Genomic DNA, 54,772 nt, shown 5'->3' on the forward strand with positions numbered 1-54,772 from the left:
CGCCGCGCCGCTGGTCGCCCGAGGCGCCCGCGGCAGCGGGCAACGAGGGCGAAACACCTCTCCCTTGGTCAGCAGAACCCGGGCGCCAGTTTTACCGCACCGGCGAGGATCCCGCGGCGGCTGCGCATCGGCTCGCCCAGCCGTTTCATCGCCATCGGATGCGCGGGGTCCAGCGCGCCCAGCCGGGACAGGAGCGCGGTGATCGCCGCCTCAGACGCCCGCGTGCCGCCGTCCAGCACCTTCAGCGCCACGCCGAGCCCCTGTTTCGGCAGGATCGCCACGAAGACCGCCTCGGCACCGGTCTTCACCGCCACGCCGTCCATCACCCGCATCAGTTCCGTGCAGGCGCGGCCCTCGCCGGCCACCATCTCGGGATGGGCCACCATCGCCTCACGCAGCGCCACCATGGCGCGGCTGCGGGCGTCCGAGCCGTTGGCGGTGGCAAAGCGGGCCATGGCGCGGGCCAGACCGCCCACCGTCGTGGCGAAATTCGGGGCCGAGCAGCCGTCGATCCCGTAGCCGGGGCTGTCCTCGCCGGTCACCTCCTCGAAGGCCGCTTTCACCGCCTTCTGCACCGGGTGGTCGGGTTCGGTATATTCCGACCCGCCGCCGAGGTGCTTGTTCAGCATCAGGAAGCCCGAATGCTTGCCCGAGCAATTGTTATGGACCTGGCAGGCGGCATCGCCGGTGCAGAGGATACGCTTGTGTTCCTCGGGATCGTCGGGGATCTGCGTGCCGCAGCGCAGGTCCTCCTCGCCCAGCCCCATATCGGCCAGCCAGTCGCGCACCGCATCGACATGGATCGCCGCCCCGTTGTGCGAGGCGCAGGCCAGGGCCAGGCGTCTGGCGGGCAGCGCGGCGCCCGCGCCCGATTCCAGCAGCGGCAGCGCCTGGATCATCTTGCAGGACGAGCGCGGGTAGATCACCGCGCCCGGATTGCCCCAGGCCTCGACCACGCCCCTGGCGTCGCAGATCACCGCGTGACCCAGGTGGCGGCTCTCCAGCAGATCCCCCCGCCAGACATCGACAAGCGGCACAGCGCCCGCAGCAACGTCGGTCATGCCCTGAACTCCTTCACGGTTGCGCAATATTCCGCCAACGGGGGTTTCTCAGACCCGCGTTTTCGCGGTATGAGGCAGTCTACCGGGCAAACCCCTGTTGCGCCAGTTCAAAGCCTTGTGCGAAAAGGCCGGCGGCGGGGGACACGACTTACGCTGGAGGCACGGAAGACATATGGCATCTTCGTTCAAATTCGGCGCGATGGGCGCGATGTTGGCCCTGATGGCCGCTCTCCCCGCTCAGGCGCAGGATTCGACCAACCGGGTGGCGGTGGAAACCGCCTGGAGCGTTTTCGTCGACGGCACGCCGCGCGAATGCTGGGCGGTTTCGGCTCCGTCCGAGACGGTGAACACCCGCGACGGCCGCGCGGTCTCGGTGCGCCGCGGCGACATCCTCCTGTTCGCGACCTTCCGTCAGGGGCAGGGCGCGGCAGCCGAGGTGTCCTTCACCGGCGGCTATCCCTTCGCCCCCGATTCGACCGTCGAGGTGACGATCGGCTCGGATACGTTCCAGCTGATCACCGATGGCGAATGGGCCTGGGCGGCCTCGCCCGAGGAAGACGGGCGCATCCTCGCCTCGATGCGGCGCGGCCAGAACGCGGTGCTGACCGCCCGCTCGGCGCGGGGCACGCAGACGCAGGACACCTTCTCGCTCTTCGGCATCACCGCCGCGACCGAGGAAGCCCAGCGCCGCTGCGCCTCGTAATCGCCGCAAAAAGCGGCGTCCGACAGAATTGAAGGCCGCCGGGCTGTTCTGCCCGGCGGCTTTTTCCTATATGCTGCGCTTGCACTTCGTGCAGCCCAGACGGAGACGCGCATGACGATTCCTGGTCCCCAGGCCCCCATCACGCAGGACGTGCTGACGATCCCGCGCAAGGCCCCCGAGGGCGAGACGCCCAACCTGATCGGCATGACCCGCGAGCAGTTGCGCGCGGCGCTGATCGAGCATGGCACGCCCGAGAAGCAGGCGAAGATGCGCGAGGGGCAGATCTGGCAGTGGCTCTATCATTGGGGGGTGCGCGAATTCACCCTGATGACCAACCTGTCCAAAGAGTATCGCGCCTTTCTGGACCGGACCTTCCAGATCAAGCTGCCCGAGATCGTGACCAAGCAGGTCTCGGCCGATGGCACGCGCAAGTATCTCCTGCGGATCGACGGCGGGCACGAGGTCGAGACGGTCTATATCCCCGAGGAGGGGCGCGGGACGCTTTGCATCAGCTCGCAGGTCGGTTGCACGCTGACCTGTTCCTTCTGCCACACCGGCACGCAGAAGCTGGTGCGCAACCTGACCGCGGCCGAGATCGTCGGTCAGGTGATGATCGCCCGCGACGATCTGGGGGACTGGGACACGCCCGGCGAGGCCAAGCGCGAGGAGCGTCTGGTTTCGAACGTCGTGCTGATGGGGATGGGCGAGCCGCTCTACAATTTCGACAATGTGCGCGACGCGATGAAGATCGTCATGGATGGCGAGGGGATTTCCCTGTCGCGGCGCCGGATCACGCTGTCGACCTCGGGCATCGTGCCCGAGATCGCGCGGACCGCCGAGGAAATCGGCTGCCTGCTGGCGATCAGCTTTCATGCCACCACCGATGAGGTCCGCGACCGTCTGGTCCCGGTCAACAAGAAGTGGAACATCGAGACGCTGCTGAAGGCGCTGCGCGATTATCCGCGGCTGTCGAACTCCGAGCGGATCACTTTCGAATACGTCATGCTCAAGGGCGTGAACGATTCGGATGAGGATGCGAAGCGGCTGGTGCGCCTGATCCGCGGCATCCCGGCCAAGATCAACCTGATCCCCTTCAACGAATGGCCCGGCGCGCCTTACCAGCGCTCGGATTGGGAGCGGATCGAGGCTTTCGCCGATGTCATCTTCAAGGCGGGCTACGCCAGCCCGATCCGCACGCCTCGCGGCGAGGATATCATGGCAGCCTGCGGGCAGCTGAAATCCGCGACCGAGCGGGGCCGCAAGTCCAAGGCCCAGATCGCGGCCGAGGCGGCGGGGGGCTGAGCCCGTGCCGCAGATCCTGTTCCTGGCGGTGATCGGTGCGGCGGCGGGGCTGCTCGCCACGCGGCTGATGCGGGTCACCATGGACGTGCCCTCGGCCATGGGGCTGGGGGTGATCGGCGCGCTGGTCGGCGGTTTCGTGCTGCGGCTGATCGTGACGGTGGGCGGCTGGGCCATTACCTTCGTGCTGGCGGTGCTGGGTTCGATGGCGCTGATCTGGGTCTGGCAGCGGCTGAAGCGCTGACAACGCCCTGATGGAATGAAAAAAGGCGCCGGTTTCCCGGCGCCTTTTTCGTGTCACGGTGGGGTGTTCAGTCCATCCCGCGGCTCGCGTTCCTCGGGTTGATCAGCCCGCGCTGCAGCGCGATCACCAGAAGCGCGATGCCGAAGCCCGCAAGGTCGGTGATCCAGCCGCTCTTGATCATCATCAGCGCTGCCACCAGCGTGATGATCCGCAGCACCGGGTTCAGCTTGCCGAAGAGCCATCCCTGCACCGCCGAGGCCATCATGAAGATGCCGAAGAGGGCGGTGACCATCACATGGGCGATGTCGATCCATTCGCCCTGCATCAGCATCTCGGGCGCATAGAAGAACATGAAGGGCACGATGAAGGCGGCGAGGCCGAACTTGAAGCTCTCGACCGAGGTCTTCATCGGGTCCGACTGGGCGATGGCGGCACCCGCATAGGCGGCCAGCGCCACCGGCGGGGTGATGGCCGAGATGACGGCGTAGTAGAAGATGAAGAAATGCGCCGTCAGCGGCTCGATCCCCATCCGCACCAGACCGGGCGCGATGACCGCCGCGGCCACCGCATAGGCGGCGGTGGTCGGCATCCCCATGCCGAGGATGATCGCCACGAACATGGCGAAGATCATGCCGACGAACTGGTTCTGCCCGGCGATCTCCAAGAGCAGCGAGGAAAAGCGCGTGCCGATCCCGGTCAGGGCGATGACGCCGACGATGACGCCGGCGGCGGCGCAGACGGCGACCATCTGCAGCGCCATGCGGGCGGCGATCTCCAGACCCCAGAAGATCTCCTTGATGCCCATCTTGGTGGGGGTGAGCCAGCTGACCACGGCGGCCGCGCCCATCGACAGCGTGCCCGCGCGGATCACCGAATAGCCCATGAACAGGGCGCCGATCAGGATGATGATCGGGATGAACAGGAAGACCCGGCGCATCATCAGCGGCAGCGAAGGCAGCTCGTGCCGGGGCAGGCCCTTCATGTGGTTCTTCAGCGCTTCCTTGTCGACCATGAAATAGACCGACACGAAATAGAGCACCGCCGGGATGATCGCCGCGATGGCGATGTCGCGGTAGGGGATGGCGGTGATTTCCGACATGATGAAGGCACCGGCGCCCATGATCGGCGGCATCAGCTGCCCGCCGGTCGAGGCTGCGGCCTCGACCGAGGCCGCGGTCTGCGGCTTGTAGCCCACGCGCTTCATCAGCGGGATGGTGAGCGAGCCCGTGGCCACCACATTGCCCGCCGAGGTGCCGTTGATCATCCCCATCAGGCCCGAGGCGAAGACCGCGACCTTGGCCGGGCCACCCCGGGCGGAGCCCGCCACGGCGAAGGCGAAGTTGACGAAGTATTCGCCGACGCGCGACGCTTGCAGGAAGGCGGCGAAGGCGATGAAGAGGATGATGTAGGTCGAGGAAATCGCCGTGGTCGGGCCGAGGATGCCGTTATCGGTGTAGATGAAGGCAAAGAACCGCGCCGCGGCATAGCCGTTGTGGTGCAGGACGCCCGGCAGCCAGGGACCGGCGAAACCATAGGCGATGAAGACGGCGACGATGATGACCAGCGCCAGACCCGCCAGTCGCCGCGTGAGTTCGAGGATCAGCACGATGCCCGAGATCGAGGCCCACATGTCATTGGGATGCGGGAAGACCTGGGCGCGGATACGCAGGAAATCGGCGTGGACGATGATATAGAGCGCCACGATCACCGCGGCGACCGCCAGCAGCGTATCGGCCCAGGACAGCGAGGCGCGGTCGCGTTTCGGCGCCAGCCACGAGGCGGCGAGCGCCGCCAGCGTCCCGGCAAAGAGCGGATAGCCGAACGTATAGACGTATTTCGTGGCCGGGGCACCGGTGGCGATCAGGTCGCCCGTCACCCACATGGTCAGCAATTGCCCGCCAGCCACCGCCAGCAGCACCGCCGCGACCGGGACCAGTACCCGCTCGTACGGGGTGAGGGCCGTGGCCAGGCTCGCGTCGGGCAGCGGGCGCGCGGAATAAAGCACGAAGCCCAGCGCCAGACCGCCGCCCACGTGGATCAGCCGGTAGACCCAGGGCTCCAGCGGATAGACGTTCATGACGAAGATGTGGAAGCTCGTGTAGAGCACGCAGAGCACCGCCACGAACAGGCCCAGATTGCCGCCGAACACCCGCTGGTTCGAGGCGATCACCTCGTCGTCGACGCCCTCTGCGATGGTCTCGGATTCGGCCTGCGTCGCCGCGAGATCGGTTGAAGACATGATTTCCTCCGCCCCTTTTTATGAAAAGACCGGGGTGCGCGGTTTCGTGCACCCCGGCCAGTCGTCACCCGTCGGCGGTTCAGCCGCGCAGTTCTTCGGGAATGGTGATCCCGTGCTCTTCGTAGTAGCGGACTGCGCCCGGGTGGAACGGCAGGAAGGTGTTGTTGAGGACGTTGTCCATGATGGTCTCCGACGCCGAGGCGTGGATCTGCATCATGCGGTCAGGGTTCTCCATCACCAGCTTGACGATCTCGTAGGCCAGGCTTTCCGGCATCGAGGCGTTCGAGACGGCGAAGTTCCACATGGCGACCGTGGTCTGGTCGTAGTCATGCCCGGCATAGGTGCCCGCCGGGATGGTCAGCGGCGAGACTTCGGGATGGGCGGCCAGGATCTGCGCCAGTTCGGCCTCGTTGAAGCCGAACATGCGGACATCGGCCTCGGCCGAGAGCTGCGAGAAGGCCGAGATCGGCACGCCCGCGGCGAAGGCGAAGGCGTCGATCAGCCCGTCGGTCAGCTGGCCCGCGGCATCCGAGGCCCCGGCGTTCGAGACGGTGGCGTTGACGCCCAGCGTGTTGAGGAAGCGCGGCCAGTAGGTGCCGGGCGTGCCGCCCGCCGGACCGACCGAGACACGGCGCCCGCCAAGCTCGGTGACCGAGGTCAGGCCCGAGGAGCTGAGCGTGATGACCTGGAACGGCGTCTGGTACATCGGGAAGAGCGCGCGCAGATCGCGATGCTCAAGCCCGGGGGCGAGTTCGCTCTGGCCGGTCCAGGCCTCATAGGCCGGGCCCATGGTCACGAGGCCGATGGCATGGTCGCCCAGCTGCACCAGCGTGGCGTTCTGCACCGGGCCGCCGGTCACTTCGCCCGAGGCGTTGACGCCCAGCTCTTCGCCGATGAACCCGGCCAGGCCGTTGCCATAGACGAAATAGGTGCCGCCCTGGCTTGCGGTGCCGATGGTGATGGAATCCGGCCAGCCGGCGCGGTCCTGGGCGAAAGCGGGCGTGGTGGAGATCAGCGCGGCAGCAGCCAGCGCAGCGATATTCAGACGCATGTGGGTCCTCCCTTGGACGTTTGCGCGTATTGTTGGCAAACCCCGGCCGCTCCTCGGGCGGCGCGGGACGCTGAGGCATAGGGCGACCGGGGCCCCGGCGAATCAAGGATGCTGAGGGCGAGGGAGGCAGATTCTGCGGGGGGCGGCGCCGGTTTTGGGTGGAAATCCACCCATCACGGCAGCGTGTGGGTGGATTTCCCCCCGTTAGCGCCTGAACCGCGCCGGGGCGGCGGGGCTGTCAGAACCGGGGTGCGGCGGCGACCATCGACCAATGCAGGCGCCCGTTTGCGGCCCGGGCGACGCCGAAGCCCGCCTCGCGCGCGTCGCGGGCCAGCATGTTCAGGCGGTGGTCGGGCGAGTCCATCCAGCCGCGGATGATCTCGGGCGCGCTGGTCTGGCCCTCGCCGATGTTCTCGACCGCCATGGCATAGGGATAATCGACCCGCCGCAGGCGACGGCCGAGGCCCGCGAACCAGCTGCCGCGATGGCTGAGCCGCTCGCGTTCGGCCATACGGCAGGCCTGGGTCTGTGCCGCCTCGTCCAGCCGGGCATCGGCGCTGAGCGTGCCCACCCCCTGCGAAGCGCGTTCGGCATTGGTCAGGGCCAGCAATTCGGTCCTGAGGCCTGCCAGCCCCTCGGGCGGGGTGCAGGCCAGCGCCGGGCCGGACAGGAGGGCGAGCAGCAGGGCAAGACGCAGCATCATGCGGCCACGGTTCCACCTTTCGTGCTGCGACGCAACTGGTGCTCGCGCAGCGCGATGAAGATCACGGCCGAGACGACCATGACCCCGCCCGCCACGACCCAGAGGTCCACGGGCTCGGCAAAGAACACCGCGCCAAGCGTCACCGACCAGACCAGTTGCAGCGCGGTGACCGGCTGCGTCACGGTGATCGGCGCGGCGACGAAGGCATAGGTCATCATGTAATGCGCGGCGGTGGCGGCGGTGGCGATCAGGAACAGGACCCACAATTGCCACAGCGTGACCGGCTCCCAGACGGCGATGGCGAAGGGGGCGAGGCCCAGGGTCACGGTCAGGGACATCATGCCGACGATGACGCTGGCCGGGGCGCGGCCGCTGAGCTGCTTGGCCATCAGATAGGAAATCGCGAACAGGACCGAGGTGCCCAGCATGGCGACATGGCCGGTGTTCAACTCGCGCAGGCCGGGCCGCAGGATCGCCAGCGCGCCCAGAATCGCCACGGCGATGGCGACGATCCGGCGCAGGCGCAGCCGCTCGCCCAGAAAGAGCGCGGCGCCGATCGAGATCCAGATCGGGTTCATGTAGCTCATCGCCGAGACCTCGGCCAAGGGGATGCGGGTCATGGCGTAGAACCACAGCATCACCGCCAGCGTATGCGCCACGCCCCGCCAGCCGAAGGCCCGCCAGGTCGAGGGTTCCAGCTTGGTGCGCCGGATCAGGCCCAGCACCGGCAGCACATAGACCAGCCCCAGCGCATAGCGCAGGAAGGCCGATTGCGCGGCGGGGATCGAGGGGCCGAGGTATTTGACCCCGGCCGTCATGGCGACGAAGCACAGGCCCGATCCCAGCATCCACAGGATGCCCGCCAGCGGCCGCTGGTCCTGGGCCTGGGGCACGGCGGGGGGCGGGGTCGGGACAGACGGCTCGGTATTTAACGCGTTCATGATCTCTGGCATGCCGTGCCCCGGGCGCGAGCGCAAGGACAATTCCCCGCCGGTCCGATCACAAGGGCCAGATCAGCGGGATCAGCAGGGTCGAGGTCAGCGCCGCCAGCGCGTTCAGTGGCAGGCCCACGCGCAGGAAGTCGGTGAAGCGATACCCGCCCGGCCCGTAGACCAGCGTGTTGGTCTGGTAGCCGATCGGCGTCGCGAACGAGGCCGAGGCCGCGAACATCACCGCCACGACCAGCGGGCGCGGATCCACGCCCAGCGTCTGGCCAAGGCCGATGGCGACGGGCGTGACGATCACCGCCACCGCGTTGTTCGAGACGACCTCGGTCAGGGTCATCGACACCAGATAGACCGCCGCGATCAGCGCCCAGCCGGGCAGGTCGCGCAGATAGGGCTCGACCAGATCGACCAGCAATTGCGCCGCGCCCGAGGCTTCGAGCCCGGCGCCGACGATCAGCATGCCGAAGATCATGGCCAGCAACTGGCCCTCGATGAAGCCGAACGCCTCTTCGCTGTCGATGCAGCGGGTCAGCAGGATGATGACCACGCCGATCAGCGCCAGCACCTGGATCGAGGCGACGTTCAGCGCCGAGAGGCCGACCACCGCCGCCAGCACGGCGATGACGATGGGCGCGTGGCCCCGGCGGAAGGCGCGTTCCGAGGGCTGGCTGATCTGGATCAGGTCCATGTCGCTGGCCAGCCGCCGGATGTCCTCCGGCGCGCCCTCGATCAGCAGCGTGTCGCCGACCTGCACGACCAGATCGTCCAGCTGGCGGCCGATGTTCTGGTTCCGGCGATGGACCGCCAGCGGATAGACCCCATAGCGGCGGCGCAGGCGCATCTGGCCCAGCGAGCGGCCGACCATGCGGCAGCCCGGGGTGATCAGCACCTCGACGGTCGAGGTCCGCACCGAGCTCAGCTGGTCGACCAGGCGCACCTCGGGATTGGCCTGCAGGCCCAGAACTTCGGACATCTGGGTGCGCAGCACCACGCGGTCGCCCTGCTCCAGCACCACATCCCCCATCGCCCGGCGCAGCGAGGCATCGCCGCGGAGGACGTCGATGACCCGCGCGCCGCCGCGGCGGAAGAGATCGACCTCATCGAGCCGCTTGCCGATCAGCGAGGACCCCTCGGGCAGCGCCACTTCGGTGAAGAATTTCATCGGCGTCCGGTCGCCCATCAGCGCGGTCATCGATTCGCGCACCGGCAACAGCCAGCGCCCGGCGAAGGCCAGATAGGTGACGCCGACCAGCGCCAGCGGCACGCCCAGCAGCGTGATCTCGAACACCCCGAAAGGCGCCAGACCCGCGGCCTGCGCCACACCGTCGACCAGCAGGTTGGTCGAGGTGCCGACCAGGGTGATCGTGCCGCCGAGGATCGAGAAATAGCTGAGCGGGATCAGCAGTTTCGACGGCGCCAGCTGCATCGCCCGGGCCAGCTGCACGAAGATCGGCATCATCACCACGACGATGGGCGTGTTGTTGACGAAGGCCGACATGGCCAGCACCGTCATGGTGACGACGATCAGCGTGGTCCGCGGCCGTTCCGTCACCTGCGAGATGGCGCGCTGCGACAGGAAATCGAGCGCCCCTGTGCGCACCAGCCCGCCGACGATCAGGAACAGCGCGGCGATGGTCCAGGGGGCGGGGTTGGCGAAGACGGCGAGGGCCTGGCCCTCGGGCACGATGCCGAGGACCAGCATCAGCGCCGCCCCGGTCAGTGCCACCACCTCGACCGGGTATTTCTCGGAGATGAAGGTCGCCAGCATGCCGGCGACGATCACCAGCGCGGCAACGGGCAGGTACTCGGGCGGCAGCTCAAGTCCGAACATCGGTGGTCTCTCCTGTCCGGGGGGGCGGGGCCCGCCGCGGATCTCCGGCATAGGCGGCCATCGCGGGGCGCCCGGCAAGCCCGAAAACGCCGATCCGGTCGCCGGGGCGCGGCGCTGTCTGCAACGCGGCAACACCGGAGGGGCGCCGCGCCGCCCGCGCGCAGAGGGCGGGCGCACCTGCCGCGGGCAGGGGCTGTGTCACGGTGCGGCTTTCTCGGGCGCGGCGACGGATGGCGTGACGGGGGCGGGGCCGCTCGGCTGCAGCCGCCCGCCCTGGCGGACCATGGCCACCGACAGCGCCTTGCCGGTGCGGTCGTCGGTCTCGACAAAGATGCCCGAGACGGTGGCCTGCCCCAGCGCCGGTTCGAAGCGGGCGCGCGGCATGCCGGTGATGAAGCGCCGCAGCGGCTCTTCCTTCTGCATGCCGATCACGCTGTCATAATCGCCGCACATGCCCGCATCGGTCAGATAGGCGGTGCCGCCGTTCAGGATCTGGGCGTCGCTGGTCGGCACATGGGTATGCGTGCCCACCACCAGCGAGGCCCGGCCGTCGCACCAATGGCCCATGGCCATCTTCTCGGAGGTGGCCTCGGCATGGACATCGACGATGGTCGCCTGCACCCTCCCGCCGAGGGGATGGGCGCGGAGCACCGGCTCGATGGCACTGAACGGGTCGTCGAAGGGGCGTTTCATGAAGACCTGCCCCATGACCTGCGCCACCAGCACCTGCCGACCGTCCGGCGCGCTGAAGACCCGGGCGCCGACGCCGGGCGCGACCTTGGAGAAGTTGATCGCCCGGATCAGCCGGGGCTCGCCGTCGATATGGCCGGTCATCGCCTTCTGATCGAAGGCATGGTCGCCCAGCGTCACCACATCGGCGCCCGCGGCGAAGAGCCCCGCGGCATGATCGGGCGACAGCCCCATGCCCGAGGTCGCGTTCTCGCCGTTGACCACCACGAAATCCAACGCCCAGTCCCGACGCATCCCCGGCAGCCGCTCGGCTACCGCGGTGCGACCGGCCCGGCCCATCACATCGCCAAGAAACAGAATCCGCATTCCCGTTTCCTACGCCCCAAGTCGGCGTGAGGAAAGCGAAATCCTGTGAGACCCTTGCAGGGGGGCGCTTGTGTCATGCTGACAGGGGGTGGGCGCAGGGGGACCGGGGTCAGAAGCCGTCTTCGTCCCGCACCAGCCCGCTGCGCACCGCCAGTGCCACGGCCTCGGCCCGGTTCGAGACATCGAGCTTCTTCAGGATCGCGCTGACATGGTAGCGCGCGGTGGGCCGGGTGATGCTGAGCAGCGCGGCGATCTCGGGGTTAGTCAGGCCCTTGACCATCAGGGCCAGCACCTTGAGCTGCTGCGCCCCCAGCACCTGCGCCAGATCGCCGGTATCCGCCCCGCGCGGCGCGGCCTCGCTGCCTGCGGGGCGGGTCAGGCTTTCGCCGCGGGCGACGCGGCGCAGCGCCTCTTTCAGCGCGAGTTCCGAGACTTCCTTGGGCAGATAGCCCCGGACCCCGGCCGCCATCATGGCGTCGATCAGATCATCGGTGGTGAAGGAGCTCAGCGCGACGATCCGTGCGTCGGGGTCCTCGGCCAGCAGGGCGCGGGCGGTGTCGATCCCGCTCATGCCCGGCATCCGCACATCCAGCAGCACCACATCCGGCCGGCTGGCGCGATAGGCGGCGACGGCGGCCTGACCTTCGCCCAGTTCGGCCACGATCGTGAAATCCGGGTCATCGGCCAGCACGTGTTCGATGCCACGGCGCACGACCAGATGGTCGTCAACCAGCATCACCCGAATCGCCGTCGCCGTTGTCATCCGAAAACCAGATCGCCGTGATCCTGCACCCTCTGCCGGGTGCCGTCTCGACCTCCAGCATTCCGCCCAGTTTGTCCAGCCTTTCCCGCATGATCGCGAGGCCGAAATGACCCGGCGGCACCGCATCCGGGTCGAAACCGGCGCCGGCGTCGGTGACGGTCAGCATCGCCTGTCCGTCGACGGCGTCGAAACTGGCCTCGGCGCGGTCGGTGCCGGCGTGGCGGGCGACATTGGTCAGGGCGGCATGGGCCACGCGGAAGAAGGCGTATTGCACCTCGCCCGGCAATTGCGCGTCGCTGTCGACGCTGACCGTGACCTGCAGCCCGTAGCTGCGCGCCATCTCCTCGGCCACGCCGCGCAGGAGGGTGCCGAAGGGCTGGCTCAGCATCTCCTGCGAGCGCAGATGCATCAGCAGGTTGCGCGTCTCGGCCAGGGCTGCGCGGTTCAGCGCGGCGACCTGTCGACCGGCCTCGGCGGCCTTGGCGGGATCGTTCTGCTGCAGGCGCGGCAGGCTGTCGGCGATCAGCGAGGCGGCGAAGAGGCTCTGGCTGACCGCGTCGTGCAATTCGCGCCCGAGGTCCGCGCGTTCCTCGAGCCGGGCGTTGCGTGCCGACAATTCGACCGCCTCGGCCGAGCGCCGCTCGACCTCGGCTTCCAGCGATTGCAGCAGGCGCTCGCGCTCGGCCGCGACCTCGTTGAAGGCCCGCGCCAGCGCGCCGATCTCGTCCTGGGCATAGACCGGGATCGGCGTGCCCAGATGCCCCTTGCGGAACCGCTCGACCCCCATCGCCAGCGCTGCCAGCGGGCGCTGGACGCTCAGCTGCACCAGCAGCGAGAACAGCACCAAAAGCCCCGGCACGGCCAGCAGCAGGAAGGCGGCCATCGGCCCGAAAGCCGCGTTCATCGCCTTGTAGAAGGCGGGCCGCCGGTCATCGACCGCGCCGGTGCCCGGTGGCAGGTGGCGGCCGGCCAGCGCGCCCTCCAGGACCGTGCCATGGCGCGAGCCGGGGGTCAGCCCGACCAGCATCGCCACATCGTCGGGACGATAGAGATTGGCCCTTGGATGCAGCGGGATCTCGAAGAAGGCGATGTCGAGCGTGCCGTCGGGATAGAGCGTCAGCTGCGCGTCATAGCGCTGGTCGGGGGCGCCCTCGATGGTCATGCGCGCCCAGCTGATCACCACGCGGCCGGGCAGGGCGTCGACGAAGACGCCGCTGTCGGCGGAGGGGGCCTGCGGCGGGGCAAGGCGCGCGGCCAGCACGAAGATCGCCGCTTCGGGTCCATAGCGGAACTGGATATCCTCGAGCCGGGGGAAGGCGCCCAGGCCGACCAGCCCGGTATCGCGGACATAGAGGCTGCGGTGGTTCTGCCCCAGGAAGGGCAGATCGAAGGGCAGGGCGACGGGTTCCGTCTCGGGACCCGGGCGGTGCAGCAGGGGGACCACGCGCTGCGCCTCGATCGTGGTGATGTCATAGCCGCCGTCCGGGGCCGGGGCGAAGCGATAGGCCTGCCCGGCGTAGGGGGCGCCGCGGTCGCGGAACCCGTCGAGGATGGCGGGCGCCACCAGCCAGGACAGGGCCGAGACGATCATCAGGAAGGCGACAAGGACCATGGCCGCGATCTTGGTCGTGGTGCCGGAGCGTTCGGGCAGGTAGCTCAGGAAGGTCCAGACGAAGCCCGAGAAGACCAGCAGCACCAGCCAGCTGAGGATGGTTTCGGCGACGCTCCAGCCGAGGATGCCGGTGCTGCGGGCCAAGAGCACCAGCGCCAGGGCCACCGGCATCAGCGAGAAATAGAAGATGCCCCGCGCGGCCGAGGCCCCGGGGTAATCGGTCAGCGGGCGGAACGGGTTCAGCAGCAGCGGTCCGATCCGCCGCCAGCCCTCGGGTCCGAGCGCGCGCCGCAGGTTGATCAGGCAGAAGGCGGGGGCGACGACGAAGCCGGTGACGAAGGCGGTCCGCAGCCAGGCGTCACGGAAATAGACCGCGCCCTGCGACAGATGGATGGTGCGCGCCGCCGCGATGGCGACCTCGCCCGCGACGAAGAGGGTCAGCGCCAGGACCAGTGCCTTGCGGCCGCGGCGCGACAGGATGCCCTCGCCAAACAGCCGTTCGGCAAAGAGGATCGAGGCGGCCATGGCGGCGCTGCCCGAGGGGGCGGCCCAGGGCAGGATCCAGGCCGCCACATCGCGGTCCAGCACATGGCTGAGCGTCACCAGCACCGCGCAGAGGGCGGCCATGGCGAAGATCCAGAGCGGCGGCATCAGCCCGTCGGTCGGGGTTCTCTGCCGCCGGGCGACGATCACCCGGACCCCGAAATAGGCAGCGATCACCGTCCCCAGCAACGAAAAGAGCAGGGCGTTGATCGCCAGGGGACCCCAATACAGGCTCGGCATCGCTCTCACCCCACGAGAGAACCGCCGGGGGCGGTATCGGCGGCACGGGAAAGGGGCGAGGCCCCGCCCGCGGGCGGGTCAGCGGACCCCTCGACCCCCGTCCTAGCGCATTCGGCGGGCCGGGAACACTGGACAGCTGACCAGCCGGGCCCGACAGGGCGGGACTGTACACCTGTCCAGTTCCTCAAGCCGGTCGAATCTGCCATCTTGAATACAGGTTCACGTCCGATGGTGTGTTTCGATGCAGACCGTTCTTTCCGGTGTGGTTGCCGCGGCCGTTCTGGTCCTGGCGCAGCCGGTGCAGGCGCAGACCGACATTGCCTGGCGCCATGCCTCGGGCGGGTCGGTCCCGCGGGGGGCGATGGTGGCGGGCGCCGAAAGCAACGGGGCCGCGCTTTATGTATGCGTTGCGGCTTATGCGGGCGGGTATCATCCGGGCAAGGTGCGCCCCGGGTTTAACGGGTGCAACATTGGTTACGGCGGCCGCGAGATTGCCGTGGCCGAGTATGATGTCGCCATGGGGCAGGCCAACTGGGTTCGGGCGCGGGGCGGGATGGTTCCCGGCAACGCCCTGAGCGCTGCGGCCGAAGCCTCGGGCGAGGCACTGTATTTCTGTCGGGCCTGGTATGCGGGCGGAACTCATCCGGGCAAGGTGCGCCCGGGGTTCAGCGGCTGCAACATCGGCTACGGCGGCAACGAAGTGACCGTTAACGAGTATGAAGTCATGGTATGGTGACTTCCCGGCCGGACCGGGCGCCGCTCTGTCCCGAGCGGCCCTGTCTGGCCGGGAAAGTTCTTATCGATCGCTGCGCGGGCAGGGGGCGTAGATACCCCCTCCCGCGCGTTTTACGGCTCTGACCGGAGGGCGTCAGGGCACGGCCCCGCAGGTCCCCGCCGCGTCATTCCTGACGGAAGGCGGCGCAGGGATCGGGGCGTTCGGCCGGCGCCGTGACCAGCCAGAGGTCCCAGGGCGCCTCGGGGCCCGGGTCCGCCTCGGTTTGGCCCAGCGCCAGCACCGTGACCTCGGGCGCGGCCTCGGTCATCAGATCCGGCATCCCCTGATCGCGCCGCGCATGTCCCGCCCCGGCGATCACCGCCACCGGGCCGCCGGTGTCCGCCAGCGCCTGCAGGGCCGCCCTCGCCAGCGCCGCATCGCGCAGGCGCTGGGCCTCGACCATGCCGCCCATCATCGCCAGCGGCATCGCTTCGCAATGGGCCTCGAACTGCTCGGCCTCGCGCGCCGCCTGCTCGTCGGGCGGCAAGGCCCGGTCCAGCCCGTAGCGCCCGGCCTCGGCACCGAAGACCGCAGCCGCGCCCTCGGCAAAGGCGCGCTGGGCCTCGGGGCGGGGGACGGCGGCGCCATAATGGCGCGCCGCGCCGGCGGCCTGAACGATGGGATAATACAGGGTGAAATCGGGCCAGCCGGTGCCGGCCCAGCCCAGCGCCTCGCCCACGGCCGCTTCATCCGCCCGGTCCTCGGGCATCCGCGCCGCCTGATCGGGCGTCAGCATCTCCCAGACCACCGCGGCGGGACGCATCGCCCCGACCGCCCGGGCCTGGTTCAAGTGGTGCTGCGCATTGTCATGGACCTCGCCCAGCACCACCACTTGCGCGGCGGGCAGTCGGTCGAGGTCGGTTTCGGAAATCGGCTCTGCCCCGGCGGGCATGGCGGCGAGGAACGTCAACAGGATCGCGCTTCTCATGCGAGAAGGGCATAGACCCCCGGCGCGCGGCTGGCAAGATCGCGCTTCATCTTGCCCAGCGCGCTGGCCTCGATCTGGCGCACCCGCTCCTTGGACAGGCCCAGTTCCACGCCCAGAGCTTCCAGCGTCCGCGGCTCGTCATCGAGCTTGCGCGCGGCGATGATCGCCCGTTCGCGGGGCGTCAGCGCCGCCATCGCCTCCAGAAGCCAACCGCGCAGGACCAACCCGTCCTGACGGGCCGCCACCCCATCGGCCGGGGCGGGGCCATCGTCCTCGATCAGGTCGATCCACTCCATCCCGTCGTCTTCGCCCGAGGGCTTGGCGTTCAGCGACAGGTCACCGCCCGAAAGCCGCCCCTCCATCATCAGCACATCGCCCAGCGGCACGCCGATCCGCTCGGCCGCGCGTTCGAGCAGCACGTTCGGCTCCAGCACCTCGCCCGCCTGCTGCGCCTCGCGCATCAGTTCGGCCTGCACGCGGCGCAGGTTGAAGAACAGGGCCTTCTGGCTGGTGGTCGACCCGGTGCGCACCATCGACCAGTTGCGCATCACGAAATCCTGGACTGAGGCCTTGATCCACCAGACGGCATAGGTGGAAAAGCGCACGCCCCGGTCGGGATCGAAGCGGTCGGCGGCTTTCATCAGGCCCAGCCCCGCCTCCTGGATGAGGTCGCTCATCGGCGCGCCATAGCGCCGATAGCGCGACGCCATCGAGATGGCGAGCCGCATATAGGCGGTGACCAGCCGGTGCAGCGCCCGCTCGTCGCGGCGGTCACGCCAGGCGCGGGCCAGCGCCAGTTCGGTTTCGGCATCGAGGAATTCGGCGCGCATCGCCTTGCGCGCCATGCGGTCGGTTCCGGTGGTGGTGTCCAGCGCCATCGTCGTCTCCCGTGTCTGACAGGGAATACGCGCGAGGGGCGTTTTGGTTCACCGATCCCAGGCAAAAAGTCGCGATTCATCGAAGAGGGTCATCATTTGGCGCACAATTGCTGATTTGCAAGGAAATGGGGCGCCGGGCAGGATGCCGCGAACGCGAAGGAGCCCGCCCGATGACCGAAGCCGCCTATGACCTCTGCCTCGCCGACCGCGCCTATTCCAGCTGGTCCTTGCGCGGCTGGCTCCTGTTCCGCGCCTTCGAGATCGACGCTGACGTTACAATCGCCCGGCTGTACGAGCCCGGCTTCGCCCAGACACTGGCGCGCTATGCCCCGGCCCGCACGGTCCCCGCCCTGCGCCTGCCCGAGGGCGTGGTCATCGCCGAATCGCTGGCGATTGCCGAGGAGCTGGCCAGCCGCCACCCGGAGGCCGGGCATTGGCCCCGCGATCCGAAAGCCCGCGCCGTGGCCCGGCATCTCACGGCCGAGATGCACGCGGGCTTCACCGCGCTGCGCAGCCATTGCCCGATGAACCTGCGGGTCAGCTATCAGGATTGCACCCCGCCGCCCGAGGTCCTGGCCGATCTGGCGCGGCTCGAAACCCTCTGGGCCTGGGCGCGGGCAGAGACCGGCGCGACCGGTCCCTGGCTTTGCGGCGCCTATTCGGTGGCCGATGTCTTCTTCGCCCCCGTCGCCGCCCGGATCGCCGGTTACAACCTGCCTGTGGGCCCTGCGGCGCAAGCCTATGTCGCCGCCCATCTGGCACATCCCGCTTTCGTCGAATGGCGGAAAGCCGGGCTCTCGGATGGTCCCGACCAGCCCTTCTACGACCGCCCCTGGCCGCAGCGCCCCTGGCCTAGGGTCTGAGCCGCCCCAATGCCCAGCGCGCGGCCTCGGCCACCGTCTCGTCGGGGTCCGCGAGCAGCGCCTCGGCCGCGGGGGCCAGATCCGGCGCTCCGGAATTGCCGATGGCGTAGAGCACGTTGCGCACGAAGCGGTCCCGCCCGATCCGCTTGATCGGCGAGCCCGAGAACCGCGCCCGGAACCCGGCATCGTCCAGCGCCGCCAGTTCCGCCAGCGGCGGGGCGCGCAGGTCGTCCCTTGCTGCGTATTTCACTTCCGTGGCGGCGACGGCGAATTTGTTCCAGGGACAGGCCGCCAGACAATCGTCGCAGCCATAGATCCGGTTGCCCATCAGCGCCCGCAGGTCGGGGTCCACCGGCCCGTGATGCTCGATCGTCAGGTAGGAGATGCAACGCCGCGCATCGAGCTGGAAGGGCGCCGGAAAGGCCGCGGTCGGGCAGGCCTCCAGACAGGCGGTGCAGCTGCCGCAGTTTTCCTTCGCGGGGGCGTCCGGTTCCAGCTCCAGCGTGGTGAAGATCGCGCCGAGAAAGAACCAATTGCCCAGCTCGCGGCCCAGCAGGTTGGTGTGCTTGCCCTGCCAGCCCAGCCCCGCGGCCGCGGCCAGCGGCTTCTCCATCACCGGCGCGGTATCGACGAAGACCTTGATCTCGGCCGTCTCGCCCTGCCGCCTGGCTTCCTCGATCAGCCAGCGGCCCAGCCGCTTCAACCGCGCCTTCACCACATCATGGTAATCGCGCCCCCGCGCATAGACGCTGATGGCGCCCGCCTCGCGCCGGGCGACCGCCGCCATCGGGCTCTCGTCCGGCGTATAGACCTCGGCCAGCATGACGACCGACCGCGCCTCGGGCCAGAGCGCGGAGGGATCCCCCCGCCATTGCATCCGCTCGGCCATCCAGCCCATCTGCCCGTGCCGCCCGGCCTCGACAAAGGCCGCCAGCCGTTCCGGCAAGTCGGGCACTGCATCGGGCCGCGCCACCCCCATCGCCGCGAAACCCTCGGCCCGGGCACGCGCCGCCAGTGCCGCCTTCAGCCCCATCTTTGCGCCTCAAATATCCTCGGGGGGCGGCCCGCACGGGCCGGCGGGGGGCAGACGGCCCCCCGGCGCGGCGAGGGGGCTCGATGCCCCCGAGCCGCGCCCTTGCGGGGTTCAGAAATCGAGGTCGGCATAGCGCCGGGGCGGCGGGAAGCCCGGGACCTGATCGGTCAGGAGCGGCCGGAAGGCCGGGCGCGACTTGATCGTCTGATACCAGGCCTTGACCGCTGGCGCGCGCTCCCAATCCACATCCGAGATGTAATCAAGGCAGCTCAGATGCGCCGCCGCGGTGAAATCGGCGAGCGACAGCGCATTGCCCGCGATCCAACGGCGGTGCTCCAGCAGCCAGCCCATGTAATCGAGGTGATACTTGATCCGCGCCGAGCCGGTCTTGATCTTCTCGGAATCGGGGTAGCCCTGGCCCATGATCTTCTTGTTCACCCGCTCATAGAGCAGGTTCGCCGTCACCTCGCGATGGAACTTGTCATCGAACCACGAACACATCCGCCGCACTTCATAGCGGCCTGCCGGGTCGTCGGGCATCAGCGGCGGGGTCGGGTGAACCTCGTCGATGAATTCGCAGATCGCCTGGCTTTCCGACAGAAGCCGCCCCTCATAGCGCAGGATCGGCACCTTGCCCGCGGGATTGAGCCGCAGGAATTCGGTCCCCCCCTCCCAATAGCGTTCGTCCTTCAGCGAGAAGGGGATGCGCTTTTCGGCCAGCGTCAGGCGAACCTTGCGGCAGAAGGGCGAGAGCGGGACGTGATGGAGGACGTGGACGGCAGGTTGCATTGCGCATGGTCTGGTAGGGTTTCCCACCCTTTGCACGGGTGGGGGCAGGTTTCAACCGCCGAAACAGGCCGAGCGGTCGTCGCGGGCGATGGTGGCGGCGCCATCCTGGATGGCGGCGGCCCGGCGGCGCATGAAATCGCTGGGCCTGGCGGCGTTGCGATCCTGCGGCGCGGGCAGGACCGAGGCCAGCAGCGCCGATTGCCGCGCGTTGAGCCCCGCGGCATTGGTGTCGAAATAGCGCCCGGCCGCGGCCTCGACGCCAAAGACGCCCGTGTCGAACTCGGCCATGTTCAGATAGACCTCGAGGATCCGTTCCTTGGGCCAGAGGATCTCGACCACCGGGGTGATCAGCGCCTCCAGCACCTTCCGCACCCAGGTGCGCCCGTGCCACAGGAAGGTGTTCTTCACCACCTGCTGGGTGATGGTCGAGGCGCCGCGCGCCCCGCCGTCTTCCAGCGCGGCGCGGATCGCGCCCATGTCGAAGCCCCAGTGGCGGCAGAAGTTCACGTCTTCGGCCGCGACCACCGACAGCGGCATATGCGGGGAGATATCGACGAAATCGACCCATTCCTGCTGCACACCGCCCAGGCGGCGCGATTCGCTCCACATGTACCAGCCGGTCGGCGGGTTCACGAAGCGATAGAGCGCGACCCAGGCCACCAGGAACACCGCCAGCGCCAGCGTGCCCAGCACCGCCCAGCGGATCAGGCGCCGGACCATGCCCGCCAGCCGGTCCATGAGTTTCGGCTTCTTTGCCTTGGTCTTTTTCTTGCTGCTCGCGCGTGCCATGGCCGCAGTTAACGTGCCCGCGGCGGTCCTATCAAGCGTCCGATTCCGCGGCGGTGGGGAATGGACCTTTTCCTTGCGCGTGTTAAGTTCCCGCCCGAGATCGCCGCCCGCATCACCGAGCCTGAGGAGCCGCCCCATGATGACCCTGCACCAAAGCCCGACCTCGCCCTATGTGCGCAAGGTCATGGTCCTTCTGCACGAGGCAGGCGCATTGGACAGCGTGCGGCTGTCCTTTGCCAGCGGCTCGCCGGTCGATCCCGGTTCGATCCCGCTCGGCGCCAATCCGCTGGGCAAGATCCCGGCGCTGGAGCGTGACGACGGCTGCACGCTCTACGACAGCCGGGTGATCTGCCGTTATCTGGCCACGACGACGCCGAAGGCAGCCGCGCTCTATCCCGAGGGGCCGGCACTGTGGGAGACGCTGACGCTGGAGGCGACCGGCGACGGCATCCTCGATGCGGCACTGCTCATGCGCTACGAGACGGTGATCCGCCCGGCCGAGGGCCAGTCCGAGGCCTGGGTCGAGGGGCAGTGGCAGAAGATCGCCCGCAGCCTGACGGCGCTGGAATCGCGCTGGATGGCGCATCTGCAGGGGCCCCTGACCATGGGCGGCATCGCCGTGGCCTGCGCGCTGGGCTACCTCGATTTCCGCCACGACGCGCGCGGTTGGCGCAACGGTCATCCGCAGCTGGCGGCCTGGTACGAGGGCTTCGCCATGCGCCCCTCGATGCAGGCGACGATTCCCGCCTGATCTGGTCCCGCCTGACCTTGCCCGCCTGATCCCCTCGCAGGAAGCCCCATGTCCCCGATCACCCTGCCCGCGGCGGATTTCCTGACCGCCTGGGGCTTTCTGGCGATGAACGTGCTCACGCCCGGGCCGAATGTGCTGAACACGATCGCGCTGGCCATCGGCTCGGGCCGAAGGGCGGCGCTGGGGGCGGCGCTGGGTACCGGCCTCGCGATCACCGGCTGGTGCCTCGGCATGGTGCTGGGCGCGTCGGCGCTGATCGCGGCCTTCCCGCTGGCGCGGGTGGGGATGACGTTGATCGCGGTGGGGCTGCTGGTCTGGTTCGCCTCGCGCTATCTGCGCCGCGCGATGACCGGCTTCGCCGCCCGCCGTCGGGGCGAGCCCGAGGCGCCCGAGGCAAAGCGCGGCGCGCGGGCTCGCGACGGCATGGTCCGGGCTCTGTCCATCATGATGATGAACCCCAAGGCGCTGACCACCTGGCTGACCATGACCGCGGTCTTTCCGGTCGCCCGCGCCGGCGCCTGGGATGTGGCGCTTTTCTGCGTCGGCGCCTGCGTCGTGGCCGGGGTGATTCACGCGGTCTATGCCATCGCCTTCTCCACCCCGGCCGCCGCGCGCGGCTTCCTGAAGGCCGCGCCCTGGATCAATGCGGGCGTCGGCCTCTTCTTCGCTGGCTTCGCCGCGACCCTTGCAGCAACGCTTTTCCGCCTTATCTGAGGCATCGGCGACAGTGGCGCGGGCAGGTCCCGTGCTGCGGCGCACCCCTCTCCCGAAAGGGTCGGGGTGCGGCGTTTTTCCCCACTTTCGCGGCTGGACGGACGTTCAAATCGCCGTTAAACAGCCGCCTTGGAGGCTGCAGGACACTGCGGCTCGTTTCGGCTATCCGCCGGACCCATGACCTGAAAATGGAGAATGCTCGTGTCCCACGCAGACGACAACGCAGGCACTCGCCGGGATTTTCTCTACTACGCGACGGCCGGTGCCGGTGTCGTCGCCACGGGCGCCGCGGTCTGGCCGCTGGTGAACCAGATGAATCCCTCGGCTGACGTGCAGGCCCTGTCCTCGATCTTCGTCGATATCAGCGGTGTCGCCGTCGGTACCCAGCTGACTGTCAACTTCCTCGGCAAGCCGGTGTTCATCCGTCACCGCACCCAGGAAGAGATCGATGCGGCGAAAGCCGTGGACCTGAGCACCCTGATCGACCAGAGCGCCGAAAACGCCAACCTGCCCGCCGGTTCGCCCGCCACGGACGAGAACCGCGCCGTGGCTGGCAAGGAAGAATGGCTGATCATGACCGGCGTCTGCACCCACCTCGGCTGTGTGCCGCTGGGCAATGGTGCGGGCGATTTCGGCGGCTGGTTCTGCCCCTGCCACGGGTCGCACTACGACACGGCGGGCCGCATCCGCCGGGGGCCTGCGCCGCAGAACCTGCATATTCCGGTCGTCAGCTTCGTCGACGACACCACCATCCAGCTCGGCTAAGGGAGAGACGAGGCATGTCCGGGATTCCCCACGACCATTACGAGCCCAAGACCGGCGTGGAAAAGTGGCTGCACCGCCGCCTGCCGATCGTTGGGCTGATCTATGACACGCTCATGATCCCCACCCCCAAGAACCTGAACTGGTGGTGGATCTGGGGTATCGTGCTGGCCTTCTGTCTGGTGCTGCAGATCGTCACCGGCATCGTGCTGGTGATGCATTACACGCCGGAAGCGACGATGGCCTTCGCCTCGGTCGAGCATATCATGCGCGACGTGAACGGCGGCTACATGCTGCGCTACCTGCACGCGAACGGCGCCTCGCTGTTCTTCTTCGCCGTCTATATCCACATCTTCCGCGGCCTCTATTACGGATCGTACAAGACGCCCCGCGAAGTGACCTGGATCATCGGCATGCTGATCTACCTGGCCATGATGGCCACGGGTTTCATGGGCTACGTGCTGCCCTGGGGTCAGATGTCGTTCTGGGGCGCCACCGTGATCACCGGCCTGTTCGGCGCGATCCCGGGGATCGGCCCGATCATCCAGGAATGGCTGCTGGGCGGACCGGCGGTCGGCAACTACACGCTGAACCGCTTCTTCTCGCTGCATTACCTGCTGCCCTTCGTCATCGCGGGCCTGGTGATCCTGCACATCTGGGCCTTCCACCACACCGGCAACAACAACCCCTCGGGTGTTGAGGTCCGCCGCGGTTCGAAGGAAGAGGCCGAGAAGGACACCCTGCCGTTCTGGCCGTACTTCGTCATCAAGGACCTGTTCGCGCTGGTCGTGGTGCTGGCGGTGTTCTGGGCGATCGTCGCCTTCATGCCGAACTTCCTGGGCCACCCGGACAACTACATCATCGCCAACCCGCTCGCGACGCCCGCGCATATCGTGCCCGAATGGTACTTCCTGCCGTTCTACGCGATCCTGCGCGCCTTCACCGCGGATGTCTGGGTGGTGATCGCCGCCAACTGGCTCTCGTTCGGCATCATCGACGCCAAGTTCTTCGGCGTGCTGGCGATGTTCGGCGCGATCGCGGTCATGGTCCTGACCCCCTGGCTCGACACCTCGTCGGTCCGTTCGGGTCGCTACCGGCCGATGTTCAAGTCGTTCTTCTGGCTGCTGGTCGTCGACTTCGTGGTCCTGATGTGGGCGGGCGCCATGCCGGCCGAAGGGATCTACACCAATATCGCCCTGATCGGTGCGGCCTATTGGTTCGGCTATTTCCTGGTCATCCTGCCGCTTCTGGGCGTGCTGGAGCGTCCGACGACCCCGCCCGCCACCATCGAGCAGGACTTCAAGGCCAAGGTGAAAGCCCATGCCAAGAAGTCGGGCCCGGCCCCGGAAAAGATCCCGGCCGAGTGAGCGCAAGGAAGAAAGTGACCATCATGATCCGCAAACTTGCCCTTTCCGCCCTGACGGCCCTTACCCTCGGCAGCGCTCCGGCGCTCGCCGCGGGCGAAGGCGGCCATATCGAAGACTTCGCCTTCTCGTTCGAAGGACCCTTCGGCACCTACGACCGGGCGCAGCTGCAGCGCGGCCTTCAGGTCTATACCGAGGTCTGCTCGGCCTGCCACGGCCTGCACCTCGTGACCTTCCGCTCGCTGACAGACGAGACGGGCCCAGGCCTCGATCCCGACGTGATGCGCGCCTATGCTGGCACGATGCAGGTGCAGGACGCCACCACCGGCGAATACCGCGCCGCGGGCGGCCCGGACCACTTCCCGACCTCGGCGATGGAAACCGCCCCCGACCTGAGCCTGATGGCCAAGGCGCGGGCCGGGTTCCACGGCCCCTATGGCCTCGGCATCAACCAGCTGATCCACGGCATGGGCGGCGCCGAATACATCGCCTCGTTCCTGCTGGGCTTCACCGGCGAGGAAACCGAACAGGGCGGCGCGATCTTCTACGAGAACACTGCTTTCGGCGGCAATGTCTCGATGCCGCCGCAGCTGGAAGAGGGTCTGGTGACCTATTCGGACGGCACCGAAGCCACGCCCGAGCAGATGGCGCAGGACGTCGCGGCCTTCCTGATGTGGTCGGCCGAGCCGCACATGACCCAGCGCAAGATGTGGGGCTTCGTCGGCGTCATCTTCCTGACGCTGCTGGCCTCGCTGCTGTACCTCACGAACAAGCGCCTCTGGGCGCCGATCAAGGACGCGGCCAAGCACAGCTGATCCGTCCCGATCACAGACCCGTGAAACGCGCCCCAAGGGGCGCGTTTTGCATTTTGCGGGACTGGCATCCCAAGGGGGGCACCGCTAGGTTTTTCCCGTTCGTCCGATCCGAAGTGCCGGAGTTTCCATGGTTCGCCCCGCTGCCGCCGCCCTCGCCCTTGTCGTGCTCGGCACCTCGACGCTGCCCGCCACGGCGCAATGGCTGGCCGTGGGGCGCTGGGGCAGCGAGGGGAATTTCCGCTATGTCCGGCCCGGCACCTGGATGGTCGAGCAGCAGGCGGGCGGCGTCTCGATCAGCGCCGAGGGCGATCATCACGAGGCCCGGATCGAGCTGAGCTGCGACGCGGGCGGCTCGGACCGGCGGCTGCGCCTGTCGGGCTATCGCGGTGACGCGCTGGACGAAAGCGCGCTGGCGCAGCAGGAGCCGCGCCAGCAGGCGCTGTCGCTGGTGCTGGACGGGCGCGCCTTCGAGCTGATGGTCGATTATCGCCCGGCCACGCATGACTGGCTGGCGGTCGAGGCCCCGGGGCCCGAGTTCCTCGATGCGCTGGCCATGGGCTCGCGGCTCGAGATCCTGAACAAGCAGGGGGTGCGGGTGGCGGCGGTCGGTCTCAGCGGCAGCGGCGCCGCGCGGGACGCCGTGCGGCGGACCTGCGGGATCTGAGCCCGGCGCCTCAGGTGCCCAGATAGGCCGCAAGCGCGGGCGGCGGATCCGCCAGCAGCGCCTCGGTCGGGGCAGGGGGGCTGGCCTGGCCCTCGGCCACGACCAGCGTCAGATCGCAGAGCATCCGCGCATCCTCGGGGTCATGGGTGATCATCAGCAGGGTCGCGCCGGTTTCCCCGGCGATCCGCCCGACCAGCGCCAGCATCTGCCGTTTCAGCGCCGGGCCCAGCGCCGCGAAGGGTTCGTCCAGCAGGATCAGCGGCCGGGCCCTGAGCAGCACCCGCGCCAGCCCCGCCCGCCCGATCTGCCCGCCCGAGAGCTGCGCGGGCTTGCGGTCTTCAAGCCCCGAAAGCCCCGTCTCCTCCAGCGCCGTCAGCACCGCCCGCCGCTGCGCCGGGCTCAGCCGCAGGGACGGGTCCAGCCCCAGCGCCACATTGTCGAAAAGGCTCAGATGCGGAAAGAGGTTATGGTCCTGAAACAGGATGCTCAGCGGCAGCGCGGCAGGCGCCAGCGTGTCGATCCGCCGCCCCTGCCACAGGATCCGGCCCCGGGTCAGCGGCAGGAAACCGGCGATGGCGCCGAGGAGGGTGGATTTCCCGGCGCCGGACGGTCCCATGACCGCGACCCGCGCGCCCTCGGGGACCGACAGCTCTGCGGTCAGGCGAAAGCCGCCCTGCGCAATCTCGGCGCCCTCAAGTGTCAGCATGGCGTCCTCCCACGATCCGTTCCAGCGCTACGAAGGCGCCCAGCGACAGGGCCAGCAGCAGCACCGCTGCGCCCGCCGATTCCCCGCTGCGATAGGCCCCCATCAGGCGGTGCATCTGCATCGGCAGCGTCTCGCCCCCGGTCTGGGCAAACAGCACGATGACGCCCAGATCCCCCATCGACAGCGCCGCGCCCAGCCCCAGCGCGAAGCCCGCCGGACGCCTGAGCCGCGGCCAGAGCACCAGCCGGGCATGCGCCGCCATGCTCAGCCCCAGCGAGGCGGAAAGGCGGGCGAAATCGGCCTCGGCCCGGCGCGCCGCGGGCAGGAGCGCGCGCAGCGCGAAGGGCAGGGCCATGGCGGCATTGACCAGCGCGGTGACCGGCAGCGCCAGATGCGCGGGATCGACCCAAGGGTTGACGATCAGGAAAAGCCCGGTGCCGATGACCAGCGGCGAGGCGGTCAGGGCCGCCATCCCCAGCGCCTCGGGCCAGCGGCGGGTCAGCGCCATCAGCGTCAGGACACCGGCGAAGACCCCCAGCAGCGCCGTCGACAGCGCGGCGGTGGCGACGGAACGCAGCGCCGCCCACCAGACCCCGGCCGACAGATCGCCCAGCCAGGGCAGGCCGCGGATCAGGACCATGGCCAGCGGCACCAGCAGGAACAGCGCCGAGGCGCCGATCGCCAGCGCATCGGTGACCCTCGACAACCCGCCGGGCGGCGGCGGCGCATCGCGGTCGAGCCCGGCGATCCGCCCCTCGGGCAGGGTCAGCCGCGCCAGCAGCAGCAGCGCCGCCAGCCCGATCCCCGCCTGCACCGCGGCCAGCATCGCCGCCCGGCCCAGGTCGAAATCAAAGCGGAAGGCCTGATAGATCGCCAGCTCCAGCGTCGTCGCCCGGGGGCCGCCGCCCAGCGTCAGCGCCACGGCAAAGGAGGTCAGGCAGATCAGGAACACCACCGCCAGCGCGCCCGGCACCACGCGGGCCAGCATCGGCCCCTCGACATGCCGGAATCGCGCGCGGGCGCCGAAACCCAGCGCTGCGGCCAACCGCAGATGCTCGGCCGGGATCCGCGCCCAGCCCTGCAGCAGCAGCCGCACGGCCAGGGGCAGGTTGAAGAAGACATGCGCCAGAACGACGCCCTGCAGCCCGTAGATCGAGAGCCGCGGCAGCCCGGCCAACGCCAGCAGGTCGTTCAGCAGGCCGTTGCGGCCCATCACGGCCAGCAGGCCGATCACCGCCACCAGCACCGGCAGGATGAAGGGCGCGCCCATCAGCACGATCAGCGCCCCGCGCCCCGGGAAGCGCCGCCGCGCCAGCGCCCGGGCCACCGGGATCGCCAGTGCGACCGAGAAGACGGCCGACAGGAAGGCCTGCCACAGGGTGAAGCGCAGCGCTGCCCAATCGGCCGCGCCCCAGCCCGCGCCGCCCTCGGCCCGCCAGGCGACGGCCCCCAGCGCGCCGAGGTTCAGCAGCACGAGGGCCGCCGCCACCAATGCAGCGGCCCCCTTGAGAAGCGCAGGCGCCGGTCGCGTCATTACTGCGCGAGCGCCTCACGCCATTCGGCCAGCGCCGGGTCACGCAGCGCCAGCGCCTCGTCGGGGGACAGCAGGAGCGACGGTTCGGGCCGGATCAGCCCCCGGAAGCCCTCGGCGAGGCCGCTCTCGGGCGTCACGGCCGGGTACATCCAGTTGGTTTCGGGCAGGATCGCCTGCGCGGCATCCGAGGCCAGGAAGGCCATGAACTGCCGCGCAAGCTCCGGCTGGTCGGTCGAGGCGACGATGCTGGCGACCTCGACCTGCAGGTAATGCCCCTCGTCGAAACGGGCGGCGGCCTTGGTGTCGTCGCCCTCGGCGATGATGTGATAGGCGGGCGAGGTGGTGTAGCTCAGCACCATGTCCGCCTCGCCCTCCAGGAACAGGCCATAGGCCTCGGACCAGCCGGGCGTCACGGTCAGGATGCGGCGCGCGAGGCCCTGCCAGATCGCGGCCGCCTCATCGCCATAGGCCGCCTTGACCCACATCAGCAGGCCAAGGCCCGGGGTCGAGGAGCGCGGGTCCTGGATGACGACGCTGAGGTCGCTAGCGATCAGCTCGCGGAAGCTGGCGGGCGGGGTGGCGAGGCGGGTCGTGTCATAGACGAAGGCGAACCAGCTCCAGTCATAGGGCAGGAACAGCGGGTCCTCCCAGGCGATCGGCAGGTCGAGCGCAGCCTCGACGCCATGCGGCGCCATCAGCGGCCCGGCCTGGGCGATGAGGTTGGTGTCGAGGCCCACGACCACGTCCACATCGGTGCGCGCGCCCTCCAGCAGCAGACGGCTGAGCATGGCCGCGGCATCGCCGGGTGCGGCGAATTGCAGGTCGCAGCCGCATTCCGCCTCGAACGCCGCCTCGATCTGCGGCCCGGGGCCCCATTCGGCGACGAAACTGTCGTAGGTGAGCACCTGCAAGACGGGTGCCTGGGCCTGGGCTGCCATGGCGCTGGCCATGAACAGTCCCGCGGCAAGGGTGGGATATCGCATGTCGATCCTCCATTGCGACGGGCGGGGTCGGGGTGGAGGATCATCCTGTCACCTTCCCTCCGCCGGTCCTAACCGGTTCAGGTTCAACGGGTCCGCGGTCCAACCGCATCTCAGCCGGTGTTCGCCGGCCCCCCGAGGTAGGGGGCAACATAACCCTTTGCAGCCGTGTCGCAAGGGGGCACCATGGGGAGAGCCAAGGGAGGAAGACCATGCCCATCGCCATCACCCCGGATTTCGACGGCCAGACCGTCATCTCGACCTTCGAGATGACGCCGGGCACCTGCTCGGACGTGCTGGAGCATCTGACCGACGCCTATGAGCAGGTGATCCGCCACCAGCCCGGGTTCCTGGGCGGCGCGATCCATGTGAACGACGCCCAGACCCGGATCTCGACCTATTCCCGCTGGGAGAAGCGGGGCGATTTCCAGGCGATGCTGCGCACGCCCGAGATGCGGGAACGGAACCGGGTGATCGCCGGGATGTGTTCCCGGTTCGAGCCGGTGATGTACGAGGTCGCGGCGGTCTATTGAGCCAGGGGTGGGCGAATCGCCCACCCTACGCGGGCGTAGCTGGAGCTGTCTCAAAAGACGCGAGCGGCCAAGCTCCCGACGGCCGGAGCCCTGCGCGGGTGGCTGCCCCGGGGGGCCAGCCCCCCGGACCCCCCGGGATATTTGAGGCGCAAAGAAGCGCGATTTACCAGGACTTAAGGTTAACGCTGCATTCTGGCTGTGCGGTACAGGCGGGGACGCCGATGACCGCGCGCGAAGAAGGCGGCGGTTCCCTTGGGGAGCCGCCGCTGCCTTCTTTGCGCCCCAAATATCCCGGGGGGTGAATGCGCGGCACGCGCAGAGGGGGGCAGCGCCCCCCTCTCTTCGGCGCCGCGGAACGCGGCGCCGCTGGTCGCCCGAGGGCTCGGCGCCGGAGGCGTCGCGGACGAGGGCGAAACCCCTCTCAGGCGTTCCAGGCCCGGTCGCCGCTCGCGTCCTTGACCCGGGTCGGCAGGCCGATGCGGTCGAGGATCGCGAAGAAGGGCGCGGGGTCCAGTTCCTCGACATTGGCCATCCGAGCCACGTCCCAGGTGCCGTCCGCGATCAGCATCGCCGCCGCCACCGGCGGCACGCCCGCGGTGTAGGAAATCCCTTGCGAGCCGACCTCCAGATAGGCCTCCTTGTGGTCGGCGATGTTGTAGACCAGCACCTCGGCCGGTTTGCCGTCCTTCTTGCCCTTCACCAGCGTGCCGATGCAGGTCTTGCCGACGTAGTCGGGCGCCAGCGACGCGGGGTCGGGCAGCACCGCCTTCACCACTTTCAGCGGCACCACTTCCAGCCCCTCGGCCGTCACCACCGGCTTTTCCGACAGCAGCCCCAGGTTCTTCAACACCGTGAAGACGTTGATGTAATGGTCGCCGAAGCCCATCCAGAACCGCACATCGGCCTGGGGGTAATTGGTGGCCAGGGAATGCACTTCGTCATGGCCGGTCATGTAGGTCTTCTGGGTGCCGACCACCGGCAGGTCCCATTCCTTGCCGACCTCGAACATGGTGTTCGACTGCCAGGCGCCGTTCTGCCAGCTGTAGACCGTCCCGGTGAATTCCCGGAAATTGATCTCGGGGTCGAAATTGGTCGAGAACCAGCGCCCGTGCGAGCCGGCGTTGATGTCGATGATGTCGATCGACTCGACATCAGGCACATAGGTGTCGATGGCGTATTTGGCATAGGCGTTGACCACGCCCGGGTCGAAGCCCACGCCCAGGATCGCCGTCACGCCCTTCTCGGCGCAGGCGGCCTTCCGCTTCCATTCGTAATTGCCGTACCAGGGCGGCGTCTCGCAGATCTGGTCGGGTTCCTCGTGGATCGCCGTGTCCATATAGGCCACGCCCGTCTCGATACAGGCGTCGAGCACCGGCATGTTGACGAAGGCCTGCGCCACGTTGATGACGATCTCGCAGCCCGTTTCGCGGATCAGCGCGGCCACCTGGGCCGTGTCGCGGGCATTGACGGCATGGGCTTTCAACACGCCGTCCACCTTCATCGCGCCTTTCTCCTCGACCGAGGCGATGATCGCCTCGCATTTCGAAAGGGTCCGGCTGGCGATATGGATCTCGCCCAGAATGTCGTTGTTCTGCGCGCATTTATGCGCCACGACCTGGGCGACGCCCCCGGCTCCGATGATCAGGACATTGCGTTTCATTTACCCATGCACCTCCTTGGGGCTTACCCGTTCACGACAAGGCTGCCGCGAACTCCTCGTATCCGAAATCGCGCACCTGCCGGACGCTTCCGTCCAGCTCGCGCACGGCGATCGCCGGCATTTTCACGCCGTTGAACCAGTTTTTCTTGACCATTGTGTAACCGGCCGCGTCCTGGATCGACAGCCGGTCGCCGGCTTTCAAGGGCTCGGCAAAGCGGAATTCGCCGAAGATGTCGCCCGCCAGGCACGACTTGCCGCAGACCATCCATTCATGCGGGCCCGCGTCGGGGCTGACCTTGGCCTGCTGGCGATAGATCAGCAGGTCCAGCATATGCGCCTCAATCGAGCTGTCGACGATGGCGAGGTTCTTGCCGTTGTGGAGCGTGTCCAGCACCGAGACTTCCAGCGTCGCCGCTTTCGTGATCGCGGCCTCGCCCGGCTCCAGATAGACCTGCACGCCGTTTGTATCGGCGAAGCGCTTCAGCCGGTCGGCCAGGCGGTCGAGCGGATAGCCCTCGCCGGTGAAATGGATGCCGCCGCCGAGGCTGATCCATTCCATGCCGCGGATGAGGAAGCCGAAGCGCTGTTCGATCAGGGACAACATGGCGTCGAAGCGCTCGAAATCGGCGTTCTCGCAATTGTTGTGGAACATGAAGCCGGTGATCTTGTCGGCCACCTCGGCGATCAGCTCGGGGTCATGCTCGCCCAGCCGCGAGAAGGGTCGGGCGGGGTCGGCGAGGTCGAAATCCGAGGTCGAGACGCCCGGGTTGACCCTCAGGCCCCGGGTGTGCCCTGCGCTCTGCCCCTCGAACCGCTGCAGCTGGCCGATGGTGTTGAAGATGATCTTGTCCGAATGGGACAGGACTTCGTCGATCTCGTGATCGGCATAGGCCACGGAATAGGCGTGGGTTTCCTTGCCGAATTTCTCGCACCCCAGCCGGACTTCATAGAGCGACGAGCTGGTCGTGCCGTCCATGTACTGGCTCATGAAATCGAAGACCGACCAGGTGGCGAAGCATTTCAGCGCCAGCAGGGATTTCGCCCCCGACTGCTCGCGCAGCCAGGCGATCTTTTCCATGTTGGGCAGAAGACGTGCCTTGTCGATCAGGTAATAGGGGGTTTGCAACATCTCGGGCCCTCACGGCAGCCAGGGGGGACGGGAGCGGTATCCAGCGCGCGCGGGCTCGATACAGGGAACGCCCCTGCCACACAAATGGTTTTTCCAAGCGGGATTGCCAACCCCGGCCCGGCAAACAAGGGGAATCAGTCGGTGATGAGGCCGGTGAAGCGGTCGCCCCGCTCGGTGATCAGCACCAGGCGGCCCTGGCCGAGGATGTAGAAATCGACCCGCGGCCCCTCGGGGTAGTCGATGCAGCGCGCGCCGTTGTCGTAGAAGCGATAGGCGGGCGCGGTCCAGCTTTGTTCCCCGGCGGTGAAGCGATAACTGCCGTCCTCCCGGTATTCCTCATGCCCGCCGTCATAGCGCACGCTATGGCTGCTCAGGTTGACCGTCAGCCAATAGCCATCGAGCCAGGCATCGCCCGGCAACAGGTAGTCGAGGGGGTGCCAGCCGGGGGCGCCCGGGCAATCGGCCCGGGCCGGGGCGGCGGCGGCGAGGCAGGCGATCAGCAGAAGGGCCGGACGGATCATGCGCGATACTCCGGGCCGTCCTCCGCGGGTTCAGCGGCGCGACGGCATGTCTGTCAGGGCAGCCTACACCATGCAGCCCGCCCCGGGCCGTCCCCGGCACCCGGGCGGTGCGAGGTTTGTGGCGTTGTGACGGGAAGGTCACCGGCGCGGGCCCTTGGCGGCGGGGAATGCCCAAAGTGCGGGCGCTGGGCGCGGATCATCCCTCCAACGCCTTCTTCAGCCGGGCGAAGCTGTCGGTGTTCGACCGGGCGTTCTGCCCGGCGAGGAAGGCGTCGAGCTTGGGGAAGAGCCGGATTGCCCGGTCGGTCAGCGGGTCCGACCCCTGGGCATAGAGCCCCGCCTGCACCATCATCTCGGCCCGTTCCCAGGCGCCGATCAGGCGCCGCGCCTCGGCGATCAGGGCGTTTTCACCCGGGCTTGCCGCGGCCGGCAGCGAGCGCGAGACCGAGCGCATCAGATCCACCGCCGGGAAGCGGCCGCGTTCGGCGATGGCGCGCTCCAGCACGACATGGCCGTCGAGCACGCCGCGCAGGATGTCGGCGACCGGCTCGTCCATGTCCGAGCCCGCGACCAGCACGGTGAAGACCCCGGTGATGTCGCCCTGACCGGGCTCGCCCGGGCCGGCGCGTTCGGCCAGCGACATGATCTGATGCGCGGTCGAGGGCGGGAAACCGCGAAGCGAGGGCGCCTCGCCCGCTGCCAGCGCGATCTCGCGATGCGCCTCGGCAAAGCGGGTGACGGAATCGCACAGTAGCAGCACATGCTGGCCCGCGTCGCGGAAATGTTCGGCCACCGCCATCGCCGTCAGGGCCGAGCGGCGGCGCGCCAGCGGCGACATGTCCGAGGTGGCGCTGACCACCACGGCGCGCGCAAGTCCTTCCGGCCCCAGAACATCCTCGACGAAATCCCGCAGCTCGCGGCCGCGTTCGCCGACCAGCGCCAGCACCACGACATCCGCCTCGATCCCCCGCGCAAGCTGGCCCAGCAGCATGGTCTTGCCGACGCCCGAGCCCGCGAAGAGCCCGATCCGCTGGCCGCGCACCAGCGGCAGCAGCGTGTTGAAGGCGTCGAGCCCGGTGCCCAGCCGCCCACCCAGCCGCTTGCGCCGGGCGGGCGCGGGCGGGGCGGCGCGCAGGCCGCGGGGCAGGGTCCCCCGGGCCAGCGGACGGCCGTCCAGCGGCTCGCCATAGGGGTCTATGACCCGGCCGATCCAGCTGTCGTCGGGCGCGATGGTGTTGCGGCCCACGTGCTCCACCCGGTCGCCGATGGCGAGGCCTTCGGTCGCCTCCTCAGGCAGGACCTCGGCCCCGTCGCGGCTGAGCGCCAGGATCTCGCCGCCGATGACCCGGCCCTGCGCATCCTCGATCTGCACCCGATCGCCCAGCCGCGCCCGTTTCGAGAGCCCGTGCACCAGCAGCGTCGCGGCCTGCATCGTCCCCACCTGCCCGTAATGGCGCACCGGGCGCAGATGCGAAATCTCGGCCAGAAGCGAGTCGAAGACACTCATCGGGGGCTCCTTCGCGATGGCGGGCGTCCTTCTGACCCCCGATTACGCTTTCTAAACGAATCACCCTTAATGCTTGGTGTAGGCCAGCAAAGGGAGAATCCCATGTTCGAAAGCCTGGATATCATGCGCATGGCGCAGGCCTTCGCCGCCCATGCCGCGAGCCGTCAGCAGGCGGTGTCGCAGAACGTCGCCAATGCCAATACGCCGGGCTACCGCTCGCGCGATGCCATCCCCTTCGGCGATTACTGGCGCGCCAGCGAGGAACGGGTCCTGGCCGAGGGCGATATCATGCGCCCCGATGAAGAGCCCGCCACCGTCTCGCCCGATGGCAACACCGTCTCGGTCGAGTTCGAGATGATGCGCGCGGTCGAGGCCCGGCAGCAGCATGAGATGGCGCTGGGCATCTATTCCATGTCGCGCGACCTGCTTCGCGCCTCGCTGGGGAAATAAGCCATGAGCACCCTCACCGATACGCTGGCGCTCGCCGCTTCCGGGATGCAGGCCCAGGCCCAGCGGCTGCGCCATGTCTCCGAGAATATCGCCAATGCCGATACCCCCGGCTACCACCGCAAGTTCATCGACTTCCGCCCGGCGGCCATCGCGGGCGACGCCTTCGGGCAGGAAAGCGGCGTCATGCCCGGCCCGGTGCGGCTGGACCGCGGCGAGCTGCCCCGCATCTACGACCCCGGCCATATCCTGGCCGACGAGACCGGCCATTACGATGGATCGAATGTCGATCTGATGGTCGAAATTGCCGACGCGCGCGAAGCGCAGCGGTCCTATGAGGCGAACCTCAGAATGTTCGATCAGGCCCGGCAAATGTCGCAGAGCCTGATCGGACTCCTCCGCAGATAAGGAGCCATGTCAGTGCAAGTCAGTGCCAGTCTGGCCGCCCGTTCCTACGGCGCGGCGCGTCCCCTCACATCCCCCGACGCCGAGGCCGCGGGCAGTCCCGCTACCGCCGGTGCCCGCCTGGCCGAGGATTTCGCCCAGGTCCTGCAACGGGCCGAGACCACCGCCCAGCAGGCGATGACCGGCGATGCCGATCCGCATGCGCTGGTCGCCTCGCTCAGCGAGGCGCAACTCGCCGTCGAGACGGCGGTCGCGGTGCGCGACAAGGTGGTCGAGGCCTATCTGGAAATCCTGCGGATGCCGGTCTGAGGTCAGCCATGACCGAGATCGCCTTCTTCGACATCCTGCGGCAGGGGCTGTGGGTCGCCGTGGTCATGTCCGCGCCGCTCTTGGGCGTGGCGCTGGTCGCAGGCCTCACCGTCGGCCTCTTTCAGGCGCTGACCTCGGTGCAGGAGATGACGCTGACCTTCGTGCCCAAGATCCTGGCGATGCTGGTGGTCTTCTGGGTCTCGATGAGCGCGATGACCGCGCTCCTCGTCGATTTCTTCCACGGATCGGTGTTGCCGGTCGTCGCAGGGGGCTAGTCATGGACAACGCCGGATATACCCAGTTGACCCGCCAGTCGGGCCTGCTGCGCGAGATCCAGATGATCGCGCATAACATCGCCAATCTCTCGACCACCGGCTTCCGGCGCGAGGGGCTTCTGTTCAGCGAATATGTCGAGCGGCTGGGCGGCGAGGAACCGTCGCTGTCGATGGCCACCGGCCGGGCGCATCAGACCTATCTGACGCAGGGCACGCTGACGATGACCGGCGGCCCGCTGGATCTGGCCGTCGAGGGCGAGGGCTTCTTCACCATCCAGACGCCCGAGGGCGAGCGCTATACCCGCGCCGGCCATTTCACCCCCAATCAGGACGGCGAGCTGGTCACGCCCGATGGCCACCGGGTGCTGGATGACGGCGGCTCGGCCATCTTCATCCCGCCCGACGCCGGCCAGATCGCCATCGCCCGCGACGGCACCGTTTCGGCCGACGGCCAGCCGCTGGCGCAGATCGCGCTGGTGATGCCGGACGATCCCGCGGATCTCAGGCGCGAAACGGGCGTGCTGCATTCCATCGACGGCGAGGTCCGGCCGGTCGAGATGCCGCAGATCCTGCAGGGTTTCCTCGAGGAATCGAACGTCAACGCGATCTCCGAAATGGCCCGGCTGATCGAGGTGCAGCGCGCCTATGAGAACGGCCAGAAATTCCTCGACCGCGAGGACGAACGCATCCGCAACGTGGTCCAGACCCTGGGCCGATAGGAGACAGCCATGCGAGCCCTACAGATCGCCGCCACCGGCATGAGCGCCCAGCAGATGCGGGTCGATACCGTGGCCAACAACCTGGCGAACATGTCGACCACCGGCTACAACACCCGCCGCGCCGAATTCGCCGACCTGCATTATCAACAACATACCCGGGCGGGCACGATCAGCGCCTCGGATGGCACCATCGTGCCGACCGGCGTGCAGCTGGGCCTCGGTGCGCGGCCCGCGGCAGTGTCGATGATGGTGCAGCAGGGGGTTTCGACCGCCACCGGCGGCGACCTCGACCTTGCCATCGAAGGGCGCGGCTGGTTCGAGGTGACGCTGCCTGACGGCCGCGCGGCCTATACCCGCGACGGCGGGCTGAAGCGCACCGGCGAGGGGCTGATCGTCACCTCGGACGGCTACGAGGTCGCGCCGGGCCTCACCATTCCGGCCGATGCCCGGCAGATCTCGATCAATGCCGAGGGCGAGGTCTACGCCTATTTCACCGATCAGGTGCAGCCGCAGCGGCTGGGCCAGCTGGTGCTGGCCGGTTTCACCAACGAGCGCGGGCTGGAGGCGCTGGGCTCCAACCTCTTCGTCGAGACCGAGGCTTCCGGCCCGCCGGTACAATCGGTGCCGGGGTCGGACGGGCTGGGGACGGTGCGGCAGGGCTATCTGGAGGAAAGCTCGGTCGATCCGGTCCGCGAACTGACCGAGATGATCAAGGCCCAGCGCGGCTATGAGCTGAACGCCAAGATCATCACCGCCGCCGATCAGATGCTGGCTGCCACCACACAGGTGCGGTGATGCGCGCGCTGGCGTTGGCCCTTCTGGTTGCGACCCCGGCCCCGGCCGATGTGCTGGTCGCCGCTCGCACGCTGCGCGCAGGCACCCTGGTCGAGGCGGGCGATGTCATCCTGCTCAGCGATCCCGCGCCGCTGGGCGCCGCGCAATCCCCGGACGAGGCCGTGGGCCTTGAGGCCCGCGTCACGCTCTACGCCCGCCGGCCGATCCCCGTGGCCAGCCTCGGCCCGCCGGCGCTGGTGGAACGCAACCAGCTCGTCACCCTGGTCTTCCAGGCCGGCGGGCTCGAAATCCGCGCCGACGGGCGCGCTTTGGGCCGCGGGGCCGAGGGCGAGACCGTTCGCATCATGAACCTGGCGTCGCGCAGCACGGTTTCCGGCACCATCGCCGGGCCGGGGCTGGTGAGCGTGCCATGAAAGGACGCATCATGCGCCACCTGCTGCTGATCCTGCCCCTTGCCGCCTGTTCGGACCTCGCGCAGGTCGGCCGTCCGCCGGATTTCAACGACACCGGGCCGACGCTGGAGCATCACGCGCTCTACAACGTGCCCCTGCCCGAGGTGACGGAGAGGCGGCGCGCGGTCGATACCGCCTCGCTCTGGTCGTCGAGCCAGCGCTCGCTGTTTGGCGACCGGCGGGCCTCGGTCGCGGGGGATATCCTGACCGTGGTCATCGAGATCAACGAATCGGCGCAGATCTCGAACACCACGCAGCGCGGCCGCACCGGTTCGCAAAGCATGGGTGTGCCGAATTTCCTGGGCATCCCGCAACTGCTGAACCGGGAATTGCCCGCGGGCGCGAGCATGGCGAACGCCGTCTCGGCCGATTCCGCCTCCAGCTTCCAGGGGCAGGGTACGGTCAGCCGCAACGAACAGCTGACGCTGAGGGTGGCGACCACGATCATTGAGCGGCTGCCGAATGGCGTGCTGCGCATCGAGGGCAGCCAGGAGGTGCGGGTCAACAACGAGCTGCGCGAATTGCTGGTCACCGGCTACATCCGCCCCGAGGACATCTCGCGCCGCAACGAGATCGCCTATGACCGGATCGCCGGGGCGCGGATCAGCTACGGCGGGCGCGGGCAGATCACGCAGATGCAGCAGCCGCGCTGGGGTCAGCAGATCAGCGAAATCCTGTTGCCGATGTAGGGGGAACCACGATGCGCAAACTGCTTCCGGTATTGTTGCTGATCCTCGGCCTCGGGGCCGGGGTCGGGGCCGGGTGGTTCCTCAAACCCGCTGCCGAGGCGGGCGAGGCCCCCCATGGTGAGGCGGCGGCCGAAAGCGGCGGTCATGGCGAGGCCGCGGGCGGGCACGGGGCCGAGCCGGGCGCCGAGGCAAGCCATTACGACCCCGAGGCCGGGCCGACCGAGACGGTGCGCCTGCCCAATCAATTCGTGGTGCCGGTGATCGTCGACGGGCGGGTGCAGGCGATGGTGGTCATCGGCCTCGCCCTGGAACTGGAGGCGGGCTACACCTTCTCGGTCCTGACCGACGAGGCGCGGCTCAGGGCGGTTCTACTGCAACTGCTGTTCGATCACGCCAATATCGGCGGGTTCAACGGGCTCTTCACCTCGGGCGAGGCGCTGCTGTCCCTGCGGCGCATCCTGCGAGAGGCGGCGCGGCGCGAGCTGGGGCCGCAGGTGCAGGATGTGCTGATCACCGAACTCCTGCGGCAGGAGAGCTGAGCCCCATCAGGCGCCCCGTCAGCCGCCCCGGCGGCGCACGCAGGTCTGCACCATGCTCATCGCCGCCGAGGAGCCGGTCAGCGTGCTGGTGAAGCTCATGCCCTGCACGCTGATGGTCAGGCTGCTGCCCACCCGCACCGCGTCCATCATCTGCGACGAGGGGGCGAAGCTGACCCGGTTGCCCTCGCCAGTGACCGAGAGGTTCCAGCGCATCCCGTCGATGGTCACTTGTGCGGGAACCACGCCTTGCGGGGTCGGCATCTCGAAGAGCAACAGCCAATTGCCGTCGGCGCTGCGGGCGATCCCGGCCTCGCCGTCCATCTGCTGATGCGAGGCGGCGCAGCCGGTGAAGGTGGTCCCGTCCAGAAGGGTGAAGACGGACCAGCCGTTGACGTCGCCATAAGGGACCTGCGAGCTGCCCGCCTGGGCGATACCGGGGGCCAGCAGCAGGGCGGAAAGGGTGAAGGCGGCCGACAGGCGGCGCGGAAAAGAACGCATGAAGAAACCTCGTGATGAAAGGGATCAAAGCTGCGGGCACAGGGCCCGGGCACGAGGGTAACACGAAAAACCGGGGTTCCCCCCGGTATTCCCGGCAGGGGCGCGCCATGACAAACGGCGCCCCGAAGGGCGCCGTCTGGGTGGTTCCGGTCCGAGGGATCAGCCCTGAAGCGTGCGGACCCCGTAGCCCTCGCGCCGCGCCATCATCGCTTGCGTGGCGGCGATGGCCCCGGCGGCGGTGGTGAAATAGGGGATCTTGTCCATCAGCGAGACGCGGCGGATGTCGCGGCTGTCGTTGATGGATTGCGCGCCTTCGGTGGTGTTGAAGACCAGCGCGATATCGCCGTTCTTCAGCCGATCGACGATGTTCGGCCGGCCCTCGTAGACCTTGTTCACCGCCGTGGTCGCGACGCCTTCGGCCTTCAGCCAGGTCGCCGTGCCGCCGGTGGCGACGATCTCGAAGCCCATGCCCGCGAGGTCGCGCACCGCACCGGCCAGCGCCGCCGTCTTGTCGTCGTCGCGGACCGAGACGAAGACCCGGCCCTCTTCCGGCAGGATCGTCCCCGCGCCCATCTGCGCCTTGAGGAAGGCCAGCGGGAACGAGCGATCCCAGCCCATCACCTCGCCCGTCGAGCGCATTTCCGGGCCGAGCAGCGTGTCGACGCCCGGGAAGCGGGCGAAGGGCAGCACCGCTTCCTTGACCGAGAACCAGGGCGTCTTCGGATCGGCCAGCGTGTTGGCATCGGCCAGCGGCAGCGGCGTGTCGGGGCCGACCCCCTCGGGATAGGCGGCGCGCAGCGGGAAGTTGGCCATCGGCTCGCCCGCCATCAGGCGCGCGGCGATCGAGGCGATGGCGCTGTCGGTGGCCTTGGCGACGAAGGGCACGGTCCGCGAGGCGCGCGGGTTGACCTCGAGCACGTAGATCACGCCGTCCTTGACCGCGAATTGCACGTTCATCAGGCCGACGACGCCCAGCGCCAGCGCCATCTGTTCGGCCTGGACCTTCATCTCCTCGACCAGCGCGGGGTCCAGCGAATGCGGCGGCAGGCAGCAGGCGCTGTCGCCCGAATGGACGCCCGCTTCCTCGATATGCTCCATGATCCCGGCGACATGGACGGTCTTGCCGTCCGACAGCGCGTCCACGTCCACCTCGATGGCGCCCGAGAGATAGCTGTCCAGCAGCACCGGGTTCTTGCCCGAGACATTCACCGCGGTGGTGATGTAGCGCCGCAGCTGATCCATGTCGCGGACGATCTCCATCGCCCGGCCGCCCAGCACGTAGGACGGGCGGATGACCAGCGGGAAGCCGATCCGTTCGGCGATGGCGATGGCCTGTTCGTCGGACGAGGCGATGCCGTTGATCGGTTGTTTCAGGCCCAGATCGTTCAGGAGCTTCTGGAAGCGTTCGCGGTCCTCGGCCAGGTCGATGGCGTCGGGGCTGGTGCCGAGGATCGGGATCCCTTCGGCGGCCAGTTCATTGGCCAGTTTCAGCGGCGTCTGGCCGCCGAACTGGACGATGACGCCGTGCAGCGTGCCGTTCGACATCTCGACGCGCAGGATTTCCAGCACATGCTCGATGGTCAGCGGCTCGAAGTACAGGCGGTCCGAGGTGTCGTAGTCGGTCGAAACCGTCTCGGGGTTGCAGTTGACCATGATGGTCTCATAGCCCGCCTCGGTCAGCGCGTAGCAGGCGTGGCAGCAGCAATAATCGAACTCGATCCCCTGGCCGATCCGGTTCGGCCCGCCGCCCAGGATCACCACCTTCTTGCGGTCGGAGGGGCGCGCCTCGTCCTCGACCTCGCCCATCGCCGGGACTTCATAGGTCGAATACATATAGGGCGTCTGCGCCTCGAATTCGGCGGCGCAGGTGTCGATGCGCTTGAAGACGGCGGTGACATTGGCGGCGCGGCGGATGCGGCGCACCTCGGCCTCGGTCTTGCCGGTCAGCATGGCGAGGCGGGCATCGGTGAAGCCCAGCATCTTCAGCGCGCGGATGCCGGCGGTGTCGGTCGGCAGGCCGTTGGCCTTCACAGTATTCTCGGCCTCGACGATCTCGCGGATGCGGGCCAGGAACCAGGGATCGAAGGCGGTGACGTGCTGGATCTCGTCGTCCGAAAGCCCGTGGCGCATGGCCTGGGCGATGACCCGCAGCCGGTCGGGCGTGGCCTGGCTCAGCGCCTGGGTGAGCGCGGCCTTGTCGGGCGCGCCGGGGATGGCGATTTCGTCGAAACCCGAGAGTCCGGTTTCCAGCGACGCCAGCGCCTTTTGCAGCGATTCGTGGATCGTGCGGCCGATGGCCATCGCCTCGCCCACCGATTTCATGGCGGTGGTGAGGTCGGGCTTGGAGCCCGGGAATTTCTCGAAGGCGAAGCGCGGGATCTTGGTGACGACATAGTCGATGGTCGGCTCGAACGAGGCGGGCGTGACCTTGGTGATGTCGTTGTCCAGCTCATCGAGCGTATAGCCCACGGCCAGTTTCGCCGCGACCTTGGCGATGGGGAAGCCGGTGGCCTTCGACGCCAGCGCCGAGGAGCGCGAGACGCGCGGGTTCATCTCGATGACGACCATGCGGCCGTCCTTCGGGTTGATCGCCCATTGCACGTTCGAGCCGCCGGTCTCGACCCCGATCTCGCGCAGCACGGCGATCGAGCCGTTGCGCATGATCTGGTATTCCTTGTCGGTCAGCGTCAGCGCCGGGGCGACGGTGATCGAGTCGCCGGTGTGCACGCCCATCGGGTCGACGTTCTCGATGGAGCAGACGATGATCGCGTTGTCCGCCTTGTCGCGGACGACCTCCATCTCATACTCTTTCCAGCCCAGCAGGCTTTCGTCCACCAGCACCTGCGCGACCGGCGAGGCCTCCAGACCCGAGCGCACGATGGCCTCGTAATCGTCGCGGTTGTAAGCCACGCCACCGCCGGTGCCGCCCAGGGTAAAGGCGGGGCGGATGATGGCGGGCAGGCCGATGTGTTCGAGGTCCTGCATCGCCTGCGCGATCCCGGCCTTGATGTCGTATTTGCCGTTCGGCAGCTTCGGCGCGGCGACGATGGTGGCCTTGGGGTTTTCCAGCCCGATGCGGTCCATCGCCTCGCGGAACAGTTTCCGGTCCTCGGCCATCTCGATGGCCTCGCGGTTGGCACCGATCAGCTGGACGCCGAATTTCTCCAGCACCCCCATGTCGGCGAGCGCCAGCGCGGTGTTGAGGCCGGTCTGCCCGCCCATGGTCGGCAGCAGGGCATCGGGGCGCTCGGCCTCGATGATCTTCGCCACGACGTCGGGGGTGATCGGCTCGATATAGGTGGCGTCCGCCAGCTGCGGATCGGTCATGATCGTGGCGGGGTTCGAGTTCACCAGGATGACGCGGTAACCTTCCTCGCGCAGGGCCTTGCAGGCCTGGGCGCCGGAATAGTCGAACTCGCAGGCTTGCCCGATGACAATGGGTCCCGCGCCGATGATCATGATGGAGGTGATATCGGTTCTTTTCGGCATGTCGGACCCCGTGCGTGCATGACGTGCGTGCGCTGAAGGCCGTCCCCCCGAGGGGCGGCGCGCAAATTGAGGCGGGTTATAGCCAGAGGCGGGTCCGGCGCAAGCCCTGATCGGCGAGTGTTGCGCTTGCGGAGGGGGCGGAACCGGGGGGGCCAGCCCCCCCCAGCCGCGCCACGGGCGCGGCGTTCTCGGCTGAAACGTGCCACTGGCACGTTTCCGAGACGCCGATCACCCCCCGGCGTATTTAGGGCAGAATGAAGGGGCGGGTTTTCGCAGGGTCCCGCGCGGCGGCGCAGCGTCATGGTTTCGTAACCCGGGCGGGCGTCCTATCGTGGCGGCAAACCGGAGGGATCGGATGCGTATTCTCGTTTTCAATGCAGGCAGTTCGAGTCTGAAATTCGGTGTCTTCGACCGGGCGCGCGGCGCGGGGTCCGAGGTTCGCCCGGTCCTCAAGGGCGCGTTCGACCGGTTCCGGGACGGGGCCTGCGATGTGACGGTGGACGCGGGCGGGACGTGCCGGAGCGGGACGGCGCCGCATGCCGATCTCGCCGCCGCCATCGCCGCGGTGCCCGCGCTGCTGGCGGCCGAGGGAATCGCCGGGATCGAGGCCGTGGGCCATCGCATCGCCCATGGCGGCCCCGATTTCACCGGCCCCGCCACGCTGGTCGAGGCAACGCTGGCCAAGATCGAGCGGCTGACGCCGCTGGCGCCCCTGCACAACCCGGCCAATCTGCAGGCAGTGCGGGTGGCGCGGCAGGTCTGGCCGGATCTGCCGCAGGTCGGCGTCTTCGACACCAGTTTCCACCTGACCAACCCGCCCCGCGTCACCACCTATGCCGTGCCCGAAAGCTGGCGCGAGGCGGGGCTCCGCCGCTACGGTTTCCACGGCACCAGCCACAAATACGTGGCCGAACGCGCGGCCGAGGCGCTGGGCCAGCCGGTCACGGCGCTCAGGATCATCTCGGTCCATCTGGGCAACGGCGCCTCGGTCTGCGCCATCAACCTCGGGCGCAGCCTCGAATCCTCGATGGGTCTGACGCCGTTGGAGGGGCTGGTGATGGGCACGCGCTCGGGCGATGTCGATCCGGGCGCTTTCGGCTATCTGCACCGGCAGCTGGGGCTCAGTATCGACGAGATCGAGGCGGCGCTGAACCGCGACTCTGGGCTGAAGGGGCTGACCGGCTCGTCCGACATGCGCGATGTCGAGGATCGCGCGGCGGCGGGTGACGGGGCGGCGCAGCTGGCGATCAACCTCTACGCCCACCGCGCGCGCAAATACGTCGGCGCCTATGCAGCGGCGATGGGCGGGGTGGATGCGCTGGTCTTCACCGGCGGCATCGGCGAGAATTCCCCCTCGATGCGGCGGCGGATCTGCGACGGGCTCGACTTCATGGGCCTGCGGCTCGATTTCGACCGCAATCAGGCGGTGGACCTGAAGGACCGCGCCGCGCCGCAGATCCAGGCCTATGGCTCGCGCGTGGCGGTGCTGGTCACCGAGACCGCCGAGCAATTGCAGATCGCCCGCGAGGTTGCGCAGCATCTGGCGCGTCCGGCGGCGGCGCCGAAGCCCCTGCCGGTGGCGGTATCCGGGCGGCATGTGCATCTGGCGGCGGACAGCCTCGCCGCGCTCTTCGGCCCCGGCTATCAGCTGACGGTGAAGAAGAACCTCCGCCAGCCCGGCAACTGGGCGGCCGAGGAGCGGGTCACGCTGGTCGGCCCCAAGGGGCGCATCGAGCATGTGGCGATCCTCGGCCCGCTCAGGAAGCGCACCCAGATCGAGGTCTCGCGCACCGACAGTTTCGCGCTGGGGATCGACGCGCCGGTTCGCGATTCGGGGCAGCTGGACGGGACGCCGATGATCCGGCTGATCGGGCCTTATGGGCAGATCGACACCGACGGGCTGATCGTCGCCTCCCGCCATATTCACATGAACCCGGCCGATGCCCAGGCCATGGGGCTGGAGGACGGGCAGATCGTCGGCGTGAAGGTGGGTCAGGGGGAGCGCTCGCTGACCTTCGGGCGCACGCTGGTCAGGATCCAGCCCAATGCCTTCACCGAGATGCATATCGACACCGACGAGGCCAATGCCGCCGGGATCGGCGCGGGCTGGGAGGGCGAGATCGTCGATCTGGAGGCGCATCTCGATCCGCATCCGTGATGGCTTGCAGGGCGGGCCCGGCCGTGGAACAAGAAGCTGTTCTCAGGGCGGGGCGAAATTCCCCACCGGCGGTAAGCGGCCGAAACCGCAAGCCCGCGAGCGCCTGCCTTCGGGCAGGGTCAGCAGATCAGGTGCGATTCCTGAGCCGACGGTCATAGTCCGGATGAAAGAGAACCATCGCCTCCCGTGCCTGGCACGCGGGGGTGCATGGGATCGCCTTGGGTGACGTGTCGCTAAAGGAGAGACCATGACACACACCCGTTACGCCTTTGTCAAAGCCGGCTGGCATGCCGCCATCGTCGACCGTGCGCTCGAAGGATTCCTTCAGATCATCCCCGCCGAACAGGTCGATGTCGTCGACGTGCCGGGCGCTTTCGAGATGCCATTGATGGCCCGCGATCTGGCGGCCACCGGGCGCTATTCCGCTGTGGCCTGCGCCGCCTTCGTGGTGGATGGCGGCATCTACCGGCACGATTTCGTGGCCCAGGCGGTGGTCAACGGCCTGATGCAGGCGGGGCTGGAGACGGGGGTGCCGGTGCTCTCGGTCTCGCTGACCCCGCACCAGTATCAGGAGACCGCGCATCACGACGGCATCTATCGTGCGCATTTCGTCCAGAAAGGGCGCGAGGCGGCCGAGGCGGCGCTGAAGATCACCGCCGCCCGGCAGGCCTTGCCCGCCTGACCTCAGGCCAGGGCGGGGAGGCGGCGACGGGCCCAGTCGAGGCCCAGCATCCCCGCCAGCATGGCCAGCACGAAGGTCAGGCCGCTGGCGCCGCTCCATCCCAGGGCGGCGACGGAGGGGCCGGGGCAGAAGCCCGCCAGCGCCCAGCCCGCCCCGAACAGGACCGACCCGCCCAGAAGGCGCCCGTCGATCCCTTGGCTGGGCATCGGCGGGAAGGGCTCGCCCGTGACCGAGCGGCGGCGCCGGGCGGCGAGTCGCCAGGCCAGCGCCATCGGCAGGATCGCGCCCCCCAGCACGAAGGCGAGCGTCGGGTCCCAATTGCCCGCGAGGTCCAGGAAGCCCTGCACCTTGGCGGTATCGGTCATGCCCGAGACCAGCAGGCCCAGGCCGAACAGCGCGCCGGAGGCGGCGGAAATCCAGGATCGCATCAGAACACCCCCAGGGTATGACGGCCGAGGAACATGACGGCGAAGCCCGCGCCTAGGAAGGTCAGCGTCGCCAGGATCGAGCGGGGCGAAAGGCGGGCCATGCCCACCACCCCGTGCCCCGAGGTACAGCCATTCGCCAGCCGCGTGCCGACGCCGACCAGCAGCCCCGCCAGCAGCAGGATGCCGGTATCGCCCGTCACATGCGTGGCGGGCGCGCCGCCGATTGCCACGACCAGCGCCGGGGCGCCGATCAGGGCGGCGACAAAGGGCAGGGATCCGCGCAGGGTCTGGCTGGCGCCGGGCCTTTCGACCAGGCTTCCGACGATGCCGCTGGCGCCCATCACCCGTCCGTTGCCCAGAAGCAGCAGCGCGGCGGCGAGGCCGATCATCAGCCCGCCGGCAAGTCCGGTCAGCCAGTCGAGGGGGATTGCGATCATGGCGGAACTCCTTTGGCAGGGCAACGTCCTGACTTGAGATGGGGTTCCGGCTTGCGGCGCCGCAAGGACGGCCGAACAGATAGGGCAGCTATCCTGTCCCGGTTCCCGGGCGCGGAACCTTCATCCGGTTCCGTCCTCGCCGTTGGGAGGGTTTTCCGGGGGAAAAGGCGGCGGAGAGCCCCGCCGCCCCCGGGTCTCAGGCCGACAGGGCGCGGGGCCGTCCGCCGATATGGTGCCAGACCAGCAGGGCTACGCCCACGCCGACCGCGGGCAGTTGCAACGCCGGATTGCCCGAGAGCACGAAGAGCGCCAGCGCCAGCCGGAGCCCCATCTCCCAGCTGGCGAGCCGCCGCTGGTCGAAGCGGGCCAGCGCGCTGGCCAGCAGATAGAGCGACAGCCCCAGCCGCGCGAGCAGCCACAGCAGCGGCAGCAGGTGGAACTCGCCGTCGTAGCCCGGCAGGAACCGCGCCCCGCCGGTGGCGGCATCGGGGTTGAGGACCGCGGCCTGCACCAGCAGGATCTCGGGGTTGAAGGCGAAGATGAAGGGGATGACGAACATCACGATCCCCGACCGCACCGCCGAGAACGAGGTTCCCACCGGGTCCGACTTGGCAATCGTCGAGGCCGCGTAGGAGGCAACGGCGACGGGCGGGGTGATGGCGCTGACGCAGGCGAAGTAGAAGATGAACATATGCGCGGTGAAATGCGCCATGCCGAGGCCGACCAGCAAGGGCCCCATCAGCAGCGCCGCGTTGACGTAGGCGGGCACCGCGGGCATCCCCATCCCCAGCAGGATCGCCAGCACCATCGTCACCCCCAGCGCCACGAACTGGAACATCAGCGGTGCGTTGTCGCCGAGGTTCAGCGCCCTCAGCCAGCCGAGGATGTCGAGCGCGATGAAGCTGGGCAGCGCCGTCAGGTTGAGGCTGATGTCGATGACCGAAACGGCGAGGAACATGAGGTAGAGCCCGGCCGAGGTGATCCCGGCATGGGCCAGCGCATCGACCAGCTTCGACGGGCTTTCGCGGAAGGCGCGGTCGATGAACTGCATGCCCATCAACACCACCGCCGCCCACCAGCCGACGCTGCCCGCGTCGCCCAGCGTGTTCTGGATCAGCTGCATGATCCAGGGCAGTTGCTCGGCCCGGCAGGCGCCGCTGGGCGTCTGGACCGCGACGGCGCCCAGAAGGCGGCTCAGCGGATCGCAGCCGATGGCGTCCTTGGGCACCAGCAGCAGCACGATGATGAGCGCCAGCGGCACGGCGATCTGGCTCAAGAGCAGGAAGTCGCGGGGGGTCAGGCGCATCTCGGGCGGGACCTCGCCCACGGCCTTGATCCCCTGTTTGCGGGACTGGAACATGACCGAGAGGAACATGCAGAGGAAATAGGCCACCGCCGGGATCGCCGCGGCGATGGCCACGTCGCGGTAGGGCACGCCGGTCATGGCGGCCAGCACGAAGGCGGCGATGCCCATGATCGGCGGCATCACCTGCCCGCCGGACGAGGCCGCGGCCTCGACCCCGGCAGCGTAGCTTTTCTTGAAGCCCGCGCGGATCATCATCGGGATGGTGATGGTGCCGGTGCCCAGCACGTTGACCACGGGCGTCCCGGTCGTGGTGCCGAACAGCGCCGAGGCGACGATGGCGGCATGGGCCGATCCGCCGCGCAGCTTGCGGGTCGAGACGACGGCGACCTTGATCAGCGTGCGCCCGCCCGCCGAGACGGACAGCAGCGAGCCCAGCACGATATAGGGAAAGACCGTGTTCAGCATGATATGCAGGAACTGGCCCAGCAGGCCCGAGCCCTGATTGACCAGCAGATCCTGCAAGCGCGGCCTGCCGTCGAGCAGGGTTCGCGGCTCGCCCCCCAATGCGGTGATCAGGTAGCGGTTCATGCCATCGGTGCCGAAGACGTACCAGAGGGTGACCGTGGCGATGGCGTAAAGCGCCAGCGCGATGGAGACCAGCACCAGCGAGAAGCCCCAGACCTGCGTGTTGTAGGCCAAAAAGACGATCACGGCGAGGCCGACGATCAGGGTGATCCAGGGGCCGGTCGTGGCGATGCAGCGCGGGTTGTCGATGGAGGTGGGGGCGGGCAGGCCCAAGGCCAGCGCCACCTCGCGCTCGGCGGCCAGCGCGCGCTCCATGAAGGCGGCGCGTTCGCCGGTGATCACGTCGATCAGGCAGACGGCCTCGTTCTCGATCAGGTAGGTGGTGGCGATGGTCAGCGCGGCCACGACCAGCGCGATGTCCAGCGCCAGCCCCAGACGGCGGCGGGCCTTGCCCTTGTCCTGCCACTCGCGCCAGATCGAATGCCAGAGCGCGACGATGATCATCATCCAGGCAAAGGCGATGGGGTAGTAATATTCATAGGGAAAGCGGCGCACCGCCAGCCAGTCCCAGCCGGTCAGGTTCTGCCAGAACTGGTCCCAGCCCGGGATCGCCGGGGTGGAGTTGATCATGCCGGTGATCACGAAGATCAGGGCCATGGCATAGACGACCCGACGCACGGCCGGGCGGATCTGGGGCGCTTCGGTTTCCATCGCTCGCTCGTGTCAGAAAGGACTGGGGGCCCGCCCGGAAGCAGGCCCCCGGAAGATCACCGCGCGGCGATCATTGGGCGCAATCGGGAACGTCGTAGCCCGCCTCTTCCCAGGCGCGGACAGCGCCGGGGTGATAGCGCACGGGGTTCAGCCCGCACATGCCCGAGGCGACGGGGTCAAGGTTCTCGAAACCGACGTTGCGGGCGTAGAGGGCCTTTTCATAGATCTGGGCCAGCGTCTCGATATGGGCGCGGGTCAGCTGATAGGCCAGCTCCTCGTCCATCGCCGCGTTGACGCAATTGCCGCCGACCGAACCCCGGGTGCGGAAGGCGCCGTCTTCGGACACCACGTGCGCGTTCTCGCCCAGTGCTGCCATCTGCTCGGCGCTCAGGATGAAGGGGGCCGAGCCCGGCGCGGTCAGCACGCGCTGCACGGCCTCGCTTTCGAACTGCTCGATGGGGATCGAGTAGAAGTTCATCCGCCCGGCCGAGAGTGCCTGAAGCGGACGGTCCGAGGGGATGTATTCCGGCAAGAGCGCCACATCGACCGAGCCTTCGGTGATGGTGGTGGCCATCTGCGACCAGTCGCTTTCGACGGCGGTGAAGCCGGTCCCGGCCTCGAGCCCGGTCATCACCTGGATGAGCGAGCGCGCCTCGTTGGTCGCGGCGCCGCGGGGCGGGCCGTCCAGCACGCGGCGGCCTTCGAGGTTGTCCCAGCCGGTGACGCCCGCCGTCTCGTAGCCGTAGAGCGTGTAGGCGCCGAAGGAATAGGGGTAGAGGACGCGCAGGTTGCCGGCCAGTTCGGCCCCGCGTTCGGCGCCGAGATCGGCGAAGGGACCGACGCCGCGCGACATCAGGAACGGCAGGATGAAGGGGCAGATGCCGATATCGGTGCGCCCTTCGGCCACGGCCAGCGTGGCGTTGACGCCGGTCTGGCCGAGGGTGATCTGGATATCGGCGATCCCGCGTTCGGACGCCACTTCGGCCAGATGGGCGATGGTCAGATGCACCGCGACCCCGGGGGTCGAGGTCATGGCGGTCAGGTTCACCTGCGCCAGCGCGCCCTGGGCGCCCAGCGCCAGGCTCAGCGCCGTGGTCAAAGCCAGTTTGTTCATGCGTTCCTCCCTCTGTTTTTGTGGGCCGCCGGAGCGGCCCGGTGTGGTTCGGACCGGCGCGAATCCTCCCCCGCGCCGGGTCGGTCCTCAGCGCGCCGGATGGCGGTAGGGTTCGATCGAGATGTTGCGCCCGATGCGGATGGTCATCAGGTCCTCGGCGATCAGCACGATGCCGTTGTACTCGGCCGCCAGCTCCCCCAGCACATCATCCATGGGCAGGGGATCGGGCGGCAGCAGCGCCAGATGCGTCAGCATCGCCAGGCGCGGTTTGGTCTGGGCGAAGACGCGGCCCACGTCGGTGGGCGAGGCATGGTGGTCGATGGCCACCTTCACCTTGGGATAATTGGCCAGCGTCGTGTCGCGGGCGGCGGCGATCTCGTGCACGAAGACATCCGCGCCCATCGCCTGGGCGATCAGGTTCTCGTTGTAGCGGGTGTCGTGCGAGTGGACGAAGACCCGGCCCTTGTATTCCACCCGGAAGCCATAGGCCGAGGGGATGTTGTCGCCGTGATCCACGAGGATCGCCCGGATCAGCAGGCCGCCGCGGTCATAAACCACGCCCTCGGTATAGACATGCGGGATGATGCGCATGTGCTCGGGGTCGATCTCGTTGTCGTTGACGCGGATGTTGCGGTCGGGGCGGGTGGCCTGCCAGGCGCCTTCGGCCAGATCCTCCAGCCCCTCGGGGCCATAGACGGTCAGCGGCTTGCCGCGCCCGGCCCAGCCCTGCGGGATGGTGCCCGACATCAGCAGGTCGAAGATCCCGGCGTAATGGTCGGAATGGTAATGCGACAGGATCACCGTATCGACATAGCCGACCGGGATGCCCAGCTGCGACATGCGGATCACCGTGCCGCGGCCGCAGTCGATCATCACCTTCTCGCCGCCCGCCTCGATCAGGGTCGAGGTGCCGAAGGCATGGATGCTGGGGTTGGGGATGCCGGTGCCCAAGAGGGTCACTTTCAGCACATCGTCACTCATCTCGTCTCTCCTCCCGGGGGCCGGGTCAGGACCGGCGGCCGGTTTTCAATTCCTGGCGGATCTGGTCGCCATGGGCGTCGAGCAGCGGCGGCGGGAGCACGTCACGCTCGGCCTCGCCATCGAAGCTGTAGGGCGCGCGGACGGTGGTGAAGGTCTCGGCCACGACGCCCGGCACGGTCAGCTTGATGCCCAGGTGCTTGGCCTGCGGGTCTTCCAGCGCCTCGTTGCTGTCATAGGCGGGCGAATAGGGCACGCCCGCCGCTTCCAGCGCGTCGCACCATTCGGCCCGGGTTTTCTTGGCGAAGACCGGGGCAAAAATGGCGATCAGCTCTTCCTGATGCTTGATGCGTTCAAGGCGTTCGTTGAAGCGCGGGTCCTCGTTCAGGGCCTGCATGCCGGTCGCTTCCAGCAACCCCTCCCAGAACTTGACGGGCGAGGACAGGTGGAAGGCGATCCAGGTGCCGTCCGCGCATTCGAACGTGTAGCTCTGCGAGACGACCGGGCGCGACAGCGGGCCCATGATCTCGCCCTCGCTGAAATAATGGGTGAAGCTGTCGAGGTTGAAATGGCACATGGCCTCCAGCATCGAGATGTCGATGCGGCGCCCCTTGCCGGAACTCGCGCGTTCCGTCAGCGCCGCCAGCACCGCCATCGCCGCGTATTGGCCGGTCACGGCGTCGGCGATCGCCGGGCCGATGACGCGGGGATTGTCCGGGGGCGTGAGCAGCCGCATGTAGCCCGCCGCCGCCTGGGCCACGGAATCGAAAGTCGGCCGCTTCATCGCCGGGCCCGAGGGGCCGAAGCCCGAGATGGCGCAATAGATCAGGTCGGGCTTGATGGCGCGCAGCGCCGCCTCGCTCGCGCCCAGCTTGTCGGCCACGCCGGGGCGGAAGTTCTGGATGAACACGTCGGCCCTGGCGACGAGCTGGTGAAAGGTCTCCAGATCCTCGGGCTTCTTGGTGTCCAGCGCGATGGAGCGCTTGTTGCGGTTGTAGGTCTGGTAATGCGGCGAATAGAGCCCGCCCTTGAAGGCGCGGAACGGATCGCCGGTGCCCGGCAGTTCCACCTTGATCACATCGGCGCCGAGGTCGCCCAGATGCATCGCCGCGGCGGGGCCGGTGATATAGGTGCCCATCTCGACGACGCGGATGTTCTTCAGGATCTTCATGCCTTGTCCTCCGCCGGGGATTCGTGGCCCGACAGCAGGCCGTCATAGGAAATCGCCAGATCCGCATGGTTCGACATGACGAAGCCGATGGAGCGCAGCGATTCCTCGTAAAGATGCGCGGAAAGGCCCGCGGCGCGCGCCAGCAGCGGCACGGCTTTCAGTGCCTCGAGCGGCCATCCCGCGTCCAGGATCACCGCCGGGATCGCGCCCGAGACGTTGATCGGCAGCGGCCGGTGCATGATGCCGGGCGCCTGTTCGCCCAGCACGCGCAGCGTCTCGACATAGCGGCCGCTCAGACCCAACTCGTCGCAGAGTTCCAGCAGCCGGATCGCCCGCGGGTCTCCCTCGGCATGCTGCGGATGGCCGAGGCCCGGCACCTTCTTGCGCTCCAGCTTCAGCTGCGTCACGTGGTCCTGCGCGGCGGCGGCGATGTCGCCGTCCTGCGCGTCGCTGAGGACCTGATGCAGGAAACGCCCCGCCGTCTCGGTCGAGCCCGCGACCACCGTGCCCATCCCCAGCAGCCCCGCCGCCATGGCGCCCTGCCAGGCCTCGGGGCCCGCGGCCAGGGTCATCCGTGCGGCCTGCACGCTGGGCACCAGCCCGTGTTCGGCAATGGCCACCAGACAGGCGTCCAGCATCCGGCGCTGGGCCTCGCTGGGCATGTCGCCGATCACCAGCAGCCAGAAGTAATCGGTGAAGCCGATCTTGCCGATCAGGTCATGGCAGAGGTCCCGGCCGCGCACCGTGATGGAATGGGCGTCCGAGGTGGCGATGGCCGTGTAGGGCTGGGTTTGTTTTCCGATCCGCATCTCTTATCTTTTCGCATTGCGAAACATTTTTCTCTTGCCGAAGCGTAAGCGCGCGGCTTAGGCTTCGTCAAGCCACTTTGTGGGCGCAGCGGACGCAAGGCGCGGGAGGGACAGCATGAGCGACGTGAACCAGTACACCATCACCCAGGCGGTGAAGGATTCCTTCAAGACCGAGCCGGGCAGCCGGTTTGAATCGCTGCTGCAGGGGCTGATCGAGCATCTGCACGATTTCACCCGCGAACAGAACGTCACCCACGAGGAATGGATGGCGGCGCTAATGTTCCTTTACGATTGCGGGAAGATCTCGACGCCCGAGCGGCACGAATTCATCCTGTTGTCCGACGTGCTGGGCTGGTCGGCGCTGGTCGACATGATCAACACCAAGGGCGGCGCGACCGAGGGATCGAACCTTGGGCCCTTCTATCTCGACAACGCGCCGGCCAAGGCGCTGGGCGCCGATCTGGGCGACGGGCGCGACGGCGTCACGCTGCTGGTTCATGGCCGGGTGATGGACACGCTGAAAAACCCGCTGCCCGGTGCGCAGGTCGATACCTGGCAGGCGGACGGGGCAGGGACCTATCCGATCCAGGAGGAGGGGCAGGACAAATACGACCTGCGCGGCAAGTTCACCGTCGATGATCAGGCGCGCTACTATTACACGACCGTGCTGCCCAAGCCCTATACCGTGCCCTATGACGGCCCGGTCGGCGTGCTGCTGCGCGCGGGCAATCGCCACGCCTGGCGCGCGCCGCATCTGCATTTCATCGTCACCGCCCCGGGCATGTCCGGCATCACCACCGAAGTTTTCTTCAAGAACACCGATTACGTCGATAATGACGCGGTTTTCGGGGTGCGCCGCTCGCTGATCCGCGACATCAAGCCCGCCCGCAACATCGAGGCTTTGGGCTATGCCCTCGACAAGATGCCCGATGCCGTGGTCGAAATGGATTTTGTTCTGGCACCGGAAGGGTGAGGCGGTTTGGACGAGGAAAGCGAAAGACCGGCGGGCTTTGTCGAGGCACTGGCCAAGGGGATCGCCATCCTCGAGGCTTTTGACGCCCGCCACAACGAGATGACGCTGTCCGAGGTGGCACGGCGGGTGAATGTCTCGCCCGCGGCCGCGCGGCGGGGGCTGATCACGCTGATCGAACTGGGCTATGTGGGGCAAAGCGGCAAGCGCTTTCACCTCAAACCCAAGGTGATGGCGCTGGGCTCGTCCTTCTATTTCGCCGCGCGGGTGGACGAGATCATCCTGCCCGACCTGCGACGGCTGGTGGAGATGTTCGGCGACGCCTCCTCGGTGGGGACGCTGAACGACCATAACGTGATCTATGTCGCGCATTATTCGCAGCAGCGGGCGCGGCGGGCCTCGGCCGTGGCGGGGGCGAGCTATCCTGCCTTTGCCACCTCGATCGGCCGGGTGCTGGTGGCGGGTCTGCCTGACGCGGCGCTCGATGCCTGGCTTGATGCGCTGGAGCCGGTGCCCCTGACCGCACGGACCCTGGTCGACAAGGCTGCGCTCAGGGATGAAATCCTGGCGGTGCGCCAGCAGGGCTATGCGACCACGGTGGACCAGCTGGATTACGGCATCACCGCGCTGGCGGTGCCGATCATCAACGAGGACGGCCGCACCATCGCCGCGGTCAACAGCTCGGGCTATTCCGGCATGCTGTCGCCCGAGGCGCTGGTGGCGGAGCGGCTGGGCGAGTTGCGGGCGGTGGCGAAATCCATCGCCCTGCAGCTGACCCGCTTCCCCACCCTGGGCGCGGTCCTGGACAATTGAACGGGCGCCGGGAGACCCGGCGCCCGTTTCTTTTCACCGAATGCTTCGGGAATCAGGCTTGACGCC

General features: G+C 68.3%; 55 protein-coding genes and 2 riboswitches. Of the genes, 25 read left to right on the forward strand and 30 right to left on the reverse strand.

Features of this window, described 5'->3' with window-relative positions; genetic code table 11:
* Positions 1-68: 68 nt before the first annotated feature.
* Positions 69-1,061: an asparaginase gene (locus VDQ18_RS05615; RefSeq protein WP_323020011.1), complete on the reverse strand. Its 993-nt coding sequence runs from the start codon at positions 1,059-1,061 to the stop codon at positions 69-71.
* A gap of 172 nt (positions 1,062-1,233) precedes the next feature.
* Between VDQ18_RS05615 and VDQ18_RS05620 the strand changes: the two genes are divergently transcribed.
* From VDQ18_RS05620 to VDQ18_RS05630, 3 genes are all read left to right on the forward strand, one after another.
* Complete coding sequence (locus VDQ18_RS05620; RefSeq protein ID WP_416235089.1) at positions 1,234-1,764, forward strand: invasion associated locus B family protein; 531 nt, start codon at positions 1,234-1,236, stop codon at positions 1,762-1,764.
* 111 nt (positions 1,765-1,875) lie between these two features.
* Positions 1,876-3,066: a 23S rRNA (adenine(2503)-C(2))-methyltransferase RlmN gene (rlmN, locus tag VDQ18_RS05625; RefSeq protein WP_323020012.1), complete on the forward strand. Its 1,191-nt coding sequence runs from the start codon at positions 1,876-1,878 to the stop codon at positions 3,064-3,066.
* Between the two features lie 4 nt (positions 3,067-3,070).
* Entirely contained in the window at positions 3,071-3,307 is a 237-nt protein-coding gene (locus tag VDQ18_RS05630; RefSeq protein ID WP_323020013.1) for a GlsB/YeaQ/YmgE family stress response membrane protein, read from the forward strand.
* A 67-nt stretch (positions 3,308-3,374) separates the two neighbouring features.
* Here VDQ18_RS05630 and VDQ18_RS05635 read toward each other — a convergent pair whose 3' ends face one another.
* The 8 genes from VDQ18_RS05635 to VDQ18_RS05670 form a co-directional block, all read right to left on the reverse strand.
* The gene (locus VDQ18_RS05635) at positions 3,375-5,546 is read right to left on the reverse strand and encodes a TRAP transporter fused permease subunit (protein ID WP_323020014.1); all 2,172 of its coding nucleotides are present in this window, start codon (positions 5,544-5,546) and stop codon (positions 3,375-3,377) included.
* Positions 5,547-5,625: 79 nt separating this feature from the next.
* On the reverse strand, positions 5,626-6,597 hold the full coding sequence (locus tag VDQ18_RS05640; protein WP_323020015.1) for a TAXI family TRAP transporter solute-binding subunit: 972 nt from the start codon (positions 6,595-6,597) through the stop codon (positions 5,626-5,628).
* A 238-nt stretch (positions 6,598-6,835) separates the two neighbouring features.
* Positions 6,836-7,300 carry a CAP domain-containing protein gene (locus VDQ18_RS05645; protein ID WP_323020016.1) on the reverse strand — a complete coding sequence of 155 codons (465 nt, stop codon included), beginning with the start codon at positions 7,298-7,300 and terminating at the stop codon, positions 6,836-6,838.
* Entirely contained in the window at positions 7,297-8,253 is a 957-nt protein-coding gene (locus tag VDQ18_RS05650) for a DMT family transporter (protein WP_323020017.1), read from the reverse strand. The genes VDQ18_RS05645 and VDQ18_RS05650 overlap by 4 nt, the downstream gene beginning before the upstream one ends.
* A 46-nt stretch (positions 8,254-8,299) precedes the next feature.
* Complete coding sequence (locus VDQ18_RS05655; RefSeq protein ID WP_323020018.1) at positions 8,300-10,078, reverse strand: SLC13 family permease; 1,779 nt, start codon at positions 10,076-10,078, stop codon at positions 8,300-8,302.
* Positions 10,079-10,276: 198 nt separating this feature from the next.
* Complete coding sequence (locus tag VDQ18_RS05660; protein ID WP_323020019.1) at positions 10,277-11,134, reverse strand: TIGR00282 family metallophosphoesterase; 858 nt, start codon at positions 11,132-11,134, stop codon at positions 10,277-10,279.
* Positions 11,135-11,243: 109 nt separating this feature from the next.
* Positions 11,244-11,870: a response regulator transcription factor gene (locus tag VDQ18_RS05665; protein ID WP_323020020.1), complete on the reverse strand. Its 627-nt coding sequence runs from the start codon at positions 11,868-11,870 to the stop codon at positions 11,244-11,246.
* A complete protein-coding gene (locus VDQ18_RS05670; RefSeq protein ID WP_323020021.1) occupies positions 11,860-14,292 on the reverse strand; it encodes a sensor histidine kinase in 2,433 nt (810 codons plus the stop codon). Before VDQ18_RS05670 ends, VDQ18_RS05665 begins: the two co-directional genes overlap by 11 nt.
* A gap of 241 nt (positions 14,293-14,533) precedes the next feature.
* Here VDQ18_RS05670 and VDQ18_RS05675 point away from each other — a divergent pair, with 241 nt between their 5' ends.
* A complete protein-coding gene (locus VDQ18_RS05675; protein ID WP_323020022.1) occupies positions 14,534-15,028 on the forward strand; it encodes a DUF3421 domain-containing protein in 495 nt (164 codons plus the stop codon).
* Positions 15,029-15,191: 163 nt separating this feature from the next.
* On the opposite strand, the gene VDQ18_RS05680 is transcribed toward VDQ18_RS05675, so the two are convergent.
* Both VDQ18_RS05680 and VDQ18_RS05685 read right to left on the reverse strand, forming a co-directional pair.
* A complete protein-coding gene (locus VDQ18_RS05680; protein WP_323020023.1) occupies positions 15,192-15,995 on the reverse strand; it encodes a ChaN family lipoprotein in 804 nt (267 codons plus the stop codon).
* A complete protein-coding gene (locus VDQ18_RS05685) occupies positions 15,992-16,873 on the reverse strand; it encodes an RNA polymerase factor sigma-32 (RefSeq protein WP_323020024.1) in 882 nt (293 codons plus the stop codon). The genes VDQ18_RS05680 and VDQ18_RS05685 overlap by 4 nt, the downstream gene beginning before the upstream one ends.
* Before the next feature lie 170 nt (positions 16,874-17,043).
* Between VDQ18_RS05685 and VDQ18_RS05690 the strand changes: the two genes are divergently transcribed.
* Positions 17,044-17,736 carry a glutathione S-transferase gene (locus VDQ18_RS05690; RefSeq protein ID WP_323020025.1) on the forward strand — a complete coding sequence of 231 codons (693 nt, stop codon included), beginning with the start codon at positions 17,044-17,046 and terminating at the stop codon, positions 17,734-17,736.
* Here VDQ18_RS05690 and queG read toward each other — a convergent pair.
* The 3 genes from queG to mtgA all read right to left on the reverse strand — a co-directional run bounded on the left by queG (position 17,726) and on the right by mtgA (position 20,347).
* On the reverse strand, positions 17,726-18,769 hold the full coding sequence (queG, locus tag VDQ18_RS05695) for a tRNA epoxyqueuosine(34) reductase QueG (RefSeq protein ID WP_323020026.1): 1,044 nt from the start codon (positions 18,767-18,769) through the stop codon (positions 17,726-17,728). The two genes, VDQ18_RS05690 and queG, sit on opposite strands and share 11 nt — an antisense overlap.
* A 111-nt stretch (positions 18,770-18,880) precedes the next feature.
* Positions 18,881-19,558, reverse strand: coding sequence for a glutathione S-transferase family protein (locus VDQ18_RS05700; RefSeq protein ID WP_323020027.1), 678 nt, complete (start codon positions 19,556-19,558; stop codon positions 18,881-18,883).
* Positions 19,559-19,609: 51 nt separating this feature from the next.
* Complete coding sequence (gene mtgA / locus VDQ18_RS05705; protein ID WP_323020028.1) at positions 19,610-20,347, reverse strand: monofunctional biosynthetic peptidoglycan transglycosylase; 738 nt, start codon at positions 20,345-20,347, stop codon at positions 19,610-19,612.
* Positions 20,348-20,486: 139 nt separating this feature from the next.
* On the opposite strand from mtgA, the gene VDQ18_RS05710 reads away from it, so the two are divergent.
* The 6 genes from VDQ18_RS05710 (at position 20,487) to VDQ18_RS05735 (ending at position 25,417) form a co-directional block, all read left to right on the forward strand.
* Positions 20,487-21,098, forward strand: a complete 612-nt coding sequence (locus VDQ18_RS05710; protein WP_323020079.1) for a glutathione S-transferase — start codon at positions 20,487-20,489, stop codon at positions 21,096-21,098.
* A gap of 48 nt (positions 21,099-21,146) precedes the next feature.
* On the forward strand, positions 21,147-21,812 hold the full coding sequence (locus VDQ18_RS05715; protein ID WP_323020029.1) for a LysE family translocator: 666 nt from the start codon (positions 21,147-21,149) through the stop codon (positions 21,810-21,812).
* A 201-nt stretch (positions 21,813-22,013) separates the two neighbouring features.
* Positions 22,014-22,577: a ubiquinol-cytochrome c reductase iron-sulfur subunit gene (petA, locus tag VDQ18_RS05720; protein WP_323020030.1), complete on the forward strand. Its 564-nt coding sequence runs from the start codon at positions 22,014-22,016 to the stop codon at positions 22,575-22,577.
* Positions 22,578-22,591: 14 nt separating this feature from the next.
* Complete coding sequence (gene petB / locus VDQ18_RS05725; RefSeq protein ID WP_323020031.1) at positions 22,592-23,941, forward strand: cytochrome b; 1,350 nt, start codon at positions 22,592-22,594, stop codon at positions 23,939-23,941.
* A 23-nt stretch (positions 23,942-23,964) separates the two neighbouring features.
* Complete coding sequence (locus tag VDQ18_RS05730; RefSeq protein WP_323020032.1) at positions 23,965-24,753, forward strand: cytochrome c1; 789 nt, start codon at positions 23,965-23,967, stop codon at positions 24,751-24,753.
* A gap of 127 nt (positions 24,754-24,880) precedes the next feature.
* Complete coding sequence (locus VDQ18_RS05735) at positions 24,881-25,417, forward strand: hypothetical protein (RefSeq protein WP_323020033.1); 537 nt, start codon at positions 24,881-24,883, stop codon at positions 25,415-25,417.
* A 10-nt stretch (positions 25,418-25,427) separates the two neighbouring features.
* Here VDQ18_RS05735 and VDQ18_RS05740 read toward each other — a convergent pair whose 3' ends face one another.
* The 3 genes from VDQ18_RS05740 to thiB are packed head-to-tail and all read right to left on the reverse strand — an operon-like array spanning position 25,428 to position 28,640.
* On the reverse strand, positions 25,428-26,123 hold the full coding sequence (locus VDQ18_RS05740; RefSeq protein ID WP_323020034.1) for an ATP-binding cassette domain-containing protein: 696 nt from the start codon (positions 26,121-26,123) through the stop codon (positions 25,428-25,430).
* A complete protein-coding gene (locus VDQ18_RS05745) occupies positions 26,110-27,657 on the reverse strand; it encodes a thiamine/thiamine pyrophosphate ABC transporter permease ThiP (protein ID WP_323020035.1) in 1,548 nt (515 codons plus the stop codon). The genes VDQ18_RS05740 and VDQ18_RS05745 overlap by 14 nt, the downstream gene beginning before the upstream one ends.
* Positions 27,657-28,640 carry a thiamine ABC transporter substrate binding subunit gene (gene thiB, locus VDQ18_RS05750; protein WP_323020036.1) on the reverse strand — a complete coding sequence of 328 codons (984 nt, stop codon included), beginning with the start codon at positions 28,638-28,640 and terminating at the stop codon, positions 27,657-27,659. Before thiB ends, VDQ18_RS05745 begins: the two co-directional genes overlap by 1 nt.
* Before the next feature lie 37 nt (positions 28,641-28,677).
* Positions 28,678-28,785: riboswitch (TPP riboswitch) on the reverse strand.
* A 64-nt stretch (positions 28,786-28,849) separates the two neighbouring features.
* Here thiB and VDQ18_RS05755 point away from each other — a divergent pair.
* Complete coding sequence (locus VDQ18_RS05755; RefSeq protein ID WP_323020037.1) at positions 28,850-29,170, forward strand: antibiotic biosynthesis monooxygenase family protein; 321 nt, start codon at positions 28,850-28,852, stop codon at positions 29,168-29,170.
* A gap of 421 nt (positions 29,171-29,591) precedes the next feature.
* On the opposite strand, the gene VDQ18_RS05760 is transcribed toward VDQ18_RS05755, so the two are convergent.
* The 4 genes from VDQ18_RS05760 to VDQ18_RS05775 all read right to left on the reverse strand — a co-directional run bounded on the left by VDQ18_RS05760 (position 29,592) and on the right by VDQ18_RS05775 (position 33,987).
* Positions 29,592-30,830, reverse strand: a complete 1,239-nt coding sequence (locus VDQ18_RS05760; protein ID WP_323020038.1) for a saccharopine dehydrogenase family protein — start codon at positions 30,828-30,830, stop codon at positions 29,592-29,594.
* A 31-nt stretch (positions 30,831-30,861) separates the two neighbouring features.
* The gene (locus VDQ18_RS05765) at positions 30,862-31,956 is read right to left on the reverse strand and encodes a carboxynorspermidine decarboxylase (RefSeq protein WP_323020080.1); all 1,095 of its coding nucleotides are present in this window, start codon (positions 31,954-31,956) and stop codon (positions 30,862-30,864) included.
* A gap of 137 nt (positions 31,957-32,093) precedes the next feature.
* Complete coding sequence (locus VDQ18_RS05770) at positions 32,094-32,480, reverse strand: hypothetical protein (RefSeq protein WP_323020039.1); 387 nt, start codon at positions 32,478-32,480, stop codon at positions 32,094-32,096.
* 196 nt (positions 32,481-32,676) lie between these two features.
* Positions 32,677-33,987, reverse strand: a complete 1,311-nt coding sequence (locus VDQ18_RS05775; RefSeq protein ID WP_323020040.1) for a FliI/YscN family ATPase — start codon at positions 33,985-33,987, stop codon at positions 32,677-32,679.
* Between the two features lie 102 nt (positions 33,988-34,089).
* Between VDQ18_RS05775 and VDQ18_RS05780 the strand changes: the two genes are divergently transcribed.
* Genes VDQ18_RS05780 through VDQ18_RS05820 form a run of 9 tightly spaced genes read left to right on the forward strand, consistent with a single transcriptional unit; the run spans position 34,090 to position 38,617 of the window.
* The gene (locus tag VDQ18_RS05780; RefSeq protein ID WP_323020041.1) at positions 34,090-34,437 is read left to right on the forward strand and encodes a FlgB family protein; all 348 of its coding nucleotides are present in this window, start codon (positions 34,090-34,092) and stop codon (positions 34,435-34,437) included.
* Between the two features lie 3 nt (positions 34,438-34,440).
* Positions 34,441-34,842 carry a flagellar basal body rod protein FlgC gene (flgC, locus tag VDQ18_RS05785; protein WP_107753689.1) on the forward strand — a complete coding sequence of 134 codons (402 nt, stop codon included), beginning with the start codon at positions 34,441-34,443 and terminating at the stop codon, positions 34,840-34,842.
* A 12-nt stretch (positions 34,843-34,854) separates the two neighbouring features.
* Entirely contained in the window at positions 34,855-35,148 is a 294-nt protein-coding gene (fliE, locus tag VDQ18_RS05790) for a flagellar hook-basal body complex protein FliE (RefSeq protein WP_323020081.1), read from the forward strand.
* A gap of 8 nt (positions 35,149-35,156) precedes the next feature.
* Entirely contained in the window at positions 35,157-35,423 is a 267-nt protein-coding gene (locus VDQ18_RS05795) for a flagellar biosynthetic protein FliQ (RefSeq protein ID WP_107753693.1), read from the forward strand.
* Between the two features lie 2 nt (positions 35,424-35,425).
* A complete protein-coding gene (locus tag VDQ18_RS05800) occupies positions 35,426-36,142 on the forward strand; it encodes a flagellar hook-basal body complex protein (protein ID WP_323020042.1) in 717 nt (238 codons plus the stop codon).
* Positions 36,143-36,151: 9 nt separating this feature from the next.
* Positions 36,152-36,937: a flagellar basal-body rod protein FlgG gene (gene flgG / locus VDQ18_RS05805; protein ID WP_323020043.1), complete on the forward strand. Its 786-nt coding sequence runs from the start codon at positions 36,152-36,154 to the stop codon at positions 36,935-36,937.
* On the forward strand, positions 36,937-37,350 hold the full coding sequence (gene flgA, locus VDQ18_RS05810) for a flagellar basal body P-ring formation chaperone FlgA (RefSeq protein WP_323020044.1): 414 nt from the start codon (positions 36,937-36,939) through the stop codon (positions 37,348-37,350). The genes flgG and flgA overlap by 1 nt, the downstream gene beginning before the upstream one ends.
* Positions 37,347-38,078, forward strand: a complete 732-nt coding sequence (flgH, locus tag VDQ18_RS05815) for a flagellar basal body L-ring protein FlgH (protein ID WP_323020045.1) — start codon at positions 37,347-37,349, stop codon at positions 38,076-38,078. Before flgA ends, flgH begins: the two co-directional genes overlap by 4 nt.
* 11 nt (positions 38,079-38,089) lie before the next feature.
* On the forward strand, positions 38,090-38,617 hold the full coding sequence (locus VDQ18_RS05820) for a flagellar basal body-associated FliL family protein (RefSeq protein ID WP_323020046.1): 528 nt from the start codon (positions 38,090-38,092) through the stop codon (positions 38,615-38,617).
* Between the two features lie 18 nt (positions 38,618-38,635).
* On the opposite strand, the gene VDQ18_RS05825 is transcribed toward VDQ18_RS05820, so the two are convergent.
* Both VDQ18_RS05825 and carB read right to left on the reverse strand, forming a co-directional pair.
* The gene (locus VDQ18_RS05825) at positions 38,636-39,115 is read right to left on the reverse strand and encodes a hypothetical protein (protein ID WP_323020047.1); all 480 of its coding nucleotides are present in this window, start codon (positions 39,113-39,115) and stop codon (positions 38,636-38,638) included.
* A 159-nt stretch (positions 39,116-39,274) separates the two neighbouring features.
* The gene (carB, locus tag VDQ18_RS05830; RefSeq protein WP_323020048.1) at positions 39,275-42,604 is read right to left on the reverse strand and encodes a carbamoyl-phosphate synthase large subunit; all 3,330 of its coding nucleotides are present in this window, start codon (positions 42,602-42,604) and stop codon (positions 39,275-39,277) included.
* Positions 42,605-42,959: 355 nt separating this feature from the next.
* Between carB and VDQ18_RS05835 the strand changes: the two genes are divergently transcribed.
* Both VDQ18_RS05835 and VDQ18_RS05840 read left to right on the forward strand, forming a co-directional pair.
* Complete coding sequence (locus tag VDQ18_RS05835; RefSeq protein WP_323020049.1) at positions 42,960-44,762, forward strand: acetate/propionate family kinase; 1,803 nt, start codon at positions 42,960-42,962, stop codon at positions 44,760-44,762.
* A gap of 34 nt (positions 44,763-44,796) precedes the next feature.
* A riboswitch (FMN riboswitch) is annotated at positions 44,797-44,941 on the forward strand.
* 68 nt (positions 44,942-45,009) lie between these two features.
* Complete coding sequence (locus tag VDQ18_RS05840) at positions 45,010-45,444, forward strand: 6,7-dimethyl-8-ribityllumazine synthase (RefSeq protein ID WP_323020050.1); 435 nt, start codon at positions 45,010-45,012, stop codon at positions 45,442-45,444.
* 2 nt (positions 45,445-45,446) lie between these two features.
* Here VDQ18_RS05840 and VDQ18_RS05845 read toward each other — a convergent pair whose 3' ends face one another.
* From VDQ18_RS05845 to VDQ18_RS05875, 7 genes are all read right to left on the reverse strand, one after another.
* A complete protein-coding gene (locus VDQ18_RS05845; protein WP_323020051.1) occupies positions 45,447-45,872 on the reverse strand; it encodes a DUF6691 family protein in 426 nt (141 codons plus the stop codon).
* Positions 45,872-46,309 carry a YeeE/YedE family protein gene (locus tag VDQ18_RS05850; protein WP_323020052.1) on the reverse strand — a complete coding sequence of 146 codons (438 nt, stop codon included), beginning with the start codon at positions 46,307-46,309 and terminating at the stop codon, positions 45,872-45,874. The genes VDQ18_RS05845 and VDQ18_RS05850 overlap by 1 nt, the downstream gene beginning before the upstream one ends.
* Before the next feature lie 196 nt (positions 46,310-46,505).
* Entirely contained in the window at positions 46,506-48,851 is a 2,346-nt protein-coding gene (locus tag VDQ18_RS05855; protein WP_323020053.1) for a TRAP transporter permease, read from the reverse strand.
* Between the two features lie 70 nt (positions 48,852-48,921).
* Positions 48,922-49,965: a TAXI family TRAP transporter solute-binding subunit gene (locus VDQ18_RS05860; RefSeq protein WP_323020054.1), complete on the reverse strand. Its 1,044-nt coding sequence runs from the start codon at positions 49,963-49,965 to the stop codon at positions 48,922-48,924.
* Between the two features lie 87 nt (positions 49,966-50,052).
* Positions 50,053-50,946, reverse strand: coding sequence for an MBL fold metallo-hydrolase (locus VDQ18_RS05865; RefSeq protein ID WP_323020055.1), 894 nt, complete (start codon positions 50,944-50,946; stop codon positions 50,053-50,055).
* Between the two features lie 25 nt (positions 50,947-50,971).
* The gene (locus VDQ18_RS05870; RefSeq protein WP_323020056.1) at positions 50,972-52,114 is read right to left on the reverse strand and encodes a CoA transferase; all 1,143 of its coding nucleotides are present in this window, start codon (positions 52,112-52,114) and stop codon (positions 50,972-50,974) included.
* Positions 52,111-52,923, reverse strand: a complete 813-nt coding sequence (locus VDQ18_RS05875; RefSeq protein WP_323020057.1) for a citryl-CoA lyase — start codon at positions 52,921-52,923, stop codon at positions 52,111-52,113. Before VDQ18_RS05875 ends, VDQ18_RS05870 begins: the two co-directional genes overlap by 4 nt.
* Before the next feature lie 115 nt (positions 52,924-53,038).
* On the opposite strand from VDQ18_RS05875, the gene VDQ18_RS05880 reads away from it, so the two are divergent.
* Both VDQ18_RS05880 and VDQ18_RS05885 read left to right on the forward strand, forming a co-directional pair.
* A complete protein-coding gene (locus VDQ18_RS05880; RefSeq protein WP_323020058.1) occupies positions 53,039-53,896 on the forward strand; it encodes a dioxygenase in 858 nt (285 codons plus the stop codon).
* A gap of 6 nt (positions 53,897-53,902) precedes the next feature.
* A complete protein-coding gene (locus VDQ18_RS05885) occupies positions 53,903-54,706 on the forward strand; it encodes an IclR family transcriptional regulator domain-containing protein (protein ID WP_323020059.1) in 804 nt (267 codons plus the stop codon).
* Positions 54,707-54,772 lie beyond the last annotated feature (66 nt).

The organism is Pararhodobacter sp., from assembly GCF_034676075.1.
Classification (GTDB): Bacteria; Pseudomonadota; Alphaproteobacteria; order Rhodobacterales; family Rhodobacteraceae; genus Pararhodobacter.

What these genes read in the sequence shown, in the direction of transcription:
- VDQ18_RS05615 (WP_323020011.1), bottom strand. Translation starts at nt 1,061, where the DNA reads ATGACCGACGTTGCTGCGGGCGCTGTGCCGCTTGTCGATGTCTGGCGG.
- VDQ18_RS05620 (WP_416235089.1), top strand. Translation starts at nt 1,234, where the DNA reads ATGGCATCTTCGTTCAAATTCGGCGCGATGGGCGCGATGTTGGCCCTG.
- rlmN (WP_323020012.1), top strand. Translation starts at nt 1,876, where the DNA reads ATGACGATTCCTGGTCCCCAGGCCCCCATCACGCAGGACGTGCTGACG.
- VDQ18_RS05635 (WP_323020014.1), bottom strand. Translation starts at nt 5,546, where the DNA reads ATGTCTTCAACCGATCTCGCGGCGACGCAGGCCGAATCCGAGACCATC.
- VDQ18_RS05640 (WP_323020015.1), bottom strand. Translation starts at nt 6,597, where the DNA reads ATGCGTCTGAATATCGCTGCGCTGGCTGCTGCCGCGCTGATCTCCACC.
- VDQ18_RS05645 (WP_323020016.1), bottom strand. Translation starts at nt 7,300, where the DNA reads ATGATGCTGCGTCTTGCCCTGCTGCTCGCCCTCCTGTCCGGCCCGGCG.
- VDQ18_RS05650 (WP_323020017.1), bottom strand. Translation starts at nt 8,253, where the DNA reads ATGCCAGAGATCATGAACGCGTTAAATACCGAGCCGTCTGTCCCGACC.
- VDQ18_RS05655 (WP_323020018.1), bottom strand. Translation starts at nt 10,078, where the DNA reads ATGTTCGGACTTGAGCTGCCGCCCGAGTACCTGCCCGTTGCCGCGCTG.
- VDQ18_RS05660 (WP_323020019.1), bottom strand. Translation starts at nt 11,134, where the DNA reads ATGCGGATTCTGTTTCTTGGCGATGTGATGGGCCGGGCCGGTCGCACC.
- VDQ18_RS05665 (WP_323020020.1), bottom strand. Translation starts at nt 11,870, where the DNA reads ATGCTGGTTGACGACCATCTGGTCGTGCGCCGTGGCATCGAACACGTG.
- VDQ18_RS05670 (WP_323020021.1), bottom strand. Translation starts at nt 14,292, where the DNA reads ATGCCGAGCCTGTATTGGGGTCCCCTGGCGATCAACGCCCTGCTCTTT.
- VDQ18_RS05675 (WP_323020022.1), top strand. Translation starts at nt 14,534, where the DNA reads ATGCAGACCGTTCTTTCCGGTGTGGTTGCCGCGGCCGTTCTGGTCCTG.
- VDQ18_RS05680 (WP_323020023.1), bottom strand. Translation starts at nt 15,995, where the DNA reads ATGAGAAGCGCGATCCTGTTGACGTTCCTCGCCGCCATGCCCGCCGGG.
- VDQ18_RS05685 (WP_323020024.1), bottom strand. Translation starts at nt 16,873, where the DNA reads ATGGCGCTGGACACCACCACCGGAACCGACCGCATGGCGCGCAAGGCG.
- VDQ18_RS05690 (WP_323020025.1), top strand. Translation starts at nt 17,044, where the DNA reads ATGACCGAAGCCGCCTATGACCTCTGCCTCGCCGACCGCGCCTATTCC.
- queG (WP_323020026.1), bottom strand. Translation starts at nt 18,769, where the DNA reads ATGGGGCTGAAGGCGGCACTGGCGGCGCGTGCCCGGGCCGAGGGTTTC.
- VDQ18_RS05700 (WP_323020027.1), bottom strand. Translation starts at nt 19,558, where the DNA reads ATGCAACCTGCCGTCCACGTCCTCCATCACGTCCCGCTCTCGCCCTTC.
- mtgA (WP_323020028.1), bottom strand. Translation starts at nt 20,347, where the DNA reads ATGGCACGCGCGAGCAGCAAGAAAAAGACCAAGGCAAAGAAGCCGAAA.
- VDQ18_RS05710 (WP_323020079.1), top strand. Translation starts at nt 20,487, where the DNA reads ATGACCCTGCACCAAAGCCCGACCTCGCCCTATGTGCGCAAGGTCATG.
- VDQ18_RS05715 (WP_323020029.1), top strand. Translation starts at nt 21,147, where the DNA reads ATGTCCCCGATCACCCTGCCCGCGGCGGATTTCCTGACCGCCTGGGGC.
- petB (WP_323020031.1), top strand. Translation starts at nt 22,592, where the DNA reads ATGTCCGGGATTCCCCACGACCATTACGAGCCCAAGACCGGCGTGGAA.
- VDQ18_RS05730 (WP_323020032.1), top strand. Translation starts at nt 23,965, where the DNA reads ATGATCCGCAAACTTGCCCTTTCCGCCCTGACGGCCCTTACCCTCGGC.
- VDQ18_RS05735 (WP_323020033.1), top strand. Translation starts at nt 24,881, where the DNA reads ATGGTTCGCCCCGCTGCCGCCGCCCTCGCCCTTGTCGTGCTCGGCACC.
- VDQ18_RS05740 (WP_323020034.1), bottom strand. Translation starts at nt 26,123, where the DNA reads ATGCTGACACTTGAGGGCGCCGAGATTGCGCAGGGCGGCTTTCGCCTG.
- VDQ18_RS05745 (WP_323020035.1), bottom strand. Translation starts at nt 27,657, where the DNA reads ATGACGCGACCGGCGCCTGCGCTTCTCAAGGGGGCCGCTGCATTGGTG.
- thiB (WP_323020036.1), bottom strand. Translation starts at nt 28,640, where the DNA reads ATGCGATATCCCACCCTTGCCGCGGGACTGTTCATGGCCAGCGCCATG.
- VDQ18_RS05755 (WP_323020037.1), top strand. Translation starts at nt 28,850, where the DNA reads ATGCCCATCGCCATCACCCCGGATTTCGACGGCCAGACCGTCATCTCG.
- VDQ18_RS05760 (WP_323020038.1), bottom strand. Translation starts at nt 30,830, where the DNA reads ATGAAACGCAATGTCCTGATCATCGGAGCCGGGGGCGTCGCCCAGGTC.
- VDQ18_RS05770 (WP_323020039.1), bottom strand. Translation starts at nt 32,480, where the DNA reads ATGATCCGTCCGGCCCTTCTGCTGATCGCCTGCCTCGCCGCCGCCGCC.
- VDQ18_RS05775 (WP_323020040.1), bottom strand. Translation starts at nt 33,987, where the DNA reads ATGAGTGTCTTCGACTCGCTTCTGGCCGAGATTTCGCATCTGCGCCCG.
- VDQ18_RS05780 (WP_323020041.1), top strand. Translation starts at nt 34,090, where the DNA reads ATGTTCGAAAGCCTGGATATCATGCGCATGGCGCAGGCCTTCGCCGCC.
- flgC (WP_107753689.1), top strand. Translation starts at nt 34,441, where the DNA reads ATGAGCACCCTCACCGATACGCTGGCGCTCGCCGCTTCCGGGATGCAG.
- VDQ18_RS05795 (WP_107753693.1), top strand. Translation starts at nt 35,157, where the DNA reads ATGACCGAGATCGCCTTCTTCGACATCCTGCGGCAGGGGCTGTGGGTC.
- VDQ18_RS05800 (WP_323020042.1), top strand. Translation starts at nt 35,426, where the DNA reads ATGGACAACGCCGGATATACCCAGTTGACCCGCCAGTCGGGCCTGCTG.
- flgG (WP_323020043.1), top strand. Translation starts at nt 36,152, where the DNA reads ATGCGAGCCCTACAGATCGCCGCCACCGGCATGAGCGCCCAGCAGATG.
- flgA (WP_323020044.1), top strand. Translation starts at nt 36,937, where the DNA reads ATGCGCGCGCTGGCGTTGGCCCTTCTGGTTGCGACCCCGGCCCCGGCC.
- flgH (WP_323020045.1), top strand. Translation starts at nt 37,347, where the DNA reads ATGAAAGGACGCATCATGCGCCACCTGCTGCTGATCCTGCCCCTTGCC.
- VDQ18_RS05820 (WP_323020046.1), top strand. Translation starts at nt 38,090, where the DNA reads ATGCGCAAACTGCTTCCGGTATTGTTGCTGATCCTCGGCCTCGGGGCC.
- VDQ18_RS05825 (WP_323020047.1), bottom strand. Translation starts at nt 39,115, where the DNA reads ATGCGTTCTTTTCCGCGCCGCCTGTCGGCCGCCTTCACCCTTTCCGCC.
- carB (WP_323020048.1), bottom strand. Translation starts at nt 42,604, where the DNA reads ATGCCGAAAAGAACCGATATCACCTCCATCATGATCATCGGCGCGGGA.
- VDQ18_RS05835 (WP_323020049.1), top strand. Translation starts at nt 42,960, where the DNA reads ATGCGTATTCTCGTTTTCAATGCAGGCAGTTCGAGTCTGAAATTCGGT.
- VDQ18_RS05840 (WP_323020050.1), top strand. Translation starts at nt 45,010, where the DNA reads ATGACACACACCCGTTACGCCTTTGTCAAAGCCGGCTGGCATGCCGCC.
- VDQ18_RS05845 (WP_323020051.1), bottom strand. Translation starts at nt 45,872, where the DNA reads ATGCGATCCTGGATTTCCGCCGCCTCCGGCGCGCTGTTCGGCCTGGGC.
- VDQ18_RS05850 (WP_323020052.1), bottom strand. Translation starts at nt 46,309, where the DNA reads ATGATCGCAATCCCCCTCGACTGGCTGACCGGACTTGCCGGCGGGCTG.
- VDQ18_RS05855 (WP_323020053.1), bottom strand. Translation starts at nt 48,851, where the DNA reads ATGGAAACCGAAGCGCCCCAGATCCGCCCGGCCGTGCGTCGGGTCGTC.
- VDQ18_RS05860 (WP_323020054.1), bottom strand. Translation starts at nt 49,965, where the DNA reads ATGAACAAACTGGCTTTGACCACGGCGCTGAGCCTGGCGCTGGGCGCC.
- VDQ18_RS05865 (WP_323020055.1), bottom strand. Translation starts at nt 50,946, where the DNA reads ATGAGTGACGATGTGCTGAAAGTGACCCTCTTGGGCACCGGCATCCCC.
- VDQ18_RS05870 (WP_323020056.1), bottom strand. Translation starts at nt 52,114, where the DNA reads ATGAAGATCCTGAAGAACATCCGCGTCGTCGAGATGGGCACCTATATC.
- VDQ18_RS05875 (WP_323020057.1), bottom strand. Translation starts at nt 52,923, where the DNA reads ATGCGGATCGGAAAACAAACCCAGCCCTACACGGCCATCGCCACCTCG.
- VDQ18_RS05880 (WP_323020058.1), top strand. Translation starts at nt 53,039, where the DNA reads ATGAGCGACGTGAACCAGTACACCATCACCCAGGCGGTGAAGGATTCC.